This is a genomic window from Chryseobacterium sp. KLBC 52 (genome assembly GCF_003347605.1).
Classification (GTDB): domain Bacteria; phylum Bacteroidota; class Bacteroidia; order Flavobacteriales; family Weeksellaceae; genus Chryseobacterium.
Genome location: NZ_QDFZ01000019.1, coordinates 57,672 through 115,342, shown reverse-complemented (window position 1 = coordinate 115,342; position 57,671 = coordinate 57,672). Strand labels below are relative to the sequence as shown.

General features: G+C 37.3%; 49 protein-coding genes and 1 riboswitch (1 of these 50 only partly in view). Of the genes, 16 read left to right on the top strand and 33 right to left on the bottom strand.

Translation table 11 applies throughout. From position 1 onward, the window contains the following. Positions 1 to 135: 135 nt before the first annotated feature. The 11 genes from DDF69_RS18735 to DDF69_RS18685 all read left to right on the top strand — a co-directional run bounded on the left by DDF69_RS18735 (position 136) and on the right by DDF69_RS18685 (position 10,303). Positions 136 to 1,047, top strand: coding sequence for a DUF4349 domain-containing protein (locus DDF69_RS18735; protein ID WP_114822114.1), 912 nt, complete (start codon positions 136 to 138; stop codon positions 1,045 to 1,047). A gap of 157 nt (positions 1,048 to 1,204) precedes the next feature. Next, a complete protein-coding gene (locus DDF69_RS18730; protein ID WP_162800966.1) occupies positions 1,205 to 2,080 on the top strand; it encodes a TraB/GumN family protein in 876 nt (291 codons plus the stop codon). Positions 2,081 to 2,104: 24 nt separating this feature from the next. Beyond that, positions 2,105 to 2,614: an RNA polymerase sigma factor gene (locus DDF69_RS18725; protein WP_114822112.1), complete on the top strand. Its 510-nt coding sequence runs from the start codon at positions 2,105 to 2,107 to the stop codon at positions 2,612 to 2,614. Further along, on the top strand, positions 2,604 to 3,209 hold the full coding sequence (locus DDF69_RS18720) for a hypothetical protein (protein ID WP_114822111.1): 606 nt from the start codon (positions 2,604 to 2,606) through the stop codon (positions 3,207 to 3,209). The genes DDF69_RS18725 and DDF69_RS18720 overlap by 11 nt, the downstream gene beginning before the upstream one ends. A gap of 205 nt (positions 3,210 to 3,414) precedes the next feature. Further along, positions 3,415 to 5,055, top strand: a complete 1,641-nt coding sequence (gene pgi / locus DDF69_RS18715) for a glucose-6-phosphate isomerase (RefSeq protein WP_114822110.1) — start codon at positions 3,415 to 3,417, stop codon at positions 5,053 to 5,055. A 47-nt stretch (positions 5,056 to 5,102) separates the two neighbouring features. Beyond that, entirely contained in the window at positions 5,103 to 5,987 is an 885-nt protein-coding gene (locus DDF69_RS18710) for a bifunctional 5,10-methylenetetrahydrofolate dehydrogenase/5,10-methenyltetrahydrofolate cyclohydrolase (RefSeq protein WP_034692667.1), read from the top strand. A gap of 6 nt (positions 5,988 to 5,993) precedes the next feature. After that, positions 5,994 to 6,623 carry a 7-carboxy-7-deazaguanine synthase QueE gene (locus tag DDF69_RS18705; protein ID WP_114822109.1) on the top strand — a complete coding sequence of 210 codons (630 nt, stop codon included), beginning with the start codon at positions 5,994 to 5,996 and terminating at the stop codon, positions 6,621 to 6,623. A gap of 43 nt (positions 6,624 to 6,666) precedes the next feature. Then, positions 6,667 to 8,037 (top strand): exopolysaccharide biosynthesis polyprenyl glycosylphosphotransferase, encoded by a 1,371-nt coding sequence (locus DDF69_RS18700; protein ID WP_114822108.1) that lies wholly within the window; start codon positions 6,667 to 6,669, stop codon positions 8,035 to 8,037. Between the two features lie 103 nt (positions 8,038 to 8,140). Further along, positions 8,141 to 8,893 carry an MlaE family ABC transporter permease gene (locus tag DDF69_RS18695; protein WP_062676038.1) on the top strand — a complete coding sequence of 251 codons (753 nt, stop codon included), beginning with the start codon at positions 8,141 to 8,143 and terminating at the stop codon, positions 8,891 to 8,893. Beyond that, positions 8,893 to 9,708, top strand: coding sequence for an ABC transporter ATP-binding protein (locus tag DDF69_RS18690; protein WP_034692677.1), 816 nt, complete (start codon positions 8,893 to 8,895; stop codon positions 9,706 to 9,708). Before DDF69_RS18695 ends, DDF69_RS18690 begins: the two co-directional genes overlap by 1 nt. Beyond that, positions 9,692 to 10,303 carry an outer membrane beta-barrel protein gene (locus DDF69_RS18685; protein WP_114822107.1) on the top strand — a complete coding sequence of 204 codons (612 nt, stop codon included), beginning with the start codon at positions 9,692 to 9,694 and terminating at the stop codon, positions 10,301 to 10,303. The genes DDF69_RS18690 and DDF69_RS18685 overlap by 17 nt, the downstream gene beginning before the upstream one ends. A gap of 36 nt (positions 10,304 to 10,339) precedes the next feature. Here DDF69_RS18685 and DDF69_RS18680 read toward each other — a convergent pair whose 3' ends face one another. Continuing rightward, positions 10,340 to 10,651, bottom strand: a complete 312-nt coding sequence (locus DDF69_RS18680; protein WP_114822106.1) for a hypothetical protein — start codon at positions 10,649 to 10,651, stop codon at positions 10,340 to 10,342. An 86-nt stretch (positions 10,652 to 10,737) separates the two neighbouring features. Further along, positions 10,738 to 11,544, bottom strand: a complete 807-nt coding sequence (locus tag DDF69_RS18675) for a M48 family metallopeptidase (RefSeq protein WP_114822105.1) — start codon at positions 11,542 to 11,544, stop codon at positions 10,738 to 10,740. A gap of 105 nt (positions 11,545 to 11,649) precedes the next feature. Here DDF69_RS18675 and DDF69_RS18670 point away from each other — a divergent pair, with 105 nt between their 5' ends. Then, positions 11,650 to 12,198 carry a DUF4251 domain-containing protein gene (locus DDF69_RS18670; RefSeq protein ID WP_114822104.1) on the top strand — a complete coding sequence of 183 codons (549 nt, stop codon included), beginning with the start codon at positions 11,650 to 11,652 and terminating at the stop codon, positions 12,196 to 12,198. Here the strand turns inward: DDF69_RS18670 and meaB are convergent. Further along, positions 12,195 to 13,187 (bottom strand): methylmalonyl Co-A mutase-associated GTPase MeaB, encoded by a 993-nt coding sequence (gene meaB / locus DDF69_RS18665; RefSeq protein WP_114822103.1) that lies wholly within the window; start codon positions 13,185 to 13,187, stop codon positions 12,195 to 12,197. The genes DDF69_RS18670 and meaB overlap by 4 nt on opposite strands. A gap of 198 nt (positions 13,188 to 13,385) precedes the next feature. On the opposite strand from meaB, the gene DDF69_RS18660 reads away from it, so the two are divergent. Then, entirely contained in the window at positions 13,386 to 13,679 is a 294-nt protein-coding gene (locus DDF69_RS18660; RefSeq protein ID WP_114822102.1) for a c-type cytochrome, read from the top strand. A gap of 22 nt (positions 13,680 to 13,701) precedes the next feature. Next, positions 13,702 to 13,989: a c-type cytochrome gene (locus DDF69_RS18655; RefSeq protein ID WP_114822101.1), complete on the top strand. Its 288-nt coding sequence runs from the start codon at positions 13,702 to 13,704 to the stop codon at positions 13,987 to 13,989. A gap of 57 nt (positions 13,990 to 14,046) precedes the next feature. Here DDF69_RS18655 and DDF69_RS18650 read toward each other — a convergent pair whose 3' ends face one another. The 16 genes from DDF69_RS18650 to DDF69_RS18575 form a co-directional block, all read right to left on the bottom strand. Beyond that, positions 14,047 to 16,626, bottom strand: coding sequence for a T9SS-dependent M36 family metallopeptidase (locus DDF69_RS18650; RefSeq protein WP_114822100.1), 2,580 nt, complete (start codon positions 16,624 to 16,626; stop codon positions 14,047 to 14,049). Positions 16,627 to 16,842: 216 nt separating this feature from the next. After that, complete coding sequence (locus DDF69_RS18645; RefSeq protein ID WP_114822099.1) at positions 16,843 to 17,355, bottom strand: tetratricopeptide repeat protein; 513 nt, start codon at positions 17,353 to 17,355, stop codon at positions 16,843 to 16,845. Next, positions 17,342 to 18,040, bottom strand: coding sequence for a peptide chain release factor H (gene prfH, locus DDF69_RS18640; protein ID WP_114822098.1), 699 nt, complete (start codon positions 18,038 to 18,040; stop codon positions 17,342 to 17,344). The genes DDF69_RS18645 and prfH overlap by 14 nt, the downstream gene beginning before the upstream one ends. Before the next feature lie 3 nt (positions 18,041 to 18,043). After that, positions 18,044 to 18,589 carry a nucleotidyltransferase domain-containing protein gene (locus DDF69_RS18635; protein ID WP_114822097.1) on the bottom strand — a complete coding sequence of 182 codons (546 nt, stop codon included), beginning with the start codon at positions 18,587 to 18,589 and terminating at the stop codon, positions 18,044 to 18,046. A gap of 77 nt (positions 18,590 to 18,666) precedes the next feature. Further along, a complete protein-coding gene (locus DDF69_RS18630; protein ID WP_114822096.1) occupies positions 18,667 to 20,058 on the bottom strand; it encodes an RtcB family protein in 1,392 nt (463 codons plus the stop codon). 27 nt (positions 20,059 to 20,085) lie between these two features. Further along, the gene (locus DDF69_RS18625) at positions 20,086 to 20,820 is read right to left on the bottom strand and encodes a hypothetical protein (RefSeq protein WP_114822095.1); all 735 of its coding nucleotides are present in this window, start codon (positions 20,818 to 20,820) and stop codon (positions 20,086 to 20,088) included. Positions 20,821 to 21,280: 460 nt separating this feature from the next. Then, complete coding sequence (locus tag DDF69_RS18620; RefSeq protein WP_114822094.1) at positions 21,281 to 21,781, bottom strand: hypothetical protein; 501 nt, start codon at positions 21,779 to 21,781, stop codon at positions 21,281 to 21,283. Between the two features lie 57 nt (positions 21,782 to 21,838). Further along, positions 21,839 to 23,956, bottom strand: coding sequence for a methylmalonyl-CoA mutase (gene scpA, locus DDF69_RS18615; RefSeq protein WP_114822093.1), 2,118 nt, complete (start codon positions 23,954 to 23,956; stop codon positions 21,839 to 21,841). 138 nt (positions 23,957 to 24,094) lie between these two features. Continuing rightward, positions 24,095 to 27,109: a reprolysin-like metallopeptidase gene (locus DDF69_RS18610; RefSeq protein WP_114822092.1), complete on the bottom strand. Its 3,015-nt coding sequence runs from the start codon at positions 27,107 to 27,109 to the stop codon at positions 24,095 to 24,097. Between the two features lie 137 nt (positions 27,110 to 27,246). Then, positions 27,247 to 29,349, bottom strand: a complete 2,103-nt coding sequence (locus DDF69_RS18605; RefSeq protein WP_114822091.1) for a prolyl oligopeptidase family serine peptidase — start codon at positions 29,347 to 29,349, stop codon at positions 27,247 to 27,249. 96 nt (positions 29,350 to 29,445) lie between these two features. Continuing rightward, the gene (locus tag DDF69_RS18600; protein WP_114822090.1) at positions 29,446 to 30,123 is read right to left on the bottom strand and encodes a hypothetical protein; all 678 of its coding nucleotides are present in this window, start codon (positions 30,121 to 30,123) and stop codon (positions 29,446 to 29,448) included. Positions 30,124 to 30,200: 77 nt separating this feature from the next. Further along, entirely contained in the window at positions 30,201 to 31,286 is a 1,086-nt protein-coding gene (prfA, locus tag DDF69_RS18595; protein ID WP_114822089.1) for a peptide chain release factor 1, read from the bottom strand. Between the two features lie 147 nt (positions 31,287 to 31,433). Continuing rightward, positions 31,434 to 32,744 (bottom strand): APC family permease, encoded by a 1,311-nt coding sequence (locus DDF69_RS18590; RefSeq protein ID WP_114822088.1) that lies wholly within the window; start codon positions 32,742 to 32,744, stop codon positions 31,434 to 31,436. Between the two features lie 7 nt (positions 32,745 to 32,751). Beyond that, positions 32,752 to 35,205, bottom strand: coding sequence for a TonB-dependent receptor plug domain-containing protein (locus tag DDF69_RS18585; protein WP_114822123.1), 2,454 nt, complete (start codon positions 35,203 to 35,205; stop codon positions 32,752 to 32,754). 93 nt (positions 35,206 to 35,298) lie between these two features. Further along, positions 35,299 to 35,404: riboswitch (SAM riboswitch) on the bottom strand. Between the two features lie 258 nt (positions 35,405 to 35,662). Continuing rightward, entirely contained in the window at positions 35,663 to 38,500 is a 2,838-nt protein-coding gene (locus tag DDF69_RS18580) for an alpha-amylase family glycosyl hydrolase (protein WP_114822087.1), read from the bottom strand. A gap of 192 nt (positions 38,501 to 38,692) precedes the next feature. Continuing rightward, positions 38,693 to 40,771: a T9SS type A sorting domain-containing protein gene (locus DDF69_RS18575; RefSeq protein ID WP_114822086.1), complete on the bottom strand. Its 2,079-nt coding sequence runs from the start codon at positions 40,769 to 40,771 to the stop codon at positions 38,693 to 38,695. Between the two features lie 154 nt (positions 40,772 to 40,925). Here DDF69_RS18575 and DDF69_RS18570 point away from each other — a divergent pair, with 154 nt between their 5' ends. Then, positions 40,926 to 41,798, top strand: a complete 873-nt coding sequence (locus DDF69_RS18570) for a helix-turn-helix domain-containing protein (protein WP_162800965.1) — start codon at positions 40,926 to 40,928, stop codon at positions 41,796 to 41,798. Positions 41,799 to 41,889: 91 nt separating this feature from the next. Here the strand turns inward: DDF69_RS18570 and DDF69_RS18565 are convergent, their stop codons facing one another. Next, positions 41,890 to 42,174: a hypothetical protein gene (locus DDF69_RS18565; protein WP_170872059.1), complete on the bottom strand. Its 285-nt coding sequence runs from the start codon at positions 42,172 to 42,174 to the stop codon at positions 41,890 to 41,892. Positions 42,175 to 42,267: 93 nt separating this feature from the next. Beyond that, a complete protein-coding gene (locus DDF69_RS18560) occupies positions 42,268 to 43,875 on the bottom strand; it encodes a fumarate hydratase (protein ID WP_114822084.1) in 1,608 nt (535 codons plus the stop codon). Positions 43,876 to 44,101: 226 nt separating this feature from the next. Between DDF69_RS18560 and fumC the strand changes: the two genes are divergently transcribed. Next, the gene (gene fumC, locus DDF69_RS18555; RefSeq protein WP_114822122.1) at positions 44,102 to 45,496 is read left to right on the top strand and encodes a class II fumarate hydratase; all 1,395 of its coding nucleotides are present in this window, start codon (positions 44,102 to 44,104) and stop codon (positions 45,494 to 45,496) included. A gap of 75 nt (positions 45,497 to 45,571) precedes the next feature. On the opposite strand, the gene DDF69_RS18550 is transcribed toward fumC, so the two are convergent. From DDF69_RS18550 to DDF69_RS18495, 12 genes are all read right to left on the bottom strand, one after another. After that, entirely contained in the window at positions 45,572 to 46,612 is a 1,041-nt protein-coding gene (locus DDF69_RS18550; RefSeq protein WP_114822083.1) for a porin family protein, read from the bottom strand. Positions 46,613 to 46,642: 30 nt separating this feature from the next. Next, positions 46,643 to 47,257, bottom strand: coding sequence for a hypothetical protein (locus DDF69_RS18545; RefSeq protein WP_114822082.1), 615 nt, complete (start codon positions 47,255 to 47,257; stop codon positions 46,643 to 46,645). Further along, positions 47,244 to 47,804 carry an RNA polymerase sigma factor gene (locus DDF69_RS18540; protein WP_114822081.1) on the bottom strand — a complete coding sequence of 187 codons (561 nt, stop codon included), beginning with the start codon at positions 47,802 to 47,804 and terminating at the stop codon, positions 47,244 to 47,246. The genes DDF69_RS18545 and DDF69_RS18540 overlap by 14 nt, the downstream gene beginning before the upstream one ends. 443 nt (positions 47,805 to 48,247) lie before the next feature. After that, positions 48,248 to 49,183 (bottom strand): Dyp-type peroxidase, encoded by a 936-nt coding sequence (locus DDF69_RS18535; protein WP_114822080.1) that lies wholly within the window; start codon positions 49,181 to 49,183, stop codon positions 48,248 to 48,250. Between the two features lie 19 nt (positions 49,184 to 49,202). Beyond that, positions 49,203 to 49,919 (bottom strand): ABC transporter ATP-binding protein, encoded by a 717-nt coding sequence (locus tag DDF69_RS18530; protein ID WP_114822079.1) that lies wholly within the window; start codon positions 49,917 to 49,919, stop codon positions 49,203 to 49,205. 3 nt (positions 49,920 to 49,922) lie between these two features. Then, positions 49,923 to 51,389, bottom strand: coding sequence for a DUF5687 family protein (locus DDF69_RS18525; protein WP_114822078.1), 1,467 nt, complete (start codon positions 51,387 to 51,389; stop codon positions 49,923 to 49,925). A gap of 75 nt (positions 51,390 to 51,464) precedes the next feature. Then, complete coding sequence (locus DDF69_RS18520) at positions 51,465 to 53,114, bottom strand: DNA repair protein RecN (protein WP_114822077.1); 1,650 nt, start codon at positions 53,112 to 53,114, stop codon at positions 51,465 to 51,467. A gap of 365 nt (positions 53,115 to 53,479) precedes the next feature. Beyond that, positions 53,480 to 54,385, bottom strand: a complete 906-nt coding sequence (locus DDF69_RS18515) for a DUF4835 family protein (RefSeq protein WP_114822076.1) — start codon at positions 54,383 to 54,385, stop codon at positions 53,480 to 53,482. Between the two features lie 36 nt (positions 54,386 to 54,421). Then, the gene (gene coaBC, locus DDF69_RS18510) at positions 54,422 to 55,624 is read right to left on the bottom strand and encodes a bifunctional phosphopantothenoylcysteine decarboxylase/phosphopantothenate--cysteine ligase CoaBC (protein ID WP_114822075.1); all 1,203 of its coding nucleotides are present in this window, start codon (positions 55,622 to 55,624) and stop codon (positions 54,422 to 54,424) included. Between the two features lie 123 nt (positions 55,625 to 55,747). Further along, positions 55,748 to 56,071 (bottom strand): DNA-directed RNA polymerase subunit omega, encoded by a 324-nt coding sequence (locus DDF69_RS18505; RefSeq protein WP_034681463.1) that lies wholly within the window; start codon positions 56,069 to 56,071, stop codon positions 55,748 to 55,750. A 42-nt stretch (positions 56,072 to 56,113) separates the two neighbouring features. Then, positions 56,114 to 57,109, bottom strand: a complete 996-nt coding sequence (locus DDF69_RS18500) for an outer membrane protein assembly factor BamD (RefSeq protein ID WP_114822074.1) — start codon at positions 57,107 to 57,109, stop codon at positions 56,114 to 56,116. Positions 57,110 to 57,212: 103 nt separating this feature from the next. Further along, positions 57,213 to 57,671 carry the 3' portion of a TetR/AcrR family transcriptional regulator gene (locus DDF69_RS18495; RefSeq protein ID WP_114822073.1) on the bottom strand. Its footprint extends 171 nt past the window's final position, so 459 of the gene's 630 nt are visible here — the last part of the coding sequence; its start codon lies beyond the right edge, outside the window — the gene reads right to left on this strand; it ends in the stop codon at positions 57,213 to 57,215.

Below are 57,671 nucleotides of genomic sequence, written 5' to 3'. Positions count from 1 at the left end.
TTATTTTACAAAATACTATAATTCAATTCATTAAAACCGAAAATTTTATTTACAAGGTTTTTACTTTTGATTTTCAAGTGTTACAAAAGATCCTGACTGAACTTTGACTCAAGCAAAACAACAAAAATCAACGCTATGAAAACCACTTACATTACATTATCTCTGTCAGCCGTTCTTTTATTAGGAATTTATTCATGTAAAAAAGGAGAAGTAGCTTCCACAGACCTTGAAGCATACGCTACAACGGACTCTGCCTCTGCTATTACTTCCGACAGTATTTCATCTGTTGCAGAAATGAAAGTAAAAGACAAGCAGTTTATCAAGACTGCGGATGTGAATATGGAAGTAAAAGATGTATATAATGCAACGATTGCTATTGAAAAATCTGTACAGGAGCTTGGTGGTTTTGTTACCAATAGTAATCTTCAAAGTAACGTTGTTTCTGAAAACACCTACAACACATCCAATGAAGAAGCGATGCTGGTTAAAAAATACCAGACAGAGAACAGAATGCAGGTACGTATTCCAACGGAAAAACTGGGAGAATTATTGACAGCGATCAATACCAATAAATTATTTCTTAATTCAAGATCCATCAATGCTGAGGATGTTACGGCCAACATCAAGTATTCTGAACTAGAAGGGAAAAGAAATCAAAAAACTTCTGAGAACATCAGCAAGCTGAAAACAAATAAAGATAAAGTAACGCTGGATGACGAGAATATGTCTGAAGCAAATCTTCAAAAGCTCTCCAGCATGAACATGACGGATGATCTGAAATACAGCACGATTGACATTTATATCAAAGAGCCTCAGTTGCGCATTGCAGAAATTGCTGTTACCAACACCACAAGTATTGATAACAAGTATAAATACAATTTCATCTATGATGCAAAAGATGGCTTTGTGTATGGATTTTACCTGATTCAGAGAATTATCGTTGCTCTTATCAATGTATGGCCTCTTGTATTAATTGCTGCTGCAATCCTCTATTTTTTAAGAAGAAGAAAAATTTCAAAACCTGAGTATTCAAAAAGCCAGGAATAAAAAAAACACCCTAACCAATTGGTTATCATCATAATTTTAGATTTTACAGCCTCCTGTTTTCAGGAGGTTTTTATTTTTTTTGAAAAAAAACTGTAACGATTGTAATGCCTGCTTTACCTACTGTTTAAAAGAACAAAAAATCAAAAAAATTAATACAATGAAAAATTTAATAAAACTTGGATTCGCAGCATTATTATCACTGAACTCCATAACAGCCAACGCACAAAGTAAAAGCAACAGCAAGGACAACAGCCTGCTTTGGGAAGTATCCGGTAACGGACTTTCGAAGCCTTCTTATATTACCGGAACTTTTCATATCTTATGCAGTAAAGATTTTGAGCTCAAACCTAAAGTTTTGAAAGCTCTTGAGAAATCTGAAAGCTTTGTTATGGAAATCAATTATACAGATCCTGCTGAAATGATGTCATTACAGAAAATGTTTAAAGCAGATAAAAAAATATCGGATCAGCTTTCTCCTGAAGAAGCTAAAGAACTGAATACTGTTCTTGCCAATTATGGAACAGATCTGAAAAGTATAGATTCTTCAAGCCCTCAGGCATTATATGCACTACTTTCCACCAAAGCAATCCCATGCCCTCAGACCGAAGTAAAACTTTACGAAATGGAACTTCTTCAGAAAGCAATGAAAGATAAAAAAAACATCAAAGGACTTGAAAAAGTAGAAGATCAAATGAAATCAATCAATGAAGCATATGATCTGAAAAGCACGATCTCTCAGCTTAAAATGGACAAGGAATATCAAATATTGTTCAGACAGATGATTGAAGCTTTTAAAAATGAAAATGTACAATCTCTTTACAGTCTTTTTAAGGATGAAAGATTCATGAATGCCCAGCAGGAAAAGGCTATGCTTACCAACAGAAATCGAAACTGGGTAAAAGTAATGCCGGACATGATGAAAAAAGAAAGTTCTTTCTTTGCTGTTGGTGGCTCTCATCTTATGGGTGAAAACGGAATTATCCCTCTTCTACAGGCAAAAGGTTATACGGTAAAACCTGTATCAAGCTTATAACAATAACCAAACCATGAAACGATTGTGAGCAATCCAACTGAAACCGCTTTTTTAAAGCTCGTCAACCAGCACAAGGGCATTTTATACAAAGCCTCACGGATCTATGCAGATTCTGTAGAAGACCGCGAAGACCTTCAGCAGGAAATTCTTATCCAGCTTTGGAAGTCCTACCAGAATTTCAAAGGGAACAGTGAGTTTTCCACGTGGATGTATCGGGTTGCCATCAATACTGCGATTACTTACTTAAAAAAGGAAAAGCAAAGATCCAATAACCATACGGATGCTCCCTCGCATTTTGAAGTGCAGCAGGAGGATTATAATCCCACAAAGGACAGGCAGCTGGAAATTTTCTACAGTGCCGTTCAGGAACTGAATCCTCTGGAAAAGGCCGTCATATTTTATTTTATGGAAGGGATGTCACATAAAGAAATCGGAAACAATTTAGGTCTCAGTGAAGGCAATGCCCGCGTAAAACTCAACAGAACAAAAGAAAAAATACAGCAAATCATAAAAAAATCAGGTTATGAATTTTGATCAATTAAAAGAACAGTGGAATAAGGAAGACAGCGACGTCCATATTCCTGACACGATAGAACAATTAAGGGAAAGCAAGCATCCTATAGAAAAAATCCAGAAAAACATGAAGAAAGAATTTCCTATGCAGATTCTGGCCATCATTCTGATCGCTTTTTTCCCTCTTCAATTTAAATTTCCTTCTTCACAATACATTATTTATTATGTTTCCTATACCATGATGGTCGTTATCTCATCATACTATCTGCTAGGGTTTTATAAATTCTACAAACAGACGGAACTTTATACCGGAAACACCAAAAATAGTCTTTGGAAAATATACCATGAACTTCGGCTGAATATGGAAAGATACCAGTCTTTCGGATTTCTGTTACTGCCTCATTTCCTTGTAACGATAGGTATGGTCATTTATAATACGATGAAAGAACATGGAAAATCTTTAACCGAACTTACCACTGCTCATCAACAAGGTTTAATCATCGCCGTGCTTATCGGAACTTTAGGACTGATAACGAGCATCATTCTATGGACAAAATACGTCTATGGAAGAAGTGCCAGACAACTGGAAAACATCCTGAACGAAATGGAAGAATAACAGTAAAATTCCTTTCACAAAATATTTTTTATAAAACCTCAGGCCTGTTCTGAGGTTTTGTTTTTTAAAAAATCGTTATTTATCATCTTCAAATTTATCTGAGGTTTTATTTTTCCGTAAATTTGCAAATCAGAAATAAATCATTATGGATTATGAGCGATTCTCATCCAATACATGATCTTCTGAGCAATAAAAATTCTGTAATATGCTATCAAAAATAAATCCAACACAAACTAGCAGCTGGAAAGCACTTGATGAACACTTCGGTGGAAATGACTTTGATCTTAGAACTCTTTTCCAGTATAACCCGAATCGTTTCAATGAATTTTCTCTACAAAAGGATAACTATCTTTTTGATTATTCTAAAAACCTGATTGATTCAAGAACCAAGGATCTTTTATTGCAATTGGCTGAGGAAAGCCAGTTAAAAGATGCTATTTCCAGAATGTTCTCCGGGGATAAAATCAATGAAACTGAAGGAAGAGCTGTTCTTCATACCGCCTTAAGAGATTTCTCCGACCGTGAAATTATCGTAGATGGAGAAAATATCAAACCACAGATCAAGAGAGTTCTTGAACATATGAAATCTTTTTCTGAAAAGATTATTTCAGGAGAACATAAAGGTTTCAGCGGAAAAGAGATCACAGATGTAGTCAACATCGGAATCGGAGGATCAGACTTAGGTCCTGTAATGGTTTGTTCAGCTTTAAAGCATTTTAAAACAAGATTAAACGCTCACTTTGTTTCCAATGTGGACGGAAATCATATTGCAGAAGTAGTAAAAGATTTAAATCCTGAAACCACTTTATTCATTATTGCTTCCAAGACATTTACGACTCAGGAAACAATGACGAATGCCAATTCAGCTAAAGACTGGTTCCTGAAAGCGGGAAAACAGGAAGATGTAGCGAAGCATTTTGTAGCTTTATCTACTAATATTGAAGAAGTTAAGAAGTTCGGAATCGCAGAAGAAAATATTTTTGAATTCTGGGACTGGGTAGGCGGAAGATATTCTCTTTGGAGTGCTATCGGATTAAGTATTGTACTTTCTGTAGGATATGAAAACTTTGAGCAGCTTTTAAGAGGTGCTTTTGATACAGACCAACACTTCCAGACAGCAGAATTCTCTGAAAATGTTCCCGTATTAATGGGACTTTTGGGAATCTGGTACCGTAATTTCTATGCAGCAACCACTTATGCGATCTTACCTTATTCTCAATATCTGGACAGATTTGCAGCGTATCTTCAGCAGGGAGATATGGAAAGTAACGGAAAGTGCGTAGACAGAAACGGTGAATTCGTAGAATATGAAACGGGACCGATCATCTGGGGAGAACCTGGAACAAACGGCCAGCACGCATTTTATCAGTTAATCCACCAGGGAACAGAATTGATTCCGGCAGATTTTATTGCCTATGCAAAAAGCCCAAACCATGTTTCTGATCATCAGGATAAATTATTAGCTAACTTTTTCGCTCAGACTGAAGCGCTTGCTTTCGGAAAACTGGAAGAAGAAGTTGAAGAAGAGCTTAGAAATGCAGGAAAATCTGATGAAGAAATAGACAGACTGATCAATTTCAAAGTCTTCCATGGAAACACCCCAACTAACTCTATATTATTTAAGGAATTAACTCCTTTTTCACTAGGACAGTTGATTGCTCTTTACGAACACAAAATTTTCGTCCAGGGAGTAATCTGGAATATTTTCAGTTTTGACCAGTTTGGAGTGGAATTAGGAAAAGTATTAGCCAACAAAATCCTTCCTGAGCTTGAAAATAATGAAGCAATAAGCTCTCATGACAGCTCTACCAACGGATTGATCAATTACTATAAAGAAAATAAATAGTAAGTAAAAAGAAAGTAAAAGTAAATCTATAAAGTAAAAAAGTAAAAATGGCAGAAATTCTTGACGGACTTAAAGTATCCAAGGAAATTAAAGCAGAGATCAAGGTTGAAGTAGAAAAGATTCTCGCAAGCAAAAGAAGAGCTCCGCATTTGGTGGCTATTCTTGTAGGAAATAATGGAGCTAGCAAGGCCTATGTAAACTCTAAAGTGAAAGACTGTGAGGAAGTAGGATTTCAATCCAGCTTAATTAAATTTCCAAGCACTGTTTCTGAATCTGAACTATTGGAAAAAATTGACGAGCTTAATAAGTCTAAAGCAGTAGACGGATTTATCGTTCAGCTTCCTTTGCCAGATCAGATTGATCAGGAAAAAATCATCAATGCTATTGACCCTAGAAAAGACGTGGATGGTTTCCACCCTGAAAACTTCGGAAAAATGGCTCTTGAAATGGATACTTTCTTACCGGCAACGCCTTTTGGAATTTTAACATTATTGGAAAGATATAATATTGAAACGAAAGGAAAAGACTGTGTAATTATCGGAAGAAGTAAAATTGTAGGAAGACCAATGAGTATTTTGATGGGAAGAAAAGATTTCCCTGGAAACTCTACTGTTACCCTTACACACTCATACACAAAAGACATCGAAGAATACACAAGAAAAGCAGACATCGTTATTACCGCTTTGGGAGATCCCCATTTCTTAAAAGGAGATATGATCAAGGAAGGAGCAGTAATCGTGGACGTGGGTATTACAAGAGTAGATAATGACTCTCCAAAAGGATATTACCTTGCAGGTGATGTAGATTTTGACAGCTGTGCAGCAAAAGCAAGCTGGATCACTCCGGTACCTGGAGGAGTAGGCCCAATGACAAGAGCGATGTTGATGAAAAACACCATCATTGCTTATAAAACTTCGGTCTATAACGACTAATTTAAAATGAATAAAGAAGAAGATATTTTATTAAAAGAAGGTAAAATGCTCCCTGTGATGGAGCATTTTTACACTTTACAGGGAGAAGGAGCACACACCGGAAAAGCCGCATACTTTATCAGGCTGGGAGGTTGTGATGTAGGCTGTCACTGGTGTGATGTAAAAGAAAGCTGGGACCCGGAACTTCATCCGCTGATGAATGCTGAGGAAATTGCAGAAACTGCAGCCAAACACTGTAAAACAATAGTGCTGACTGGCGGTGAACCTTTAATGTGGAATTTAGATATCCTGACATCCAAACTAAAAGAATTAGGGTGTACAGTACATATTGAAACTTCCGGAGCTTATCCTATGAGCGGCCAACTGGACTGGATAACCCTTTCACCAAAGAAAACAGGGCTTCCTAAAGAAGAGATTTATCAAAAGGCCAATGAGCTTAAAGTGATTATCTTCAACCAGCATGATTTTACGTTTGCTCAGGAACAGGCAGCAAAAGTTTCTGAAAATTGTAAGCTTTATCTTCAGAGTGAATGGAGCAAAAGAAACGACATGTATCCTAAGATCACGGATTTTATTCTGGAAAACCCTGAGTGGCAGGCATCTGTTCAGACTCACAAATATCTGAATATCCCGTAAAAAAGTGTAAATTAGCCGTGCTTATCCGCTATAATACCGATAGATGCAGAGAATTCGATACTCTAGATACCTGAAATCAATCATTATGTTGCTTGACCTCATGGTTATTGCATCTATCTTCATATTCTTTTTTATAAGCAGAAACGAAAGTTTAAAATACAATAAAGAAACCTGGTATCAGAATAGCTTTTCTCTGGTTCTGTTGTTTTTGTTCTGGGTACTGTTAAGTGGTAGGACAAAAATATACAATATTCCGAGGAACCTTACCTATACCCTGTTTCTTGAACGCCTTCTGATCCATTTCCTGTTTTTTATACTGGGAGTACTGCTTATAGGAAAGGTAAGTAAGAATGTATTTTTCAATTCGGATATTTACTGGCTTTCTCTTTACCTTTTTATTTCTATCTTTCTGGCGAAATCATTGGTATATTTTGCGATTAAGTATTTGCGGTCCCTGGGAGCGAATTACAGAAATGTAATGTTTTTAGGGGACATCAATTCTACAGAAATTCTTAAGAATATCTTTACAGAACGTAAAGACTATGGATACAGGATATTTGAATATGAAAATACCGAGGTAAAGATCACTGAACTGGTATCTTTCTGGAAAAAAAACGGAATTCACACCTTGTTTTTATCGATGGAAAACTCTTATGATGAGGCCATGAAAAATGAAATTTTCAGCCTGGCCGAAGATCATAAGATTCATATTTCACTGATTCCAAGCATTACCCAAAGTGATTTTTTCCTTTATGACCTTGGATATATACAAACCCAGCCGGTACTTAATCAGGCCAGGTATCCATTAGATTATTATTCTAATTTCCTTATGAAAAGGACATTTGATATTTTCTTTTCTGTCTTTATATTGGTCTTCATCTGTTCATGGGTATTTCCAATCATTGCCATTTTAATCAAAACTACCTCTAAAGGTCCTGTTTTTTTCCTTCAGAAGAGATATGGTTTTCATGAAGAGGTTTTTAGTTGTATTAAATTCAGAACAATGGTGGTGAATGATGAATCCACAACCAAAACCACATCTATAAATGACTCCAGAATTACCAAAGTAGGTAAATTTTTAAGAAAAACAAGCCTTGATGAGCTTCCGCAGTTTATTAATGTACTGAGAGGGGAAATGTCTGTAGTGGGTCCGCGCCCTCATATGCTGTCTGTTGACAATTATTACAAACCAAAGATCGGAAGATACAGCCTGAGAAGTATGGTTAGTCCGGGAATTACCGGATTGGCACAGGTGAATGGCCTTCGTGGCGACTTCGGAGATGTGGAAGTAGAAATGAAAAAAAGAGTTCTGGCAGATGCTTTCTATGTAAGAAACTGGAGTTTCGTACTTGATCTGGTTATTATTTTAAAAACCGTTTTATTGGTGATTGGAGGAGATAAAAATGCAAAATAAAGAACGGAATAACATAAATATTGAAATAATTTTAACACAAAACCAGGCTTTGGTCTTATTCTTGACCCTAGCCCAATTAAATAAAAAAGTCTAATTTAGCAGTATGTTAAAAAAGTTTTTCACAGCGATAGGGGAATACATTATCCTCTTGGGAAAATCCCTGCAGAAACCTCAGAAAATGAGAGTGTTCTGGAAGCTGTTCATGAGAGAAATTAATGATTTGGGAGTAAATTCTTTCGGGCTTGTAGTCTTCACATCAATCTTTGTGGGGGCTGTAGTTGCTATTCAGATGTTCAACAACTTTGACGCCTCTTCCTTTCCTATTCCTCCATCATTCGTAGGATACGCTACAAAAGCAGTATTGGTATTGGAATTTGCCCCTACCATCATCAGCCTTATTCTGGCGGGTAAAGTAGGATCATATATTGCTTCCAGTATCGGAACGATGAGGGTGTCAGAACAAATTGATGCATTGGACATTATGGGAGTAAATTCACCCAACTTCCTCATATTTCCGAAAATTATCGCTTGTATGATTTTTAATCCTCTGCTTATCGCCATCAGTATTGTATTTGGTATTCTCGGAGGATATATTGCCGGAATTTTAACAGGAAACTGGACAGAAAACGACTATATTGTTGGTATTCAAATGTATATGCCGAATTTATTCATTTACTATGCATTTACCAAAACAACTGTTTTCGCTTTCATTATTGCTACAGTTCCTTCTTATTTCGGATATAATGTAAAAGGAGGATCATTGGAGGTTGGTAGAGCCAGTACACAGGCCGTGGTATGGACAATGGTGTTCATTATTATCTCCGAATTAATTTTAACCCAATTAATATTAAGCTGATGATTGAGGTAAAAGATCTTAAGAAAAGTTTTGATGATGTTGAAGTGCTTAAGGGAATTTCAACTTCATTTGATAAAGGAAAAGTAAACTTAATCATTGGGCAGAGTGGTTCCGGAAAAACCGTTTTTCTAAAAAGTTTATTGAATGTTTATATGCCTTCATCAGGAGAAATTCTGTTTGACGGGAAAGATATCAATACCATGACCAGAGATGAAAAACAGCATCTCCGTTCAGAAATCGGAACTGTTTTCCAGGGAAGTGCCTTATTTGACTCTCTTACTGTGGAAGAAAATATCATGTTCCCTCTTGACATGTTTACCAATCTTACCTACAGAGAAAAAAAGAAAAGGGTTTTTGAAGTAATCGGAAGAGTACATCTTGATAAAGCAGAAAAAAAATATCCTTCCGAAATTTCAGGAGGTATGCAGAAAAGGGTGGCTATTGCAAGAGCCATTGTCAACAATCCAAAGTATCTGTTCTGTGATGAGCCCAATTCCGGACTGGATCCCTATACTTCTAAGATTATTGATGATCTTCTCTACGAAATCACAAAAGAATATAATACGACCACCATCATCAATACCCATGATATGAACTCTGTAATGACGATTGGCGAGAAAATTGTATATCTGAGACTGGGAATTAAAGAATGGGAAGGTAACAAAGACATTCTGATTACAGCAGGCAATAAAAATCTGATTGACTTCGTTTATTCTTCAGAACTGTTTAAAGAGCTGAGAGAATATTTACTTGAGAATAATAAAACGATTGAAACGACAAATACAAAAATAGACGATAATGAAAAAGGCACTTAGTATAGCGTTATTAGGATTTTCAATGTGGGCTTCTGCACAGATTTCACTGGCAGGTAAAGCTAACTTAATTTTTCCGACAGGCTCACCTTCATGGTCCAATATTAAAGGAACAGTGAATGATGCCATTGCAGGAACAGGTAAAAATAATGTAGGTTTCAATGTTGGGCTTTCACTAAAAGTGGGTCTTCCTACTTCTTTGTTTGTGATGCCGGAAATCTATTATACTCACTTCAAAAATGAGTTTACTACAGAGAACACTACTTTTGATGTAAAAAGCAACCGTATTGATGTTCCGGTTCTTTTAGGATATAATCTTTTAGGGAATATGCTGGGCGTTTTTGTAGGTCCTGTAGGAAGTTTTAACTTAAATAAAGACAATACTTACAACGATTTCAAAGAAAATGCGAAAAATGATTTTACAGTAGGATACCAGTTTGGGGCACAGCTTGAAATTAAAAAGCTTATTGTAAATGCAAGATATGAAGGCGCTTTCAGCAAAGACGAAAGAAATTTTATCAACAGGGTTTCCGGCTCGGAAATCAGATATGATAACAGACCTAATCTGTTTATGGTAGGTTTAGGATATAAATTCTAATGAATTATCGAAAATAACAACTTGAAACCCTCAAATTTAAATTTGAGGGTTTTTATTTTGTGCTTCAAGCTCAGCCTGGCGTTTTGCGATTTCTGCTGCCTGTTTTTCAAGATCTTCTTTGTCTTTTTGTAACTGCTTGAATTCTTTTTTCTTCTGTTCTTCCTTTATAGCACTTCCTTTGCTTACATAGCCCACCATTCCTCCAATGATAAGTCCTATTCCAACGCCTGCCATGATTCCCATAATGTGAGAGATTTTTATTTGTTCTACGGCAAAATCGGTTGTTAAATAGAAAAGTAATGCAGATACAGCTAAAAGGATAAGTCCGGTAATTGATAAACTCTTCATAATATTGTGTTTAGGTGATTATATAAAAAAGCCTTACCAAATTTACTAAAAATTTAATAAGGCTATATTCAAGATTAAAATTCTAATTATAATTTTCCTCCCGCAGCCTTATAATATTCTAAAGCTTTCGGGAGATCTTTGTTGATATCTGAAATTCTTGTTTCCGGATTCGGGTGGGTAGATAAGAACTCAGGTTGTCTTGCTCCAGTAGATGCCGCTTCCATTCTGTTCCAGAAAGGAATTGCCGCTCTCGGGTCATATCCTGCCATAGACATCAGGTAAAGTCCCATTTCATCTGCCTCAGATTCCTGACCTCTTCCATATTTCAATAAAGCAACCTGTGAACCGATAGGGTAAACCTTCTGGAAAACACTTGCCCATTGCGAATTTGAGATTGTTCCTCCCAGGATTGCCCCTCCATACTGAGCTACCATTGCCTGAGAAATTCTTTCATTTCCGTGGCCTGCCAATGCGTGGGAAACTTCATGTCCCATTACAACGGCCAGTCCGTTATCGTCTTTGGTTACCGGCAATATTCCGGTATAGACTGCCACTTTTCCGCCAGGCATACACCATGCGTTCAGCTCATTGCTCTGCAAAAGATTAAATTCCCAGCTGTAGCTTGCAAGATCTGCAGATCTTCCAATACTCTGATAATATCTTTCTGCTGCATTTTTAATTCTGTTTCCTACATTTACCACTCTCTTTGCATCTGCCGTACCGGTAATCACTTTACCTTTAGACAATGTCGTTCTATATTCCTGTGAAGACATTGTTAAAATTTCCGAATTGTTGGCCAGCTGTAAAGAAGACCTCCCCGTAATCGGGTTTGTAGTACAGGCAGCAGCCGACAGAGCAATAGCTCCCATTCCTAATAGATGTGTAACTTTCATAGTTTGAGTGTTAATAATTCAACCTTAACAATTTTTATTCCAAAATATTTCTTAAAGAATATATTTGCATACATTTTGCTATCTAAATTTAATAATTATCCCGTTATGAAAAAGTATATTTCTTTACTGATGATTTTTGGATTCCTGTTCTTCTTTCAGAGTTGCGCATCTCAGGGGTCATCAGATCCTAAAACAGTGAATACTTTGGTAGATTCTCAGGAGTTTACTTTTTATGCCCAAAGAGCTAATCCTACCAATTATGATGTTATTAATGTCATGAATTCTATGCCTAACGCTACTGCCACAAGAATACTTAACCTGAATGGGGATTATACCATTGATGTAAGTAAAAATACACTGGATGTAGTGCTGCCTTATTTTGGAAGACTTTTCAATCCAACATATGGAAATACTAGTGATAACAGCTACAGATTTACTTCAAAAGATTTTACCGTAAATAAAACTCAGAATAAAAAAGGAACCTGGACTTTAAAATTCAAACCTAAAGATGTAAGAAATGTAGACGAAGTGAATATTGAGATTTTTAAAAACGGAAAAGCTTTCGTTTCTATGAGAAGCAATGACAGACAGCCAATTACCTATGACGGATATATTTCTAAAACTGAGGTGAAACAGGAAAAAGAAAAACCTTAGTCCCTGTTTCCATTAGATAAAAATTTTTCAACAAATAATTTTGCTTCAGTACTTGGATTGGAAACCATGGCTGAAGCATTTTTTTTGTGCATATGATAAGCTTCTTCCACAACATTACTCTTTTTCATGAGGGATAAAATATATTCCTGAACCCAATATTCAAATCGTTTTTCGGCCTGCTGAACGCGGATTTCGTCAAAGCGGCCACTTTTCTTTTTCAGATCAATAAATTCGGATATTGAATCATAGACTTCCTGTAATCCTTGATTATGAAGTGCAGAACCTAGTAAAACAGGAATCTTCCATCCTTTTTCTTTAGGTGGAATAAAGTCCAAAGCTCTTTTTAATTCAAGCCTGGTATTTTTTGCTTTCTGAAGGTTATCCTGATCTACTTTATTGATAAAAATAACGTCAACCATTTCCATGATCCCTCTTTTGATACCCTGAAGTTCATCTCCTCCTCCAATGATTTTAAGAAACAAAAAAACATCGGTAATGTCAGCCACAAGAACCTCTGACTGCCCTACTCCTACAGTTTCAATTAAAATATAGTCATAGCCTGCAGCTTCGCAGATCATCATGGTCTCAAAAGTAGTATTGGCTACTCCTCCCAGAAAACCTGAGCTGGGGGAAGGCCGTATGAATGCGTTTTCTTCTTTGGCAAGTTCCTCCATTCTGGTTTTATCCCCCAAAATACTTCCTTTATTGATAGCTGAACTTGGATCAATAGCCAAAACAGCAACCTTTTTTCCCTGAGCAATAACCAGCCGGCCAAAGTTTTCTATAAAAGTGGATTTTCCTGCTCCGGGAACTCCCGTTACTCCTACCCTCACAGAGTTTCCGGTAAGAGGCATAATCTTCTTCAAAAGTTCTTCTGCCTGTACTCTGTGCTCTGCTTTCTTACTTTCAACCAATGTAATAGCTTTTGCAATCAGGCGTTTGTTTCCTGACTGTATTCCCTCTATTAGCTCTTCTGTAGAAAATTTCATTAATTCAAAATTAATAATTAAAATGGGAATGGTCAATAGACAATTTATAAAGGTGAAACAAAAAGCACAATTGATTTCATTTTTGAATACTCAATTTTGCATGAACTTAATTTTATTTCTTCTAAATTAAAACTAGAAAGCCTTGTATCAACGGCTTAAGGAATTTATTACATTTGTTATATTTCAAAAAGAAGAAACATGAAAAAACTCATCGCTGCGGCTTCGTTTACTGCTATTTTGCTGGTATCCTGTACGCCGAAAGCTGCTACATCTACTGCTACTGCAGGAACATCTACTTCTACTGCAGAACAGATTGCTCAGGGGAAAACCATTTTTGAAAACTCTTGCGGAAGATGTCATAAATTACCTGATCCTGCTTCACACAATCCTGTACAATGGGTGGGAATCATGAATTCTATGGCTCCAAAAGCAAAACTGACGGATGAACAGCACCAATGGGTTTATGATTATATTGTTTCTGTGAAGAAGTAATCATCAAACAAAAATATAGGATATGAAAAAATTCATTTTAACAGGTATTGCAGCATCGGCATTTCTGGTATCCTGCGGACCGAAAAGTGTGGCTGTTACCGGGCCAAAGTACACCTCATCTGAGCAGTTGGCGCAGGGAAAAACCATTTTTGAAAATTCCTGTGCAAAATGTCATAAGCTGCCGGAACCGACGAAGCATGACGACAAAGGATGGATCAACACTTTAAGCAGAATGGCTCCAAGGGCCAAACTTACTGATGACCAGCATCAAATGGTATATGATTATCTGATTTCCGTAAATAAGAAATAAAAGAAGGCCTCATTTCTGAGGCCTTCTTTTTTGAGTCAAAAATATTACTTAACCCTTTTATCTTAGAATCAGTTTTTCAACCTGCACTTTATCTCCCTGCTGAATATGAACCATATACACTCCTTTCTGAAGTCCTTTTGTAGAAACAGCCTTCTTCGATCCTGATTCTCTGGAATCTGTCAATACTAATTTACCAGACATGTCAAACATTATAATTTTAACCTCTTTTGGAGATTTATCGATATTTCCTACGAAAAATTCATCATAAGCAGGATTAGGGAAAACAATAAACCTGGACTCTGTTTTTCTATTTTCCTGAGTCGCCAAAGCTGTACTGCACTCCGCAGGTACCGTAAAGTCTTCTACCTGATCCGTAGCAACCGTTTTGGAACCGGCAGATGCGTTCACACCAAGTCCTCTTCTTGCAAACACATTCCAGATCAAGCATTTATCAATTCCTCCATTTCCTATTACATCAGCTTGCAGAATGGCATCCCTTCCATCAATAAAAGTAGGGCTGCAAGGCTGCAGTTTCAGTCCGTCAATGACAAGCTGAAAAACTTTTGCATTTCCTGAAGTACTGCTTGCCAGTACATCATTATTATATCCATATTTTTCGATGTACTTCCAGGCCAGATCCCAAAGCATTGTTGCCCATATGAAACCTATCTGATGAACTTCTGTATTGGTATTTGTTTTTCCGTAAGTATAATTATTGATGCTGAAGTCAGGGGAGTATTTAGCCAGTCTGTTACCATTCCCAGTTGTAGGTTCACTTTTCGTATACGTTGAATGTCCTCTGGGAACATCTGCAGTATCTCCGGGTCTGGCTGTCACCATAAGTCCAAAGAAGTCTGACCAGCCTTCTCCCATCTGTTCTGTACTGTTGGTAGATGATAGACAACTGTATCCCTGCGCGGTAAGCCTGTTGGATATTCCGTGTCCGTACTCATGAGCCATAGTACCATTATCAAAACATGCATTCTTGAAACCACTATAATCAAAATTTAGGGTTGTATTGATTGTATTTCCGCTATTCAATTGTCCAGTCAGAAATAAGCCTTCCGATTGCCCCATACTCATGACAGGAATGGTCACCTGTGCTCCATACGTACCTGCCCCCAATGAGGATGGTATATCGGAAGAAGGTTTATACATAATTACCCCTATAGCTCCTGCATTCTGTGCGTTGAGCGCTTTAAGACTAAATTCACAATTAGCAGTGGTTATGACTGCAATTTTATTAGTCAGGCTTCCAGCTGCAGGTGCGGTACATGCATCGGCTGGCACGGGAACTGCCAGGTCCGCTGTTACAGGAGCTCCATACAACGGTCCAAAAGACGCTCCTGCTGTCATTACTTTTGGTCTGCTAGCAACAGAAGCAGGAGAATTGTACTGATACCTTACTACCGGGTCATCTGCTGTTTGCTGCCTGTCATATAGATACATCTGCATTCTACCCTCCTTCACCTGTGGCTGCCCGTTGACAATTTTTTCATATCCAGGGCTAAAATTGGCATTATTAAGACCGCTTCCGTCAAAAGCTTCTGCATTAACAGCATCTCCTCCCATACCGCCATTTCCAAAATTATTGGTCTGAAGATTTCTGGCAGTTTCTGTAAATCCGAATTTATAAAACAGATCATGCATTTTATTATTCATATAAAATAAACTCGTGATTGCGGCATCTTTATACGAGAAGGGATTATCATATCTTCCGTCGGCAAAAGGAAAATCAAAAATACGTGAGCTTCCGCCATCCGGAGAATATCCCGGTGTATTGGTATTATCCTGATCAGAATAAGCATAAACATTATTTCCCCGTGTTATGGTATAGCTATTGGTTCCATCAGAATGCCAGCCTTCTGGAGATGCAGTAAGATCCCAGGGATTACTGATTATGGAGCGGGATCCAAATGTAGGTGCTTCTACCGGTAACGGAAATACGTTATAGGATGCATTGGCCGGGGTCAGCTTCCCCGGTATATTTATTTTTGTTTTTCTTTCGTCGGGTTTTGCATATGCCAGGCTGGACATTTCCGGTTCTTTAGAATCATTGTTGTCGTATCCGGTATCCTCATAACTACAGCTGATGGTCATATTATCTTTGGTAAGTATTTCACCTGTATCTGCATCAGCTATTACATGCCATATATCAGAAGAATTCCTGTCAGAAACAAATAATTCTTTTGCAAGTCTATATACTTTATTATGCTCAAAGTAAACATCATCAGAATAATTGATTTCAGCAATATCTTTTAGCCCAAGCTTATTTTTGATAAGATCATCTGACAATTTTGCAGTACTATTTTTATGGTCATCCACAACAATATCTCTTTTAAAATCATTTTTCTCAGAAATAATTTTATTGTCTCTGATAACAACTTTTCCCAGGGCATTATAGACTCTAAGACCATTATAGGTTTGTTGCACATCCACAATTCTGGCTGCAAGACTTCTGGAAAGGTCTTCGTTGAGAATAATAATTCCTGATGCATCATTTTTACTCTTTTGTGCTATCTGCCCGTTCTTGTGATAGTAGTCGTGAATAAGTTCCGCAGAATTTTGAGCACAAACATTTTCGAAAGCAAAAAATGCTGCTATCGAAAACGGCACTAGAAAAAATTTTTTATTCATATTGTTTTTTTAGGTAGATAAATATATAAAAGACTACCTGCTAGCAACTTAAAAAAAAATTAAAATCAAAAAAACCACTGATATCTCTATATTTTTGATTTATTTTAGTCATATTATTTATTCTTTTAAAGTTTTTGTTTTACAATTTTAACTTTCACAGAGGATCATTTTTTGATAAATGTATGCAGAACTGCCTTTTTCAAAAAAAAAGGAGACTTATTGGGTCTCCACTTTCTTTTTAATTCTTGTTACCGGCATTTTACCTTTAATCATTTTTTCTCTGTCTTCAATAATTTCGAGGGCTGCACGGTTGTAAGCAAATTTTTTAGCTTCTTTCAGGGTCGCCAAAGCCTGTTTGTACTCAAAGTTTTTCTCCTGCAGAAGAGAAAGACAGGTGAGGATTTCCGACTTATCAATTCCTTTGAGTTTCAAGGCAAATTCAATCAGTTTTTCTGCTTCTTTGTAATCTTCATTACTCAGTAGACATTCAATATAATATTTGGGAGTATTAATATTCCCGATATTACTCTGCATGGCTTCATCGAAGTATTTTTTTGCGGTTTCATAATCTTTCAGTTCTTCTGAATATATTCTTCCCATGAGACAAAGACTGTCTGCATCTTCCGGTTCATAGGACAGAGCGTAGTTCAATGCATCCATGCACTCGGCAAGGTTGAACGGAAAGTAGTCCAGCGCTTCAAAATAATATTTACTTTTAGTTAAGGTCATTTCTGTAGTTTTTTAAGTCATTTTTCAAGGCATTCCTTTGTTTTTTGAATGTCTTGTCTTCGTAATTCTTTTTAAAATCCGTCCCCGAGAATGTACGAACCGGACTTCCGCGTTCTACCTGCATCTGGAGAGACCAGGTTTCTTTCAATTTTCTTTCCAGTTGTTGGATATAAACTGCCATCACCTTTTCTTTGAGTCTGGTTACAGACAGTTTTTTATTCTCCAGCTGCGAACGGGAATCTTGTACAAAAACAGTTTCATTGGTGGGAATATGAATGGCACGGACAGCTGTATTCACCTTATTTACATTTTGTCCTCCGCTTCCCTGACTTCTTGTAGTCTGAAACCGGATATCTTTTTCGTGGAAATCAATCATTTTTACATTTTCCAATTCGAAAATTCCGATGAACCAATTGCTTCTTTTATGGAGCTTTCTGAATGTACTTTTTCCTATCCAGCAAATACTTCCCAGCCAGCTTTTTAAAAACAAGCTTAGATCTTTTCCTTTCAAAAGCAGGGTTACTGATTTTAATGTCAGGTTTTCATCCCCGTTTTCACGATGAATGATTTCATATTCTATTGTATTGTGTTTTGCCTCTTCAAGAAAGGTCTTCAGAACCTTGGCTACTACCCACTGGCATTCTAAAGGACCTCTTCCCGAAGTGATCTGTATTAATTTTTCCATTTTTTATATTGGCATTTTGCTTAATAAAGGGTTTCCTACCGGATTTATTCCCTTTTGTAATAATTCTTTTGCGGCCATCACTGCCCAGCATTTGTCACTGGAATGAATATTTCTGTAAAAGGAAAGTAAAACATCAGGTTTCACAACAGTAAAACCATTAGTTTCAATTGTTTCAAGATCATCTCTTTCAAAGAAATCTATGGTAACTCTGTGAAATTTTTCATTTTCCAGCTCGACGGTTTTTTCATACCTGCGAAAGTTTTCTTCACTTGGCAGATAGTCATATCGGGTCCAGACTTTCCGGAATCCTTCCTGCTGAAGAATAATAACTACTTCTGCTACATTTTCTTTTTTTACAAAAACATCAATATCCTTGTGGTCATGGGCATGCTTGTATTCGGTATGTCCTGTTTCAGACATGAAATGCCATGCCCAGCCGCCTGATATAATCACTTTGTGTTTTAATTTGTCTAAAATTTCGAGTCCTGACTGAATTCTGAATTCCGGCCAGACTTCACCGTATCTTTTTATATTGTGTGGGGCTCCCATTTCTTTAATTTTAAAATAATTCTTTATTAAACCTTATAGGTTTTTGAAACCTATAAGGTTGTAAAGTATGAGATTAATTATTTGTCCATTCTTACAATTCTCGGCTGGAATGTTCCCAGAATATCTACCAGTTCACTCTGTGCATTCATCACCTCATTGATGTCTTTGTAGGCCATTGGTGCTTCTTCTGCATTTCCGCCCATCAATGTGACATTTTTCAGTTTGAGTTCTTTTTTGATATCATGCTGAGTGAAAAGACTTCTGCATTCTCCTCTTGAATGGGCTCTTCCTGCACCATGTGATGCTGAATTCAAAGATTCCGGATTTCCTTTTCCGCGAACGATAAATCCTTTTGCAGTCATGGATCCCGGGATCATCCCCAATTCGTTTTCATTGGCAGGTGTAGCTCCTTTTCGGTGAACAATCACTTCTTTACCGTTATGAATTTCCTTCCATGCAAAGTTGTGATGGTTCTCAATTCTGGCTTTTACCCTTCCACCGACTGCTTTTACCAGCCTTCTGTGAATATCATCGTGACAGGCTGAAGCGTAATCTCCGGCAAGATTCATGGCCGTCCAGTATTCCAGTCCAAGATGGGTACTCAAATCCAGCCATGCGAAGTTTTGTGCTTCTTTCGGTAACGGACACTGTTCTGTGGCCATTCTTGAATAATACTGTGCGATTTCTGCTCCCAACCCTCTGGAACCGCTGTGAGAAAGTATTCCCAGATATTTTCCTTTTGGCAGACCAATTTGTTCGTCTTCTTCAGTGATTTCCACTTCTCCGAATTCTACAAAGTGATTTCCTCCGCCTGAGGATCCCATCTGTTTGATGGCTTTTCCCTTTAATCTTCTTAAGATCGGGATCATATCAAATGTATCTCTGTCAAAAATCTCATGATCTATGTGAGATTTATGCGTTTCATACATTCCAAATTTTGTATGTTCAGCAAGGGCTTTTTCATATTTATCTCTTGCTCCTTCAAGATATGAAACGGGTGTATCCAAAATACTGAGGCTCATTCTACAGCCAATATCCATGCCTACTCCGTAAGGAATTACCGCATTTTCTACTGCCAGAACTCCTCCTATGGGAAGTCCGTACCCGCTGTGGGCATCTGGCATTAATGCTCCCTGAGTAGAAACAGGCAGTTTCAAAGCAGTGTATAACTGATTTTTTGCCTCTTCTGAAATATTGTTTCCAAAAATCTGAAAGGAAGCCCGCTGTGAATTCAGCATTCTTTTTTCTGTTTTTTTGGATGAAAGCAGGGTTTCTGCGATTTGTCCGAAAGTCAGATCTTTTTCAAATTCTTCCGGATTCAGCAGGATTTCCTTTAAAAGAGATTTTACGTGGTGAATATTCTTTGTTGCAAAATTTCTTTTCATGACTTCCAATGCTACGTTTACACTTTGGTTATTTGGATAGCCCAGTTTTAATATATCTTTTCCTTTTAGTTTTAAATTTCCCATTGTTTTTGTTTTAAATAACAGCCGGACTTATTCGTCCAGTAAGCTTTCTGCAATCTCTGTTGCAGACATTGTGCAGGTAATATATTTCCTGCTTTTGATAAGTTTTCTTTGATACGTTTCTTTCCATGGATTCGATTTACATAGAATTGTCTTATTCATAATCCCTATTACCTTATACTGTCCCAAATAGGAATCCAGTGCTGCATATTCTTTTTCCAGCTCCAAATCAAGGGGTTTGTAATGGGTAATCATGTTGGGTCTTACCCTTAAAGTAAATCGCCATGGTTCGGTAAATTTGTAGTAGGTTCCGAATATCTTACGGACAGGGCAATAGTCTTCTTTCTTTTCAAAGTATTGTCTTTCTCTGTCGGTAAGTTCCCATTTTGGATAATTCCATGAATATGAAGTAATATACCTGAGCTTCTGCTCTCTTTCTACATATATCTTTCTTCCGAACTTTCTTTTCTTTTTTAAAAATTTTCGGTTATCAGAATACATATAGGTATTTATCTTCTTTAAAATTCCTTCGAAAAAATCTCCGTCTTTGGATTGTTTTACATCCTCTCTTACAACAAAGAATCTTACAAATCCTTTTTGATAGGGTTTATCCAATGGTATCAACGGAAGATTTCTTCTTATTTTCCAGAGTTCTCTACTACGTTTGTATTTTGTTCTTATCTGCTTTTCTACATCTTTTCTAATTGCTCTTTTTCTGCTTCTCACACTTCTCAGCCGGGAATGCAGAAGGTTATCATTTTCCATTGTGAACAGAAGTCTGATGTGAGATGTTGAAAACCTTAATGTTTTTTTATCTCACACAGCTTTTAATCAACTAAAACACTAGTTGAATGGATTAATAATAGACGAAATAGTTCTGAGGAATATACCTCATCCTATTTTGCCCTTGATGACACTAAAAAAGATTTCGGGAAAACTTGAAGTTTGAAATATTGCGCAATAAAAAAACCCGAAATCTCTACGACTTCGGGTTCTGATATTTCATTGTACTGTTATTCTAAGAATGTACCAAACCGCGAAGCCTTACCACCATAAGTGGCAATCCAACTGTAGAATTCTGTTTAGTTCTGAACATTGCTTCGTTGTTTTTTATTGGTTAAACTTGATTTTCAGGTGCAAATATATACATTTTTCTGAAAATCAAAATATTTTTTAATAAAAAAGACTGGTAAAAAAAATAACCAGTCTTTTATTTATTGTGAAATTAATCTTTTGAACCCAGACTATCCATTTCGTCATCCATTCCTTTTACCTGATTGGAATGATAGACTCTTTCTGAGCCGAGAAAGTAAAGATTATGTCTTGCTTTGGCAATGATACCATTATATTCATCCTCAGTCATACCCTCCGGAATAGGGTCTCTTTTTTCTGAAGGTTTTCGGTAGACTTCAAGAGCTCCATATTCATTTAATACTTCTTTGGCAGCTTTTGCCTGTTCGAGATTATCGGTATAAACGATAACATTGCTTCTTCCTATGCTGTGTTTGCGGTAAGCATCCAACATTTCTGCATCGTGAGCAAAAACATAGTCGAAAAAATCCTGCGTCTGTTTATCTTCCTGATACTGATCAGCAGACATACCACTTTCTACTCTGGACTTTGAAATAATGATGTTTGCTTCGTAAAAGCCTTTTTCTTTTAATCCTTTTTTAATTTCCTCTGTATTTACAGTCACCGGAAATACTGAAACTACTGTATAAGCCATAATGAAATTTTTTCATTAAACTATACAAAAGCCATGCAAGTTAATCTCTACAAAGAATTAATTTAGAAATTTTTCCAGAATTTCGACGGCACATTTCGGAAGATTGGTTCCGGGTCCGAAAATAAAATCGGCACCGTTGGCATACAGGAATTCATAATCCTGTTGAGGAATTACTCCTCCTACAACGATGGTAATATCGTCTGCTCCCAGCTTTGATAATTCTTCCACTACCTGCGGAACTAATGTTTTGTGTCCTGCAGCCAATGAAGAAACTCCTAAGATGTGAATATCATTTTCTACCGCTTGCTTGGCTACTTCTTCCGGTGTCTGGAACAATGGAGCAACGTCTACGTCAAATCCCATATCGGCAAATGCTGTGGCTACTACTTTTGCGCCTCTGTCGTGCCCATCCTGTCCCATTTTAGCAACCATTAGTCTTGGACGTCGTCCTTCTTCTTCTTCAAACTTTTGAGTCAGATTAAGGGCTTTTTCAAAATATTCGTTTTTACCGGCATTCATTGCGTATACACCAGAGATTGTTTTAATATTTGCTTTATATCTTCCAAAGGTTTCTTCCATCGCATCACTCATTTCGCCAAGTGTAACTCTTCTTCTTGCTGCTTCAATACATAATGCAAGAAGGTTTCCTTTTCCAGTCTGAGCGCTTTGGCGGATGTCATTCAGGATTTGCTCGACAGCTTCTGTATTTCTTTCTGCTTTGATGGTATTCAGTCTTTCAATCTGTTTTCTACGAACTTCGGTATTGTCAATGTCCAGGATTTCTATCTGATCCTGTTTCAATGAGGATTTGAATGAATTAACTCCGATAATGAATTCCTCACCACTATCGATCTTAGCTTGCTTTTTTGCCGCGGCTTCTTCAATTCTCATCTTTGGAATTCCGGCTTCGATAGCTTTGGTCATTCCTCCTTCCTGCTCTACCTCATCAATATACCTCATCGCTTCTTCAATCATCTGCTGAGTAAGGCTTTCCACAAGATTGCTTCCTCCCATCGGATCTACCACATCACATATTCCGCTTTCCTGCTGAAGGATGATCTGTGTATTTCTTGCAATTTTTGCGGAATAGTCGGTGGGAAGGGCGATGGCTTCATCCAGTGCATTGGTATGAAGGGACTGTGTTCCTCCTAATGCTGAAGATAATGCTTCAATAGCTGTTCTTGTGATATTATTGAAAGGTTCCTGTTCCGTTAAAGACCAACCTGAAGTTTGCGAATGGGTTCTTAGCGCCAGAGATTTTGGATTCTGAGGATTAAACTGTTTTAAAAGGGTTGCCCAGATATATCTTGCGGCACGCATTTTCGCAATTTCCATGAAATGATTCATTCCGATTGCCCAGAAGAAAGAGAGTCTTGGTGCAAAATCGTCTACGTTCATTCCTGCTTTGATTCCTGTTCTTACATATTCAAGACCATCTGCCAGTGTGTAAGCCATTTCAAGTACGGGTGTTGCACCAGCTTCCTGCATATGGTATCCGGAAATGGAAATGGAATTGAATTTCGGAATGTTTTGCGAAGTATATTCAAAAATATCTGCGATAATCTTCATGGAGGGTGCCGGCGGATAGATGTATGTATTTCTAACCATGAACTCTTTCAAAATATCATTCTGAATAGTTCCGGAAAGCAAATCCTGTTTTACACCCTGTTCTTCTGCCGCTACGATGTAGAAAGACAAAATTGGAAGTACCGCTCCGTTCATTGTCATGGAGACTGAAATCTGATCTAATGGAATTTCATTGAAAAGGATTTTCATGTCTTCCACAGAGTCTATGGCAACTCCTGCTTTTCCTACGTCTCCTACTACTCGTGAGTGGTCAGAATCATAACCTCTGTGTGTTGCAAGGTCAAATGCTACGGAAAGTCCTTTCTGACCTGCGGCAAGGTTTCTTCTGTAGAAAGCATTGGATTCTTCAGCTGTAGAAAACCCGGCATACTGGCGGATTGTCCACGGTTTCTGAACATACATGGTGGAATACGGTCCTCTCAGATAGGGCCCAATTCCTGGAGAAGTCTGCGTTAATGATTCATCTTTTACATCTTTTTTTTCATAAGATGATTTAAGTTCAAGGCCGTCTTTTTCAAAATTGTAAATCTCTCTTTCCTGAGATGATACACTAAAATCCGGTTTTTTCACAGAAATTGTCTTTCGCATTCCAATTATTTTTGTCCCCGTAAAGTTAATTTTTTTGAGCGAAACATGAAACTTCTGTTAATATTCTGTTTTTCTTGATTTTAGTAAAAGAAAATGACCGGACAAATGTCCGGTCATTCTTATGGGTATATGGTCTGCTTATTTTTTGATAAGCTTCGTATTGTACGTATTTTTATCATCTTTAATGGTGATGACATACATCCCTTTGATCAATGAAGCTACATTGATTCGTTGTCCGTCAATCTGACCTTCCTGAGCTAATCTTCCGTCCGCAGTATAGATTTTGTAATCTGCTTTACCTTTAAGATTTTTCACTTCTACAAAAGTATCTGCAGGGTTAGGATAAATTGAAATTTCAGTTGATTTTACATCTTTGGTTTCATTTACCGCAAGGGTTTCTGAAATTTTCACAGAAAAGTCTTTGAATGAACCTTGTGAAATAACTCCTCCTCCCTGTACCGGAACCGATGGGCTTCCACATGGTCCTGTAGCAGCATTAAAGAAAGTATTTGCCACTCTCATTCTCAGGAGTTTATCCCCAGCGTATGCAGTAGCTGGCACAGTGAATACCATAGTTCCTGTATATTGTCCATTTGCAGGAGGAACAGTTGTTTTAGTACCTACTTTTTCTGAAGCTTCAAAAACTCCGTTTCTGTTAAAGTCAATCCACACTTCCATTTTGTCATTATAACCTGCTGTGTTACCAACATTGAAATAAGACAATGTATATTGTGTTCCTTTGGTTAAATTAATTTGTTTAGTTGCATCTTCAGTAAAGTCCTGATAAGTACTGAAAATAGTTTTGTAAGTTAACTGAGAGTAAGCCAGATTCGCTAAGTTTAATTGAGCTAAACCACTGTTAAAGCTAAAGCTTGCAAAGCTGTTTCCACCTGTTGTCATTAAACAGTAATCTGAACCTGTTCTTAATCCTTTTGTTTTGAATGCATAGGTAGAAGAGAACGCTCCAGGAACTGTATTCACTACTGCAGCTACCTGAGCTTCATAATTTGTTTCATCTTCAAGGGAGTTCAATACTACAAAATTGGTAGTGCTGGTAGCATTTGTCCAGTTAGATTCTCCCAATTTTCTATATTTAACGGCATATGTCGCTCCCGGAACGGCATTCCACCCAATAGTAGCAGACGTTTTCAAGATTTCTGTAGCTATTGATCCTACCCCTGTAGGAGCATCCGTTGTTGAAGTAGGAGCAGTTCCAACGATAATCTTAGGAGAAACAGCATAAAATACATTTCCGATGGCAGAAATTCTCAATTTGATAGCTCCTGTCAAACCAGAAGGCATTTGAGCGGTATAGCTTCCTGTGTTCGGAGTAGAAGCTACAAGTTCTGTCCATGTTGATCCGTTAACCAGATCAGTGGTATATTCAATTTTAACATTAGCAGCATTATATGGTGCACCGTTGGTATTAGCTACATCCCATGAGATTGTATTGGCTGCGTTATTGTATAATGTTGTATTATCAATAAGACCGGTAAATTTGAAAGGTCCGTCATTGGTAACTGTTACGGTAGTTTCCGCAGATACGAGCATTGGTCTAGAAGCATTCTCATCTCTTACAGTTACCGCATATTTAAGTGTTCTTGGAATATAAGAAACTGTTTCCCATTTCGTTTTATCCGTTAAAGATCCTCCCATTACAATAGGAAGGCTTGGGAAATATCTTCTTCCGCTTGCTACTCCAAAATAAGATCTTGTTATAGCTCCTTGTGCATTGTATCCCCAACCGCTGTCTCCTGAGATTGAGTTGTAAGAATCTACACTATCATACTGTTCCCATGTATATTTAATAGGATCACTATCTGTAGCTGTAGCATCCAGATAATATGCGGTTCCTTTTGGAATACTGTAAGCAGGAAGCGCTGAAATTACCGGAGCTGTATTTGTTGTTATATTTTCTGATGTTCCACATCCGGGCTTACTGTCCAAACTGTTAAGAACCTGATTAATGGAAGAATAATGGAAATAAGCATCAGTAAAATTCTGAACATTATCTCCTGTAATTCCTGCATACCCCATAATAGTAGTTCCTCCTCCTGGTTCTATATTTACTCCGGAACCTTCAGAAACATGAGAGAATGTATGGTTACCTCCCAGCTGATGTCCCATTTCATGAGCAACATAGTCTATATCGAAAGAATCTCCTACCGGGTTTGTATTCTGTGTAAATGCGGATCCTTTTGCCAGTGAAGTATTTGTTGCAGGGTCAACGCATGTAGATCCTATAGACCCGGCGTTTCCGTTACCTCCGGAAGCATTGAAGACATGCCCCATATCATAATTAGCATTTCCTACTTGAGCTGTTAAAGTTTGCTGAAGTTGTAAATTTAAATTGCCGGTATAAGGATCTGCTGCAGGATCTGTAAAAATGATATTTGGAAGATCCTGAATAATAAGCTTAATAGCAAAATCTTTCTCGAAAATACCATTTACACGGGTCATCGTAGCGTTCATCTGAGTAACCGTATTGGTTATTCCTCCGGAAGGATCAAATTTCTTTGTATATTCTCCTGTTGTTGAAAGCGCTAATCTGTACGTTCTGTATTTTGTACTTGCCGGTCTGTTTGTAATCCCTACATTAGAAAGATTTTTTTTTCCGTTGGATTCCAATACCTTGATATCTTTAAGGTTCTTTTCTTCCGTAGTACATTCAAAACCATGGTCTCCCTCAGCTCTTTTCGTTTTATAGAAAACCCCATAAACCTGCTTATCTGTAGTAATAGGCTCTATAAACTGGAATTTTCCGTCTTTGATAATCATCGACTGCATTTCAGTAGGTGCAGTACTGAATCTTACATATTTGCCAGGATCATCAACCCCTACTCCCACATAAGATCCCAGCTGATATCTTTCTGCCATGGATTTTTCCATCACAGGATCACTATAAACAGCAAATTTTTCAATTTTCCCTTCTGCTGTAGGCAGAGATACGATCACCGCCTGAGCTCCTTTACCTGTTTCTACAGCATCTTTCAGAATATTCCTAAGAGACTGCAAATCAAATTTGTAAGCATACTGAACTTCTACTTCTTTTCTGATCTCTGATGTTCTTTGTGAGGCCGGTTCCCACCTCTGTGCATGAAAGCTGGATAGCCCAGCAGCCAACGCACAAACGAGTAAAATTCTTTTTTTCATAATTACCTAAATAGTTTAGAATTAATAAACTTTAAATATCCGCCCTAAAAATAAGAATTATAAACATAACAACATAAAAAAAACAGTCAATTTTAAATAAAATCGACTGTTTGTTTAAATATTTTGCTTTTTTAGAGTTATTTCTTTATTCCCATCTCAAACAATGCAAATGATATAAGATCTGCATTTTCACTGATCACCTGATCTGTTGACCTTCCTGCTCCGTGGCCTGCATTTTTTTCAATTCTTAAAAGAATAGGATTTTTACATGCTTGTTTTTCCTGAAGTTCTGCTCCAAATTTGAATGAATGTGCCGGAACCACCCTGTCATCATGATCGCTGGTAATGATCATGGTAGATGGGTAGCAAGTTCCTGCTTTTACATTATGTACAGGAGAATAGGATTTCAGATATTCGAACATTTCTTTGCTGTCCTCGGCAGTACCATAGTCGTAAGACCATCCTGCTCCGGCAGTAAATTTATTATACCTCAACATGTCCAAAACTCCAACTCCAGGGAAGGCTACTCTCGCAAGATCTGGCCTCATTGTCATTGTTGCTCCTACTAATAATCCTCCGTTTGATCTTCCTGACAGTGCCATGTATTCTTTTGAAGTATATCCTTTACTTTGAAGGTATTCTCCGGCGGCGATAAAGTCTTCAAAAACATTTTTCTTCTGCTGCTTAGTCCCGGCATCATGCCATTTTTTACCATATTCTCCACCACCACGGATGTTCGGAACAGCGTAAATACCACCATTTTCCATCCAGATAGCGTTAACTACAGAGAATGACGGCTGCAGGCTGATGTTGAAACCTCCGTAAGAGTAAAGAATCGTAGGATTTTTACCATCCAGTTTAGTTCCTTTCTTATAATTGATCATCATAGGAACTTTTGTACCGTCTTTTGAAGTGTAAAATACCTGCTCTGAAACATAATCATCCGGATTAAATTTCACTTTCGGTTTTTGATAGACTTCAGATTTTCCTGAGTCTACATTGAATTTATAAGTAGTTCCCGGTGTAATATAATTGCTGAAAGAGAAGTAAACATCTTTCTCTTTTTCTTTTCCTCCGAATCCTGAGATATTTCCTTTGCCTGGAAGGGTGATTTCCCTAACCAGTTTTCCAGCTTTATCAAACTGTTTTACCTGATCTATAGCATCAATCATATAAGTTGCAAAGAAATATCCTCCTCCGGAAGAGATTCCCAATACGTTTTCTGTCTGTGGAATCACGTCTTTCCACGTTGAAGGTGCCGGATTAGCAATGGTAGTTTTTACAAGACGCATATTCGGGGCATCTTTATCTGTAAAAATGAAAAGATCATCTCCCTGAGTGTCTACGATACTGGCATTGATATCAAATCCGCTCATAATTTGTACAAAGTCTCCTCCTTTTTTAAGATCTTTTATATACAATTCATTACCATTTGTGGCATTAGCTGCAGAAATGATAAGATATCTCTGATCTTCAGAAACTCCGGCGCTCAAATATCTTCTTGGAGTTTTATCTCCACCGAAAATCAATTTATCCTGAGACTGCTTTGTTCCCAGTTTATGAAAATATACTTTGTGCTTATCCGTCATTCCGGAAAGTACTGTTCCTTCTTTCGGTTTGTCGTAGCTTGAATAATAAAACCCTTCGTCTCCCTGCCATGAAATTCCACTGAATTTTACATCTAGTAAAGTTTCATCAATCTGTTTTTTAGTCACAGCATCAATGATGACAATCTTATTCCAGTCACTTCCTCCTTCGGAAATAGAGTAAGCTGCAAGGTTTCCTTTTTTATTGAATGAAAGATTGGAAAGAGAAGTCGTTCCTTTTTCTGAAAATTTATTAGGATCTAAAAATACTTCTGTAGCATTGGTCTTATTGTTGGTTCTGTACAAAACAGATTGCGCCTGCAAACCATCATTTTTATAATAGTAGGTATAATCTCCTTCTTTGAAAGGTGCTGAAATTTTCTCATAGTTCCAGATATCTTTCAACTGGCTTTTGATTTTATCCCTGAACGGAATTTTAGAAAGGTAATTCTGGCTGTAAGCGACTTCTTCATCTACCCATTTTTTTGTAGGTTCGGAATCGTTTTCCAGATCTCTGAAAGGATCAGAAACGGCTGTTCCGAAATAGGTATCTGTCTGGCTGCCTTTTAATGCTTTAGGATAAATCATTTTCTGAGAATAAAAAGATGCTGAAAACAACACTCCAGCGGTTAACAATACAGGTTTAAAATTCATACTGATCGGTTTTTCTCAAAAATACGCAAAGTATATGAAATAAAAAAAGCCCCGTTATATTGGGACTTCTTTATTCTTTATAATCGTACTTTTCGCCTATTCATTTGCTCCGAAGCTTTCAAAATAGAAGTCGGTAAGATTGGAAACAATCTCATCCGGACTGCCATTCCAATAATATATTTTATCTCCTTCTTTCAGTTCATACAAACTAAAGTTCTGATCTGTTGTTACAGTCTTATTGGCATTTTTAAAATCCTGAACTGCCTGAATTAAATATTTTTTAAGGTCTTCCGTTTTTATTTTGTTCAGATCTCCTTTCGGTCCGGAAGTCAGTTTTGATGGCACCAGGAAGCTTACAGAATAGCTTATTTCAGCAATTTTTTGTCCTTCCACATGTTCATTCGGGACTACTTTTACGTCTTTAACAGTAAGTTTTCCCGTTTTAAAGTTTCCAAACATAGCTCTGAAATAATCTTCAGCTTCTTTTTTACATGCTGCTGCCGTAGCTTTAGGAAAAGCGGCAAGAAAATTCTCTACACTGCCATTGATCATTTCCTGTGAAGTTTCTTTAAAATCTACCTGATAAGCAATCTGTCCGTCTACGGTGGGTTTTAAATAATCATTGAGTTTATTCAATGCTGCATCATCATTACTCACAAAAGTACCAAAAAAGAGTTCAAAGGCTTCTTTAGGTTTCTTTACTTCTGTCTGAGCCATCAGTTGCTGTCCCATCACGGTAAGCAACAGCAGGAAAATAATTTTGTAGTTTTTCATAGTTGATATTTTGTTTTGTTATTGGGAAAAACAAAGCCCCTGAACAGTCAGAGGCTTTGTTTTTATTTATTTTTATTTTAATAATTCTCTTCTTCCCCTTTCATCTTCTCTGCATTTTCTGCCATGATTACAGCGTCAATCATTTCAGAAATATCACCATTCATATAAGCATCAAGATTGTACATAGACTTATTGATTCTGTGATCTGTAACTCTACCCTGTGGATAGTTGTACGTTTTAATTTTTGCAGAACGGTCTCCTGTAGATACCATAGATTTACGTTGTGCCGCGATATCTCCCTGTACTTTCTGTAATTCAATATCGTATAGTTTTGTTCTTAGCATTTCCATTGCCAACTCACGGTTAGCAAGCTGAGAACGAGCCTGTTGACAAACTACAACAAGTCCTGAAGGTTTGTGGGTAAGCTGAACTTTAGTTTCAACCTTGTTTACGTTCTGACCACCGGCACCTCCTGAACGGGAAGTCTGCATTTCGATATCTGCAGGATTCAGTTCAAAATCTACTTCTTCAGCTTCCGGAAGAACAGCAATCGTGATGGCAGAAGTATGAACTCTTCCCTGAGATTCAGTTTCAGGTACACGTTGTACACGGTGAACTCCGGATTCGAACTTCATGATTCCGTAAACGCCTTCTCCTTCCACTTTCATGATCAGTTCCTTGTATCCTTTTGCGGCTTCGTTAGAATCTGTTACTTCATGTCTCCATCCTTTTGTCTTGAAATACATGGTATACATTCTGTACACATCTTCTACAAAGATCGCTGCTTCATCACCACCTGTACCAGCACGTAATTCCACGATAACGTTTTTGTCATCTGCAGGATCTTTAGGAATCAGTAATACTTTCAGCTCTTCTTCAAGACCAGGAATTCTGGATTGCGCTTCCAGTTTTTCTTCTTTAGCCAGATCTACCAGATCTCTGTCTGAACCATCAGCTATGATTTCGTCAGATTCTGCAATACTATCCAAAGCGCCTTTATACTGATCGTAAACTCTTACAATTTTTCCCAAATCACTATATTCTTTGTTCAAAGAAGAATATCTTTTTTGGTCTGAAATGACATCAGGCTGTATAATAAGGTCTGCAACCTCATTATATCTTTGTTTTATAGCTTCTAATTTTGGAATTAATGATTTAGACATTGTAGAAATTTTGTGGGTGCAAAGATAAGGATTATTAATTCAAAATTAAAATTCCGAATCATCATAAATTTTTGAGCATTAGGGATAAAGGGTGCAAAAGCACAAAAAGGCTTATTTGAGAATTTGTTTATTCACCTTTCCGCGTCGTTAAGACTTGGTCTGAGATCCTTTAGAAAGTCTTTTGTCTATCAGATATAAAATAATTCCTACCGCGATAATTCCCAATCCTATCAAACTTTCTTTAGGGTTATGAATGAATGTAAAATAGAGAATATAAAAACTAAATAGTAAAAAAACAGCCGGAAAAATATGGAATGCATTCGACTTAAAGATTTTTCTGTCTTTTTTCTTCAGGAAGAATACAGTAGAAATCGCCAAACTTGCAAAAAGCTGTAAAATAAAGGCTGTATAGACAAAAATCTCTTTAAAGCTTCCTGTAAGAATAATAATAGCTGCAATGATGGCATGAGCGAAAATAGCTCTTACCGGAATTCCTTTTTTATTACCCACTGACAATGGTCTCCAAATGGAGGTATGCTTTGCAAAAGCCTGCGTTAATCTTGATCCTACCCACAGATAACCACTGATGGTTGCAATAAGCTGCAGGGCAATAAAAATATTGACGATCTTTCCAAAAGCAGGTCCCAGCATATTAACAGCCGCTTCTCCCATCACATCTTCTTTTCCTGCCAATTGACTTACCGGAGCATGTTTCAGCATAATATAATTCACTAAAATATAGCTTACTGTTACGAAAACAGTTCCGATGATGAGTGATTTGGGAAGGTTTTTCTGAACATCTTTTATTTCTCCTGCGATATAAGATGCTGAATTCCAGCCTGTGTAAGAATACGTTACAAATACCAGAGAGGTAGCAAATGCAGGAAGCATGATCTCATTCTGCCAGCTGTTACTGAAATTGAGACTGTTGCCTATCTGCGGTGAATCTGAAATTCCTACCCCAAGAATTACCAGTACAATAATGAAAGTGATCTTAATGAATGTAAAAAAGTTATGAAATCTACTGGATGTTTTCAGACTGAACGATAACGCAATGGCAACCAGAAAAATAGCAGCAATCGCAAATCCGTTTCCAAAAGAATACTCAAATACAGAAAGATATTTCGACATAGCCAAAGCAGCCAAAGCTACCGGAGAGGAAAATCCGATGATGAGTGAGATCCAGCTTATGAGATATCCGAAAATCGGATGATAGGTTTCTTTAAGATAAATAAAATCACCTCCGTTTCCTTTAAAATGTGAACCTAATTCTGCGTAGCAAAATGCCCCGAATAATGCAAGAACTCCTCCGATACTCCATAGCAGGAAAATACTGTAGGTGTTGGTAATATCGGAAAGCTGAAATCCCAGGGTGGTAAAAATCCCTGTTCCGATCATATTGGAAACTACAATGGCTGCGGCTGTTTTCCAGCCAATCTGATGTGAGATAGTACTCATTTACTGATTAAAAATTAAAATTAACCCTTCCGAAGAAATAATTCCCCAGCGTTCCCATCTGAACCGGTGCATATTTGAATACTCCATAATACGAATTCTTATAAATCTGGCGATCCGGGAAAACATCAAATACATTGTTGGCTCCTACTGTAAAATTGATACTTTTGGTGATATCATACCCAACACTGATGTCGGTTACTACTTTTGGGGAAAACTCTTGCACATCTCCAAACGGATAGCCATCTCTTATTACCTTACCAAAATAGGTATTTCTTACGAGAAAACTGAACTTCCCGATTCCATAATTTAATCCTAATGAAGCTTTTGTTTTTGGAGACAGGGTTTCAATGATATTGATCTGATCCGGACCAAAAAACTGTTCCTGAGGTGTTCCTAAGTTTTCCGGAAAGTGGAAATCTGTGATTTTAGTTTCCGTATAGTTTCCGGCAAGATTGATATTTAATTTTCCCTTGCCAAGAATCCAGTCATAGGTTACTACGACATCAACTCCTTTGGTTTCGGTATCGATAGCATTTGCAAAAAATCTTCCGCTCTCTACCTCATTTCCCTGTCCTACTACCGCTGGATCTGACAATCTTGGATCTGTTATATTACCCGTAATAACGATTCTGTCTTTTACTTTAATGATATATCCATCTACGGTTATCAACAGTCCTTTTACAGGTTTTAAAGTAAATCCGGCACTTCCGTTTACAGAGGTTTCCTGTTTGAGTTTATCAAATCCAAGAATTTCAGCGGCTTTGCTGTCATTGCTAAAAATTCCCTTGGTGACAATCTTCTCGCCTGAAGTAGAAATATCGGCATAAGAGTTATTAAAATACTGCTGTTGCAATGATGGTGCTCTGAATCCTGTTCCCACCGCAGCTCTTACCGCATAGTTTTTTACAAATTCATACCGTACCGCAAGTTTTCCGTTCAGTGTATTTCCGAAATCTGAATAGTTTTCAAATCTTGCTGCTGCATCAATATTCAATTTTTTATCTAAATCATAGGAAACATCTGCATACACTGCGGTGGAATGTCTGTCGTTCTTCAATGCATTATTTGGAGAAAATCCGATAAAGGATTGGGATCCACCCGCACCAAGCACTGTTGATCCTTCAGTGGCTACATTTCCATTGATGTCATATTGGGTATAAGAAGCTTCATCACCAGCTTTGATCTGGTATTGTTCAAACCTGAACTCACCACCGAAAGCAATATTGAAACGGTTTATATTTTTGGAAACATCAAGATTAATGGTATTTTGAAGAAAGCTATGCGCTCCGGCATAAAAACGGGTTGGAGATTTTGCGCCCAAAGAAGCATTATTCGTATTGTTTACATTATAATTGAAAGTGTTGTTTCCAAAGGTATTGCTAAGGTCAAAAAACCAGTCGTTAACATTATATTTTGCTCCTACAGCATACGAAACATCATATACCTGGGAGGCCAGAATAGCCTGAAATCCGTTCGGATAAAGGGATGAAACCACATTAGATTTTTCGCTCGGAAGTCTTCTGAAACCAAAGCCATTTCCTTCTTTGATGCTGAACCCTCCAAAAGAATACAGCTTAAAATTGTCATTAAAAGGATATTCTGAATTGAAAAACAGCTGTCCCTGTCTGATCTGGGCATCTCCGATCTGAAAATTAAAGTCATCACGCGTTAATCCTCTTTTTGCAATTTCTGCATCATCTGCGGCTCTGGCAGCTTTTACGGCTTCTGCATCACCAGCAAATTCATACGCAAAATTATCTCCGAAAATATCCAGATCGTGATTTTGCGTTCTAGTGGTTTTTCCTCTGTGGCTTAATTGCAGGGATAGATTGATATAACCATCTTTTTTTCCTAATGAAGCACCATAGTTAACTCCTGCCTGGTAAGTATCACCATCATTTCTTCCCGTCAGTCCATAGGTAAGACTTGCTGAAGCTCCGGCATTTTTCTTAAGAATTATATTGATCACTCCTGCAATGGCATCAGAACCATATTGTGCAGCAGCTCCATCTCTTAACACTTCTATTCTATCAATTGCAATTACGGGAATGGTACTCAAATCTGTTCCTACAGAGCCATTTCCTACGGTATTCTGATAATTTACCAAAGAGGTAGAATGTCTTCTTTTTCCGTTAAGCAGCACCAAAACCTGATCGGGTCCCATACCTCTCAAAGTAACAGGGTCAATATGTTCTGTCCCATCAGAAGCAGACTGTCTCACTGCATTGAACGATGGAATCACATAGTTCAGAAGATCCTGAGCCGTCATTTGCGGAGAACTTCTCTGGATTTTATCGATGTTGATTACATCTACAGGAACAGGGGTCTCCAGCTTTGTTCTTTTGACATTACGGTTTCCGACGATGATGATATCTTCGATCTGTTTTCCTTTTTCCTCACTTTCCTGAGCAGCGACCAGAATTGCTCCAAGCAATAATACAGCTGTGCTTAATTTTTTCATTTTTGTTCTTGCCAATTAATACTACCAATCTGACGGATCTTTCCACAGATACACAAGACTTCAAGAAATGGAATTCATATAGAGTATGGATTTCACTTATCTCCCCCTAAGGGTTGGAATTAGCACCTTTACACTATTGGAAACGTGTAGGTTGCTAAGGTTTCAACGGGCCAAATCCCTCCACCTTTCTTGATAAATCTACTGCAAAAGTAGACTATTTTTTTGAACTTACAAAAAAAGGCAAACCTGCTGATCTGCAAATTTGCCTTTGATTTTTTATAGAACCTGTTTACAATTTTATTTTCGAACCATTAAGATGTAATAAGAGTTTAAGAGTATTAAGATTAGCTTCGCTTTGAGCTTAAAAATCAAAATGATCTATCTTAACGGTACTTTACTTCTTAAATAGCCCTTAATGGTTCAAAATATTACAAATCAACAACTTCATAATTTGTTTTTATTGAATCATCATCTTTTGAATGGCTATTCCTGTATCCGATTTCAGCTGCACCAGATAGGTTCCTGCCGGATAACTGACTTTCGCTTCATAGATGCCATTTTCTTTATCCAGTTTTAAAGAATCCATTCTTTTACCAGTCATATCAAAAATTAAAATCTCTCCGTTTTTGGCCTTACTGAAAACGAGTTTAGCTATTCCGTTTCGGATTGGATTATCTGCAATCTGAAGAGATAATTTGTTGGCGGCATTGACATCTGCTGTTGACAAAGCACCTGCATAATTTCCAAAGATTCTGAATTCCCCAGGCTGTAAAGTGATTGGCGCTGTTGTGGAAGCTACATTTGAAATACTGTTGTCCATCAGATTCTGCCATTGACCTGTGTAAGGGAAATAAGGAACAACATTCTGCGCGGAAGTCGTATAATTGGCCAACACTACCACATTCTTTATTCCTGTTGTAATAGCCGCATCATACACATAAATTCTTGTGATCAGTCCGGTAGGATCGTTCGTAAGGTTATTGGATTCTATACTGTAGGTTTTAGATTTAAAAACCGGGTAGGTATTTCTGATATTGATGATTTTAGCCCATGTATCATATACTGCCTTTCTGTTCACATTGGTATCATACCCTAAAGTAAATGCAACAGGTTTTTCATCGGTTCTGCATCCGCTGTCTATGGTGCCATTCGCACATCTGTTGATGCTGAATTCATATCCTAATTCACCAAACTGCCAGATCATCTTCGGACCTGGAATGGTAAAGAAAGTTGCCCCGAAAGTTTTCATTCTTTCAAGAGCGGTATTCAGGTCTTTTACATTATAACTTCCGTTAACTGCGCCATAGGCAAGGTTTTTAAACATCAGTCTCTCTTCATCATGGCTTTCTCCATAGCCTACGGCACTCATATTGGTGAAGCCGTGAAGGCTGTGATTCATGCGGTCATAATTGCTGTTTTCCTGATAGCCCATCGTATTCTGGTTGTAAGGATCGGTCTGTTTATTCCAAAGCATAACGCCCTTTCCTTCTGCGATTCTGTAGTTCGCCCATTGCTGTTCTTCTGCATCTGTTCCCAAATGTTCGAAGATCATGTAAGAATTGGGATCAATGGCCCATTGTTTATCAGCATAATTTTTCATGATATCCACTCTGTCCTGCTGGTAGGCATTGGTACAGGCCTCATCGTTTTCAGAACAGCTTTGCGTAAATCCTTTGGTTAAATCCCAACGGAAGCCATCTATGCGAAATTCTGTAAGCCATTGCTTAAGGCATCTTTCAACGTAATATTGCGTTGAAAGGCTTGTATGGTTAAAATCATTGAATACATTATATGAATGTTTCGGTACCTGGTTAAAGTAAGGATTGTTCGGTGCAACATCGCCATAGCCGTCACCATCAGGATCAATATTCCAAAGCCTAACTAATGGAGAACGTCCTGTAGCATGATTAAACGCTACATCCAGAATGACTGCAATTCCGTTCTGATGGCATAAATCTACAAATTCTTTGAATTTTTCGGGAGTACCGTAGGCTTTGTCCAGTGCATAATGGAAAGAAGTATTATATCCCCACGAAAGATTTCCGTCAAATTCCATAATCGGAAGCAGCTCTATAGCATTGATTTTCAGATTCTTTAAATAGGAAATTTTATTAATCAGCGACTGCCAGTTCTTTTCCTGTGTGAAATCTCGCAATAATAATTCATACACTATAAGATCCTGTTTCGCAGGTCTTTGAAAATTGGTAACCTGCCAGTTATAAGCGGTCTGTCCTGTTTTAAATGTTGAAACTTCAAAACCCTGTCCGGCAGGAAATGCTGGTAAGTTTGGATAAGTAGAAGCTGAAATCCACTGGTCATCATAAGAAGATAAAATTTGTGGTGAATAAGGATCTGCTACTTTTCTCAAATCGTTTGTTCTGTATTGGAAGGTATAAAGCTGCTGAGGAGTGATTCCATTAAGTTCTATCCAGTACAGATCAGGATTTGCAATATCTTTTTTCATTAAATAGGTATCATTCACCGCCCAGTTATTGAAACTTCCGATGACATGGATAAAGCTTTTCCCCGGGGCATATAAAGCCAGCCCTACTTTGGTAGGATCTGTCGGGTGGTAATTGATTCCCTGCCTGATCCAGTTGGGTATTGCTTCAGAAACTACATTTCTAGGAACCTGTAAGATAAATGTTGCTGTTTTAGAATTGGTCCCCTGTGTTGCCACAAGTTCCATATTTGCATCCTGAGTAACCGTATAACTGTAAGAATAAGATTGTGAAGGCGTTGTTGCTGAATTGACAACAGTTCCGTTGGCTTTTAACTGGAATGTAGCATTGGTACTTGCCGTCGCCGTAATAGTAATGGAATTTCCCGTAGGAACTGAAGTGAGGCTGTTCGCCAATGGATTTGTAAGCGTCAAGTTTAAAGTCCCTACGTTTACAAAAATATCGGGTGAAGTCTGATGCGATCCTGTTTTATCTTTTAATAAAAATCCAAATCTTCCGATTCCTGTTCTTCCGAAAAATGAAGTTGGAGTAAATGTTATTGAATAGCTGTCTGTTATGGGATTATAATTCAGCTTATTCAGATCATTGGAATTATTCCAGCTGCCATTGGTAGGACAATCCTGGCTGTTCTGATAATTGGTGTCAAACGACCAGGTCCACATATAAATGGCATTATTGGAAACTCCCCAGGCCGTTTCGTCTATCTGATCGCCCGGAACCGTAAGCGTAATAGCATCTGTTTCATTGAACGGATTAGGAGAAATTGTATAATTAATCTGCCCAAAAACGTACATTGTAATCAGCAGAAAAACAACGGAATAAAATTTTCTCATGTCTTATTTTTTATCGAATATAGTGTTATTTTTTATTCATAACCATCATTTTGAATCAGTTTTCGGGAAATATTTCATTTTTTTTGAAAAAAATCAAATAAAAAAAGACTCATGAAATTTCATGAGCCTTCCAATAAAAGTAATTGTAATGAACTAATTCTTTTGGGCAAAAATCTTTGTATTGAATTTCGCTTAATTTTTTATAATCTTTTTAGAAATGGATTGTCCATTCTTTAATTTCAATTCTACTATATACAATCCTGAAGGAAGTTCAGCCATGTTGATCTGATTATCCGAGAACTGTACATTCATTCTTTGTCCTACAGCGTTCACAACGTTTACTTTTTCAATCCCTGAATCAGCTTTAACTATAAGAATTCCTTTTGTAGGATTAGGATACATTCCAATGACAGATTGATTCAGTTTGGTTTCTGAAGTACCCAAAGAAGAGGTAGGCTTGATGCATCTTACTGATGATCCCTGCCCTCTCATAGCACCAGCAGACGGATTGGCAATCGTTGATCCGATATACAGATATTTCCCTCCTAAACTTGATGTATCTGAGCTCCAGAAATACCCTCGTTGCCCTACAAAAGTAAAGTTCCCGTCACTGGAGCTTCTGTAGCCTCCCGCAGGTAATTTAAGATGGCTGTTATAAGCAGTGGTCGGGTTAGAAATACTTTCAGCTCCTATTAAAGTTGTCCACTCTGCCTGAGAAGGTATTTTCCAGTCTGCTCCTATTGCTTTACAAGGATCTATCCCTACAGAGGCATTTACATCTGCAAGGGATGTCCCATTCCATGTATCTCCACTTGCAAAATTTGCCCACCATGCCGGAGATCCTGCAACATAAGCTCCCACAGTGGTACTTGCTCCTTCCGGAGTATTAGGAGATGGCGCTGGTACAATCTGAGAATTTCTAAGCTGGTGTCCGTCATCCCATCTTCCCCATTGGAAAAGATCTCCATAAGAATTCGCATCCGCTACTGACGAAGCCACCTGTGTACTTCCCAGGTTCTGCTGAAGCCAGATTTTTCCGTCTGCTCCTCTTACGGTGGTATAAGCAACCTGCTGTCCACGATAAATAAAACTTACGCAGCCAACATCACCTACATTTGCTCCAGGGTCTGTGTTGCTGCATGTTTGTGGATTAAGGTTCAGAGAAATTCTTTTCACCTTTGTTGTATTGTCGGAATAAGCCAGCACCAAATAATTCTGTGCCTTATCTATCGCTAAATCATTGTATTTTGCTTCCCCATCTGAAACAAAATCTCCTCCAAATGGAACCCAATTCTGAGTGTCATCTAGTTTATAAACTGTATTTCTCAGAAAGTCATCATTTTCAAAACGGCTGGCCACCACGTAAGGTTTTCCGGATTCTGTTACGGCTAACGCAACATGCTGTACTCTTCCCTCTGAGAAGTTGGCATTTCCAACCTGTACCCAGGAGTTGCCGTCAAATTTCCTGACGTTCACTTTTTTTCCTCCTGAAGAGTTGGATACATATGCTACATAGATTGTATTCGCGCCGTCTAAAGCAATATCAGCATTGTACTGTTCCCCTGACGAAGAAGCATCAGCTGCCGCTCCTCCTACCAAACTCCAGTTTTGTGCTGAACTGGCATCTGTACTGTTCTGATATACTTTTATCCCTCCGGAAACATTGCAGGTATACACCATATTATTGGTTCCTATGACCATTTCAGCAAATTCCGCACCTCCGGAAAAACCAGCATTTCCTACCTGTTCCCACACACCTCCGGAATATTTTTTTACAGTTCCGGAACCGTAAGATCCATAAGTAAATATAATATTATCGGAGGATACTGCAGAAGCCTGATAATTTACCGGGCTGTCCGTAGCATTCGGAAGCTGGGACCATAAAGAGCCTGTAAATAAACGTACTTCCATCCCGGAGCCCGGATAACCAAGCTGATTGGTATAATAAATACTGTTTCCGTTTGGACTTATAGACAATGAGTTGTAAGTGGCAGTTCCTGTAGTAACTCCGGGTGTTCCCCCTAAGTAAGACCATGAGTTCCCGTTAAATTTCTGAACGGAGCCTTTAGCTACTGAAACATCATAATAGGATAGATAATAGTTTCCCGAGTTATCAATAACAACATTATTAAAACTGCTTCCTCCTGCAGATACATCCTGAACGCCTCCTACATTTTCCCATTGCTGGGCATACATATAGCTTCCAGCAACGGTTAGCAATGCTAATCCTGTTCTGATTTTCCGTATTGCAAAATGTAAATCTTTAAACATATGAAATATTATTTTTAATTATTCTAAATTTAATTTAATTTTGCGCAAAAGTACTTCACATCATCAACCCCGAGTTATCATTTCCGAACTTTTGGTTATCCTGCGAAGGACTTTTACCTTAAGAAGTTGTACCATGGCTGTAAAAATGTGTTGTATGAGGAGTCAATCAAAAAGTGGACATTTGTTCATATCCGAAGACATCAAAATCATCATGCAGGAAGACCTGTGTCCTGATCAATCCTTCAAGTCTCATATGCTGGAGGGGAAGTCAAGTTTTAATCTGATTTTTCTGTTGAGTGAGGGCATTAATTTAGAAGGTCATGATTGTGGCACCCAGTTTTTATTCAAGAAAAATCAATATATACTTCATTATTCTCCTAAAGAAAGTGTTGCGGAACTATGGACAGAAAATCAGGAAATTCTGAGGTATCTGCAGATTCAGATCAATTATCAATATATTTTTAACCTTATCAATCCGGAACTTAATCGTGAGAATGCTGAGATTCTGGAAAACATGATTCATAATAATTTTATATTCCTTCATAAAGAAACTCCGCCGGATATGACAGTTGAAATGCATATGATTGTAAAAGAGATTCTGGATTATAATAAGAAAGGAATCATGCAGAAGTTATTTATAGAAGCAAAGATTATCAAACTTCTTATCCTGATCTTTGAGCAATTTAATGAGAAAAACATTCTCGAGGATACTCCAAAGATTCCCGAAATGATTAGGAAATTCATTGATGAAAATTATCACAGGAATATAAAAGCGGAAGAAATAGGAAAATATTTTGGGCTGAACCAGAATATCATCAGAAAGGAATTTAAAACTCAGTACCATACAACGATTGCTCATTATATTTCAGAACTCAGAATGCTGAAAGCCAGGAAACTGATCACTAATAAAGAAATTATGATCAAAGAGATTGCTATTGAATGCGGCTATGAGTACCTGCAGAACTTTACACGGGCTTTTAAAAAGAAATTTGGGGTATCTCCTGAAAGTCTGAGGAATAATAAATAGAAAACCGCTTAATTGCTTAAGCGGTTTATATATGTTGTTTTGCTTTGATATTACTTTTTCAGAATTCAGGTGAAAAAGCAATGACAATCAATTAATGATGATGTCCGTGATCGTGAAGGAAAGGTCCGTTTCCTTTAGGCTCGCTATAGATAACTTCTACACCTTCCTGCTCAGAAATAAGCTTTCTTCTGATATCTTCAGGATCGAAAGGCTTTACTTTTCCGAAATACTCTTTCAAACCTTCAGTTAGCCACATTGGGATTACTAATCCGAAGAACATAAAAATACACCAGAATCCTACTAAGAACATAGTAATGAAGAATATAGTCCAAAGGAACTGGTAGAACGGCCAAAATGCTGATAATATCGTTATCATTCTCTTAAAGATTTTAGGCAAAAATAGAACTTTTTTCCTTTTTACACAAAAGATCAGCGTTCTATTTTCTTATTTATTTTAATTTTAAACTAATTAGTGAGCCAGATTTGCGAAAAAATCATTGCCTTTATCATCGGAAATGATGAATGCAGGGAAGTCTTTTACTTCAATTTTTCTTACCGCTTCCATTCCTAATTCCGGGAAGTCTACTACATCTACAGACACAATATTGTCTTTCGCAAGAATAGCAGCCGGTCCTCCGATAGACCCAAGATAGAAACCTCCGTATTTGTGACATGCATTGGTAACATCTTTACTTCTGTTTCCTTTTGCCAGCATAATCATACTTCCACCATGGCTCTGGAACTCGTCTACGTAAACATCCATTCTTCCGGCAGTAGTAGGTCCGAAACTTCCTGAAGCCATTCCTTCCGGAGTTTTTGCAGGTCCAGCGTAATAGATTGGGTGATTTTTGAAATATTCAGGCATTGGTTTCCCGCTGTCGATAATTTCTTTGATTTTTGCGTGAGCAATATCTCTTGCTACGATTAATGTTCCGTTCAGTTTTAATCTGGTTTTGATCGGATATTTGGAAAGCTCGGCAAGAATTTCCGGCATTGGCTTGTTCAGGTTAACCTCAACAGCTTCTTCCAGATGTGGAGGAGTATCAGGTAAGAATCTTTTCGGATCCTGCTCTAATTGCTCCAGGAAGATTCCTTCTTTTGTAATTTTCCCTTTGATATTTCTGTCTGCAGAACAGGAAACACCCATTCCTACCGGGCAAGATGCAGCATGTCTCGGAAGTCTGATCACTCTTACGTCGTGTGTAAGGTATTTCCCTCCAAACTGAGCTCCAATGGCACTTTCCTGGCAGATTTTCTGAACTTTTGCTTCCCATTCAAGGTCTCTGAAAGCCTGTCCGGCCTCATTTCCTTCTGTCGGAAGATTATCGTAATATTTTGCAGATGCTTTTTTTACTGCGGCAAGATTCGCTTCTGCTGAAGTTCCTCCGATTACCAATGCTAAGTGGTAAGGTGGGCAGGCAGCTGTTCCAAGGTCTGAAATCTTTTCTTTAATGAATTCTTCGAGAGATTTTTCGTTCAATAAAGATTTCGTCTTTTGATATAAGAATGTTTTGTTGGCAGAACCACCTCCTTTTGTTAAGAATAAGAATTCATAATAATCTCCTTTTTTAGCATAGATATCAATCTGTGCTGGAAGGTTAGACCCGGAATTCTTCTCATCAAACATCGTTAAAGGAACTACCTGAGAATATCTTAGGTTTCTTTTCTGATAGGTATTGTAAATTCCTTTGCTCAGGTATTCTCCATCTTCTACTCCCGTGTATACATTTTCCCCTTTCTTCCCCATTACGATAGCTGTTCCCGTATCCTGGCATGAAGGAAGAGCTCCCTCAACTGCTACGGCAGCATTCTGTAAAAGGTTATATGCAACGAATCTGTCATTATCTGTAGCTTCAGGATCATCAATAATTCTTCTAAGGCTTTCTAAGTGTGAAGAACGAAGCATGAAAGACACATCTGCCATCGCTTCTTCAGCTAACAGTTCCAATCCTTTAGGATCTATTGTTAAAATTTCTCTGTCACCCAGTTTTTCAACCTTTACATAGTCTGATGTAAGCTTCTTGTACACCGTATCATCTTTCTGAATAGGATACGGATCCTGATATCTAAAATCCATTCAATTTTTGTTTCTACAAAAATACGCCTCCTTTAAAAAAATATGAGTAAAATCAGTCATTTAAATTGATATTTATAATGATTATAAATTGGAGGTTTCTGAGTTTATAAGTACCTTTATAGAAGCAAAATAAACAAAGCCAAAACATTATTTTTTTCATTAAACATAAATAATGTTTACAATTTTTATGGCTTGCAGTAAAAAGATCATACAAATTACAACTACTATGAATTACAGAATTGAAAAAGACACCATGGGAGAAGTGCAGGTACCTGCAGATAAGCTTTGGGGTGCACAGACGGAACGTTCCAGAAACAATTTTAAAATAGGACCTGAGGGTTCAATGCCACATGAAATTATCGAAGCATTTGCTTATCTGAAAAAGGCTGCGGCTTACACTAACACTGATCTGGGAGTCCTTTCTGCAGAAAAAAGAGATATGATTGCCAAGGTATGTGATGAAATTCTGGAAGGAAAATTGAATGACCAGTTTCCGTTGGTGATCTGGCAGACAGGTTCCGGAACGCAATCGAACATGAATGTGAATGAAGTAGTTTCCAACAGAGCTCATGTGAATAACGGAGGGACATTAGGCGAAAAATCTGAAATTCACCCGAATGATGATGTGAATAAATCCCAGTCTTCGAATGATACTTATCCTACTGCGATGCACATTGCTGCCTATACAAAAGTGGTGGAAGTAACTATTCCCGCTGTAGAAAAACTAAAAAATACGTTGGCTGAAAAGTCAAAAGCATTCAAAGATGTGGTAAAAATTGGTAGAACCCATTTAATGGATGCTACTCCACTTACTCTCGGACAGGAATTTTCAGGATATGTGGCTCAGTTGGAATTCGGATTGAGAGCTTTGAAAAATACATTACCTCACCTTTCTGAACTGGCATTGGGAGGAACTGCTGTAGGTACAGGTTTGAATACACCCAACGGTTATGATGTAAAAGTGGCAGAATATATTGCACAATTTACGAATCATCCTTTCGTTACTGCAGAAAATAAATTTGAAGCCCTTGCTGCTCATGATGCGATTGTAGAATCTCACGGTGCATTAAAGCAACTGGCAGTTTCTTTATATAAAATTGCTCAGGATATAAGATTACTGGCCTCTGGTCCACGTTCCGGAATCGGGGAAATTCATATTCCTGAAAATGAGCCTGGATCATCTATTATGCCAGGGAAAGTAAATCCTACTCAGAATGAAGCGATGACCATGGTTTGTGCACAGGTTTTAGGAAATGACACTACCATTTCATTTGCCGGAACTCAGGGGAATTACGAACTGAATGTTTTCAAACCGGTAATGGCTTATAATTTCTTACAGTCTGCCCAACTGATTGCTGATGCATGTATTTCCTTCAACGATCATTGTGCGGTAGGTATTGAACCAAATCATGAGAGAATTAAAGAACTGGTAGATAAATCTTTAATGCTTGTAACGGCTTTAAATACTCATATCGGATATGAAAATGCGGCTAAGATTGCAAAAACAGCCCATAAAAATGGGACAACATTAAAAGAAGAAGCTATTAATCTTGGCTTGTTGACTGCTGAACAGTTTGACGAATGGGTAAAACCTGAAGATATGGTAGGAAGTTTAAAATAATGATTCTATAACTGATACAACGCAAAAACTCCGGGAATAGTTCCCGGAGTTTTTCATTTTACTGTCAAAATGTATTTAATCTAATCCAATGGCCAAGCCAAATAACAGTGCTTTGTCATTTTTGAAATAACTGTCTTTAAAGAAATTGCTGAAATCTTTTTTAACAAACACGCTGAAACTGTTGTACGAAAATGTAATCTGTGCTCCATATACAAAAGGATTCACCTGATAGTTTCCGCGGTCTCTGGTTTCACCGTCATTTCCTTTTACAATATTGTTGGTAGACATTTTTACCCCTCCATACACATTGGCTCCAATTTTAAAGCCTGTATAATAACTTCTGTACTGGATATCCATTCCGGCATTTTTAAGTTTGGAGAAATTATACTGCATCCCAAGGGGAACCATGATATATCCGGTTCTCAGTTTGCTTTTATCAAGGTTTCCGTTGTATTGTGCCAAAGCGACTCCCTGATCTGCACTTCTTGTAAACAGCATATTATTATCTGCCCGTACCGTTCTCCAGGAGAATCCTAGTCCTGAAGTAATTGCCCACGGACTTGTTCTGCTAAGCTGATAGTTCAGTTTCAGGCCAAACTCCAGATTATTGGCGTATCCAATGTTTTTATCCAGGACATTATCGGGTTCACTGTTTGTAAGTGTCATGATTCCATAAGAGAAATATCCTGTAAAACTTCTGCTGGGACGGAATTTTTTCAATAGTTTTTCTTTAAGCTCTTCTTTTGAGGTCACATCGGTATTCAAAAGAGAATATCTTACCTGCTTTTGAATAACATCATCCAGATCAAATCCAAGTTCCTCAATTCTTTTATCCATTTTCTCCGAATAACGGTCTGCAATCTGAGCTTTTTCTCTGTCGAAATCTGCTTTATCAAGGTTTCTGGCCTGTAAAACGACCAATTCATCTTCCATCAGCTTTTTTTCTTCCTGAATGATGGTATTGATCTTTGCAGCATATTCTTCTACTTTTTCTTTTACAATAGGGCTTACCTCTGTATCTTTTTTAGAAGACAGGTTAATATTGAATGTCTTTTGTGCATAGAATGATGCTGAAAAAGAGCACAGCAATCCCATTACGATTAATTTCTTGATCATATTATTAATTTTTAAATTTTTACGGATAAATTATCTGGCATTCAAATCAATAGTAGTAGCCACATTACTTCCATCCTTTGTTTTTTCGATAACATCTTTATGCTCTACTGAGAAAAGAAGTGTGGATGGGTCTACATATTTTTTCTTTTTAACCGGAGTTTTTATAGAATCGGCTTTTGCCATGAGTTTAGGATTAGAAATCTGAGGAAATTCCGGTTTTTTCAGGGGAAGAGTTTCTTTAGGAATTAATGTATTCTGATGTGCAGCCATTGGAGAAATAACTTCTGTTTTATCCTGAGAAAGAGTTTGCCTTACTTCCTTTTTATCAATATTTTCAACGGCCAGCGGAATTGTATTCTGTACCGGACCTTTTACAATTTCTTTTTCCGCAGCTTTTTTTTCTGTTTGTTTTACCATTTTCGGTTGAGCCTCCGAAGACTGATTAAGAAAGTACAGAACACTTCCCAAGCTGAATGTCAACATCAAACATGCTGCTACTAAAAACCAGTTCCTCTTTGATTTGGAACGGTGATCATTGTTATTCTTAAGCTCAATTTCGGACCACAGATCCCGTGATGGAACAATTTCTCTTTCCTCAATCTGCTTTTTGATCTGAAATTCAATAGTATCTTTAGACGTTTTCATTTTTCACTTTTTTTTGTTGTTGAAAGTAGATCTTTCTTAATTTTTCTTTTGCTCTGAACAGCTGTGTTTTGCTGACAGCCACTGAAATCTGCAAAGTATCCGCAATTTCCTGATGAGAATATTCTTCCAGCACATACAGGTTAAAAACCATTCTATAGGCATCAGGAAGCTGATCCAAAAGCTCTTGTGCATTAAAATCACAATCAATCTCTGCGTCATGGATATCTTCATGAAAAGATGGATTAATTTCGTCCAGATAGAAAACAGTTTTATGACTCTTGATAAAATTCAGGCATTCATTTACAACAATTCTTCTTGCCCAGCTTTCCAGGTTCGACTCTCCTCTGAAGCTTTCTATGTGCTTAAAAATTTTACAAAATGCTTTAATGAGACAATCTTCGGCCTGATACAAATCGCTCACATAGCTTTTACTTACACTCAGAAATTTCCTGACATTCTGTTCATAGAAAATCTTCTGTGCAGCGGGATCCTGTTTCTTCAGGAGGCTTAACAAATCATTTTTTTTATTTCCGAAGAGGAGTTTCATGTTTATGCTGTTTCTATACTAAAGACAATCAAAACAAAAAAAGGTTACAACATTTAAAAAAAATTTATTTTTTGTGCTTGACTAGTCCTAAATAATCGTTACAGATTAATAATATAAAAATATTAATATTTACGCTATGAATTAACAGGTCGCTCCTCCGGAGCTCTAATTTTAAAAAAAATACATTCCATTAACAGTCAGCTCCCATTAGAGCTAAATTTGATCCCGTCGGGATCAACTGTTAGTAGAAAAAATGAAATCCCCATAAAATAAAGCTCCGGAGGAGCGACCTGTTAATTCTATTTAAATTTTATCAAACAAGAATGGTTTTTTATATAAAGTGTCAGATCTAAAGTTGATTCAAGATATTTATATGACTCTCAAACTCATCTAATCGGACGCATAAAAAAAGACTGCCTTGAATGAGGCAGCCTTACATTTTATCATGAGAATTCATCAAGCATATTTCTGGTAGGAACAAAGAAAAGTGTTCCGGTAACTGCTGTACTGAAATCTAAAATTCTGTCATAATTTCCCGGAGGATCACCAATAAACATATTCGTCAACATTTTTTTTGTGGTGGAAAATGTACTTGAATAGGCAATAAAGTAAGTTCCAAACTCATTGGTAGAAGGATTCCCAAAAGGCATGTTATCTCTGACGATTTTCAATTCTTCTCCATTCTCGCCTTCGATATTGGCTAAGGCAATGTGTGAATTTGAAGGTTTCACATCATCAGACATTTCAATATCACTTTCTTTTGATCTTCCAATTACTTTCTCCTGATCTTCTGTTGACAAACTCTTCCAGGCATCCATATTGTGAAGGTATTTCTGAACAAAAAGGTAACTTCCTCCTTTATACTGAGGGTCTTCATCACCTATTTTACCAAAATAATCACGGTCGTCTCCATGAGGATTTTCCGTTCCGTCTACAAAACCAAGAATAGAGCGTGCATCCCAATATTTAAATCCATGAACCTCCAGAATACTTACGGCCACTGAACTTAATAATCGGGAGATCTCGACAGCCATATCAAAAATCAGGCTTTTATTATCTGCTCTCAGATGAAAATGAAGATCTCCGGGAGTAGCAACAGCGGTATGCTTTATTCCCTTTATTTCTTCAAAATTGACTAATTCTTTAGGCGGAGGCTTTGGCAGCTCCAGTTTACGCCATGCCTCTGCTCCAATTCCCATGACACAACTTGCTCTGCTGTCCGGAAAACGGTTAAACACCGAATTATTAAGATTTAACACCAATGCGCATAATTCCTGAAAAACATTTTTCAGCTGTGGACTGTCATTAAGCTTCCAGACCATAAAAATAGTATTGCTATTTGGATAATCTGTTACATTCTGTGATTCTGTCGTATTCATACCTCTGTTTTTTGAGGTATTAAATATCCGAAACAGAAACCTGATCTGCAAAATATTGTTCCAGATCTTTCAATGTTTCCGGATTGGTCTGAATATCTTTTACCAGAAGTCCTTTGTTTACCACCACAATTCTGTTGCAGACTTCTGTGGTATGGGAAAGATCGTGGCTGGAAATAAGGAAAGTAACACCATCCTGTTTTGATAATTCCTTGATCAGGTTTTTAAGTTTGATCTGGGTAGAGGGATCGAGGTTGGCAAAAGGCTCATCCAGAATAATAATTTCGGGATTCCCGATGATAGCTCCCACAATTCCCACTTTTTTCTGATTTCCTTTTGAAAGATCACGGACATACTTTCCGGATTTTAGGATTTCACCATTGAAAAAATCATGAAAGGGTTTCAGGAATTCATCAACTGACGATTTGTTCTGACCTCTTAACTCGCCTAAGAAATAAAAATATTCCTCCGGAGTAAGATATCCAATGAGAAAGGTATCATCTACAAATGCTGATACTTTATTTTTCCAGGCTTCAGATTCATTGACTTTAATGCCATCAATGCTTACAAATCCCGTTGTCGCCTGAATTAAATCCAGCATCAGGCTGAAAAGGGTTGTTTTTCCTGCTCCGTTATTTCCTACAAGGCCAAATGTTTCCCCTTTAGGAATGTCAAGATGTTCGATATTAAGAACCGTTGCTGTACCGTATGTTTTTGATAGATTATGTATATTGATCATGGCTTAATTAATTTTTTTAAATGCATCCAATGTGCTGTATTTCTCTCTTTTATATTGTTTTACAATGATATCGAAGATTTTCTCTCTCAGAAAAAAGCCGATAATTCCTATAATTGCAATACTTATCACTCCACCGGTAATTCCCCATAGATATTTTGTCAGGGCAAATACTCCCATTGGAAGAAGCATTTTAGGAATCAACAGAAGCATTGACGCTAAACTGAAACTTCCTTTTTGTCCCATTCTTTTCTCTTTTGAATTCAGGTCAATCTGATTTTTATTAAAAGCTCCGGACCAAAGCGTAAATTGAGAGTTAACCCCTATATTGTATAATCCTGCTGCAAAGAATGTGATGTAGATCTCCCAGCCAAAATAGGCATAACAGAGAGCAATAATCACAGAAGCAGCTGTTACAATATTCATCAGCCACCATTTCGCTTTCAGATATTCTTTGTAAGGAACGTTCAGGGTCATCATCAATGGAAAATAGGAACTGTCAAATGCAGGTACCCGTTGCCCAAACAGAAACTGAAAACCTCCTGTTACAAAAAGTCCCATAATCATCATCATTGCAGGAGTTTTGTAGAGAGACGAGCTAAACATCAGCAATCCATAGAACAGAAACATAAAGCTTCCAAACAGGATTCCTTTGGTTACTTTATTGCGTCTCAGCATTCTGATATCATTATTGATAAATGCTCCTATCACACCATATTTATTCAGGAAAGCAATATTTTCTGTTTTCCCGACTGTTTTCTTGGCTTCAAGCCCCTGATCAAGATAAAATTCATTGCGAAGGTAGCGGAAACATACCCACCAAAGTATTACAAACAATAGAACAGGAATCAGTGCAAAGTAGGGTTTTTCATAAAAGCTGAAGAAAACCGACTCAGAATAAGATAAAACCGGAACAATATTATAATACGCCAGCGCTCCTATACCCAAAAAGCATACTCCTATGATAACTGCCAGGGTTTCTTTACCGTTGAAAAAGATGTTGATAAAATTATTCATGTAAAGCAGTGAAACCGCCCCCGTAAGCCATAACAATACTCCTGGAATGCTGTATCCATTGAATAAGGCAATGAGTGAAAATGTAATAAAGAATAAAGAACTCAGCCAACTGAATGCTGAAAGAAATGTCTTAGCCAGCATATAATTGACCAATGTATTCTTCCTGATATTCATGGTAAGAAACGGCTTAATATTCTGTGTAGGAATTTCCTGCCAGAGATATTTAATAACAAGATCAATAATCCAGGCAACGATCATGAATTTTGAAACCACCTTTAAAGGATCCTGGCGCATTTCCTCCTGAATGTAGAAAAAGGCGATAAATGCTCCTCCTAAAAGGGATCCAATAAAGTAAAGGATTCCTATAAAACGGAGAATTTTCATGGTCAGATTGATCCCTAAAGATGTACCACGAAAAAAGCTTTTTATTTCAAGCCTAAGGAACTTTAGAAACATATATTAGTTTTTTACATTAGTCAATATAATGTAAAATATGTTACAAGTTTTTAAGAAAAAAGTGGATTTATTTAATTATCCAATAAGCTCTTTTGCCTGCGCCAAGGCTGCTTCCGTAATTTTACTTCCGGAAAGTAACTGGGCGATTTCGTTCAGTTTTTCTTCACTGCTTAATGGAATAATGGTAGATTGTGTTCTGCCGGAAATGTCTTGTTTTACTACCTTATAATTATCATTTCCTTTAGCTGCCACCTGTGCAAGGTGGGAAATAACGATCAACTGCATGTCTTCAGACATTTCTCTCATCAGGTTTCCTATTTCTTCAGCTACTTTTCCTGAAACTCCGGTATCAATTTCGTCCAGAATAAGGGTTGGCAGTTCATCGCTTTCTGCAATAATTTTCTTTACAGCAAGCATTACTCTTGATCTTTCTCCTCCGGAGATAGCAGTCTGAATCGGTTTTAAAGGGAAGCCTGAATTGGCCTGAAACAACAATTGGATATTTTCTTTTCCAAAATGGTTAAACTCATCAGCATCCTGTAATTCTATATCTACCTTTGCTTTTTCAAGTCCTAGTTTCTTGAGAAGACTTTCTGCTTTTTTGATGAAAACAGGAACATTCTTATGTCTGTTCTTTGAAAGTTTTGAAGCAAGGCTCAGAAGTGTTTTTTCTTTTTGAGAGATATTCTCTTCTGTTTCTTCAATCTGTAATTCCAGATCTGAAGCTCCTTTCTGATCTCCGGCCAGCTGATTTCTGATCTCAATGAGTTCATTAAGATCTGAAACATTATGTTTAAGGAATAAAGCGTTGATTTTATTGTTAAGATCGGTAAGATATATCAGGTTTTCAGGATTGATTTCAACTCTTTCCGCTTCATGTTCCAGCTCAGAGATGATGTCTTTAAGCTCTACAAAAGAGGTTTCCAGCCTTGAATCAAGTTCAGCAAAACTGGTAGAAACTTCGGAGATTTTCGAAAGTTTACTGGTCGCTTCATTAAAGAACGACAGAATTCCTATTTCCTCCTGATGAAATCTAGATAGGATCTGCCCTACATTTTCGGAAATCATTCCCGCATTTTCCTGAATGGAAAGCTGGTTCTGAACATCCTCAAAATCAACATCGTCAAGCTTCAGCTCTTCCAATTCGTTGAGTAAAAATTCTTTATAATCGCTTTCTTTATTAGATTCCGAAAGTTGGGTTTTTAATTTTTTCAACAATAACTTCAGCGTTTGAAATTCAGAAAACTCCTGCTGATAATCTTCAATGATTTTTTTATTCTCAGAAAGCCCGTCGATAATTTTAAACTGATATTCTGAGGTAAAAAGATTAGATGTTTCAAATTGAGAATGGATATCAATCAGTTGTGAGGAAAGCTCTCTAAGGACATCTAATGTTACCGGCACATCGTTGATAAATGCACGGGATTTCCCTGAGGGAAGTATTTCTCTTCGGATAATAGTCTGAAGTTCATAGTCCAGATCATTCTCAATAAAGAATTTCTTAAACTGATTGTTGAGCGAAAACTCGGTTTCCACCACACTTTTCTCTTCAGCTTTGGCGATTGATTTTACATCTGCTCTTTCGCCTAAAATAAGCCGAAGAGCACCTAGGATAATAGATTTCCCTGCCCCCGTTTCACCGGTAATAACCTGTAAACCATTTTTCAACGATACTTCAAGGGTATCAATCAGGGCAAAGTTTTTAATGTAAATTCTCGAAAGCATTGATAATCCGGGTTATAATCCAATTTGAGTTTGAACTGTAAAAATAAGTTTTTTTTCATTCTTGTCCGACTAAATTAAAGCATAATTCCCACATCACTCCTCTGAGCTTTTTTATGGGGATTTCATTTTCTCCTGCTGACAGCAGATCCCGATGGGATCAAATCCAGCTCCTGTGGGAGCTGACTGTTAATAGGACTTATTTGTTTTAAAAGTATAGCTCCGTAGGAGCGACCTGTTAATTCATGTAGCCAGACCTTGATATTTTCAAATGTATGAATACTTTTTATCGGACAGTAATGCTTCTTATTGAAGCAAGAAAATGTTTTTTGATAATCCTTTAATAATCAGGCTTTATCCACCAATTTTTAGACTTTCCATTTATTCCATTTATTCTCTATATTCTTTGGTGAGAGGATGATCATTGTTTGTTTAAGATCATTAAGAATCAGCCCTCCATTATTTCCGGAATTGAAAATATTAAAAATCTCATCGCTTTTAGTATCCATGAAGAGGTTAAAGAAAAATGCCTGCTGGAAATTATTTTCGTACATTTTTAATTGCATCAGGGCATCAAAAATAACTTTTTTCCCGGCAGTCTGATCCTGGTTGAAAAGGTTGTCTAATCCTGCTCTATGATAAGTATAAATGGTAGAACGTAACTGGCTCCAGTTAGGATTCATAATCTCGTTAATCAAAATAGAGCGGCTTCTTGGTTCATTGATGGTATTCCAGCCCTCATAGTTTCTGTTTTGGGAATTCTGGGCAATCTGCTGCGCTTTTGCATACCACTGTGATCCTCCCAGAGACTGGAAACTATCCGCATCCAGACCCAAAACAACATAAATATAGAAACTGATCACATCGGTAAGATTCTTTCCGGAGAATTGTCTTTCATTAAAAATAAGACTCTCATTTTCAATATATTCGAAAGCAAACCTTTGATCCTGAAGATTAATTAAAGGAGATTCGTAGGTCGTATTGTACACAGGTCGTACTGCCTGAATCACAATAGATCCCTTGAATTTATTAACATCTCTTTCCGCAATAACAATAGAAAAAGCACATTTTATTTTTTCAAAATTCTGAAGTCTTTTACCTGTCCAGCTGGTATTATTGATAAAATCCCTGAGACTTTTCTCCAACGCTTTATAGGCCTGCTGGTTACTTCCTCCCAGCTGATTGGAGTTTACCTGCACTGTTGCCAGCAGCTCCTGAGAAAAACTTTGGGTATATAGAAAAAACAGAAAAAATAAACTTATAATTTTTTTCATTGTCTATTAAAAATTGAGAACGGAAATTTATTAAAATTATTTTAAAAGTTGAGACTCAACAAAATTGAGAATATCTTTTGCTACATCATCCTTGGATTTCAGATTGAATTCCTTCTTCTCTGTTTTGGTAAATATCTTGATTTTATTGGTATCATTTTTAAAACCGGCTCCTTCATCGCGTAGAGAATTGAGAACAATCATATCCAGATTTTTCTTTTCCAGCTTTCCCTTCGCATTTTCTTCTTCATTCTGGGTTTCCAGCGCAAATCCTACCAAAAACTGATGGGTTTTCTTTTCTCCCATAATTTTAAGAATATCCGGATTTTTAACCAATTCTATCGTGAGGTTTTCATCATTCTTTTTGATTTTTTCCTTCGCAACTTCTTTGGGAGCATAGTCTGCTACTGCAGCACTGGCAATTCCTATGTCTATACTGTCGTAAAATTCAAATACTTTTGTCAGCATTTCTTTGGCTGAAGTCACTTTATGAAGTTCAACGTTCGGATCATTGATGGTTTGAACACTCGGTCCTGATATAAGAATTACTTTGGCTCCTCTTTTTGAAGCTTCTTCTGCAAGAGAGAATCCCATTTTTCCAGATGAATGATTTCCGATGAATCTTACCGGATCTATAGCTTCATAGGTAGGTCCGGCAGTAATTAATACCGTTTTTCCTTCAAGGCTTCGGGGATTGTTTGAATTAAAATAATGTTCAACATCATTAAAAATTGTTGCCGGCTCTGCCATTCTTCCCTGTCCGGTCAGTCCGCTGGCCAGCTCTCCGTTTTCTGCAGGAATAATCCTATGTCCAAAGCTTTCAGCCAGCTCCAGATTTTTTCTTGTAGAAGGGTGTGCATACATATCAAGATCCATGGCAGGCGCAATGAATACAGGACATTTTGCAGACATATAGGTGGCAATAACAAGGTTATCACACATTCCGTGAACCATTTTTGACAGTGTATTGGCTGTACATGGGGCAATGATCATCACATCCGCCCAAAGCGCCATTTCCACATGACTGTTCCATGTTCCGTTATCACTATAAAAATCCGAATACACCGGTTTTTTGGATAAGGTAGACAGACTTAGTTTCGTTACAAAGTTTTCTGCATCAGGAGTCATGATAACCTGTACTTCGGCACCTTTCTTCACAAAGTCTCTGATCAGAAAGTGGATTTTGTAAGCCGCGATTCCTCCAGAGACAGCGATAAGTATCTTTTTACCGGAAACACTCATTTAGTTCTAATTTTTTGAAATACTAAAGTACTTATTTTTTCCCACACAATGAGGCTTTAAAACAACAAAGGTCATAAAAGAAGTGAATTCCTTTATGACCTTGATTTATTAAAATACAGAAGATTACTTTCTCTCTTCTGTTTTTCTGAAATAAACATCTTCGTTTAACCATTCTTCAATAGCAATTGAAGTCGGTTTTGGAAGCTTTTCGTAATGTTTAGAGATCTCAATTTGTTCTCTGTTTTCGAAAACCTCTTCTAATGTAGAATTGTGAACGGCAAATTCATCCAATTTGTTGTGAAGTTCCGTACGGATCTCCGCATTGATCTGCTCTGCTCTCTTTCCCATGATAACAATAGCTTCGTAGATTGAACCTACTTTATCTTCAATCTTATCTTTGTCGTAAGTAATAGTATTTACTTCTGCTTTTGTATCTTTTACACTCATTTTGAGAAAATTATTTTTATTTTAAGATGGCAAATTTACGAATTATCTTTGAATTTTGAAAGTCGCTGCAGGAGGAGGTGTCTTAAGTGCTGCACTGTCCCTCTGTAACTGCATTGCTTTCTTTTCGTTGCTGATCTGATCTTTGATTTGCTGCTCAGTTTTATCTTTATCTGCCAGTTTTTCAGCTTCTTTTTTCTGTCTGGCAGTTAAAGCCGCCATTCTTGCCTCCGTTTGTTTTTTAACAACTACGAAGTTCTGTTTTTCTTTTTCCAGCTTTTCTCTAAGATCTACCGCTGTTTTAGAATATTCTGTGTTGGGAAGTTCTTTCTCTACAACCTTTGTATAGGTAAGTGCACTCTCAATACGCTCATCTTTAAGATTATATATGGATTTCATCGCTAATTCATAACGTGATTTCATGATATAGTCATAAATTTTAGAACGAAGTTTTGTACTTGGAAAATCTTCCAAAACATTTTCAAATGCTACAGTTGCTGCTTTATATTCACCCATTTTGTAGTATTGTCTTCCATTCTCATAAGCTTTAAATTCAAGCTTATAGGACAATTCATCAATTAACTGGCTGATATTTTTAGATCTTTCAGAGTTGGGATAATTATTCAGGAATTCCTGAAGTTCATTAATGGCCAATTCTGTACTTGACTGATCCAGGTTATAATCCATTGACCCTTCATAGTAGCATAATGCAGACATATAAGCTGCTTCTTCTGCTCTCGGATCTTTAGGGAAACTTACTGCGAAATTTTTAAACTGATGCCCTGCCAGTTTATAACTTTTGTCATAATAGTTGGCATAAGCTGTGTTGAAACCTACGTTAGGAAAATCATCTGTTCCTGCCACAAGATTGGCAAGCCTGTCGTAAAGAGCCAATGCATTTTTCCACTTTTTCTTAGCAAAATTTTCATTAGCTGCTTTTAAGATAAATTCTTTATCAGCACTTCTCATTGCTCTTTCCTGCTGGCTTACACAAGAAGTAACCACCGCTACAGCAAAAAGACCTAAAATATATTTTTTCATATATAAAATTCAACAGTTTTCGGATTATACAGCCGATTTACTAATTTGCAAAAATATAACTTTTTTGCCAATAGATTTTTTTTTATGAATATTTAACGTAATTTTAGTCTGCAACGTATCCCAAAATCGCAAAAACACTTAATAAAAGATTCATTCTCACCTTTTTTTCCGCTTCTTTGGCATAGGTTTCCTCATTTTTGCTCGGAACATAGAGCTCATAGAAATTTTTATTCCTTATAACAAATAAAGTGGACCCGATGATCATAGTAAGAATGTCTTCAGGTTTGGGTGTAAAAGTGAAAACTCCTGATGCAACACCTTTCTTAATGACTTCATCCAGTTTTTTCACAAATAACTGATAGAAATCCAGCAGTTCATCTTTCAGATTCTCTGTATGGCGGAGTTCCTGGGTCACAAAACCATGGAAATAATTATACTTGAAAAGCTGAGAAACGATATACTTTATCATTTCCCGCAATTGCATTTCAGGCTTACCTTCCTTGATGGTATCTGCAAATTCTGAAAAATTCTCTCTGGTTTTCAGTACTCTGTACTGATAGAG

Excerpts from the sequence above, each read along its gene's own strand:
- DDF69_RS18675 (WP_114822105.1), bottom strand. The coding sequence starts at position 11,544 with ATGAAAGTTACACATCTATTAGGAATGGGAGCTATTGCTCTGTCGGCT.
- DDF69_RS18685 (WP_114822107.1), top strand. The coding sequence starts at position 9,692 with ATGAAAAAGGCACTTAGTATAGCGTTATTAGGATTTTCAATGTGGGCT.
- DDF69_RS18560 (WP_114822084.1), bottom strand. The coding sequence starts at position 43,875 with ATGGATTTTAGATATCAGGATCCGTATCCTATTCAGAAAGATGATACG.
- DDF69_RS18620 (WP_114822094.1), bottom strand. The coding sequence starts at position 21,781 with ATGGCTTATACAGTAGTTTCAGTATTTCCGGTGACTGTAAATACAGAG.
- DDF69_RS18610 (WP_114822092.1), bottom strand. The coding sequence starts at position 27,109 with ATGAAAAAAAGAATTTTACTCGTTTGTGCGTTGGCTGCTGGGCTATCC.
- meaB (WP_114822103.1), bottom strand. The coding sequence starts at position 13,187 with ATGAAATTTTCTACAGAAGAGCTAATAGAGGGAATACAGTCAGGAAAC.
- DDF69_RS18575 (WP_114822086.1), bottom strand. The coding sequence starts at position 40,771 with ATGTTTAAAGATTTACATTTTGCAATACGGAAAATCAGAACAGGATTA.
- DDF69_RS18600 (WP_114822090.1), bottom strand. The coding sequence starts at position 30,123 with ATGAAAAACTACAAAATTATTTTCCTGCTGTTGCTTACCGTGATGGGA.
- DDF69_RS18705 (WP_114822109.1), top strand. The coding sequence starts at position 5,994 with ATGAATAAAGAAGAAGATATTTTATTAAAAGAAGGTAAAATGCTCCCT.
- DDF69_RS18530 (WP_114822079.1), bottom strand. The coding sequence starts at position 49,919 with ATGATCAATATACATAATCTATCAAAAACATACGGTACAGCAACGGTT.
- DDF69_RS18585 (WP_114822123.1), bottom strand. The coding sequence starts at position 35,205 with ATGAAAAAATTAAGCACAGCTGTATTATTGCTTGGAGCAATTCTGGTC.
- DDF69_RS18710 (WP_034692667.1), top strand. The coding sequence starts at position 5,103 with ATGGCAGAAATTCTTGACGGACTTAAAGTATCCAAGGAAATTAAAGCA.
- DDF69_RS18735 (WP_114822114.1), top strand. The coding sequence starts at position 136 with ATGAAAACCACTTACATTACATTATCTCTGTCAGCCGTTCTTTTATTA.
- DDF69_RS18690 (WP_034692677.1), top strand. The coding sequence starts at position 8,893 with ATGATTGAGGTAAAAGATCTTAAGAAAAGTTTTGATGATGTTGAAGTG.
- scpA (WP_114822093.1), bottom strand. The coding sequence starts at position 23,956 with ATGCGAAAGACAATTTCTGTGAAAAAACCGGATTTTAGTGTATCATCT.
- DDF69_RS18565 (WP_170872059.1), bottom strand. The coding sequence starts at position 42,174 with ATGATAACGATATTATCAGCATTTTGGCCGTTCTACCAGTTCCTTTGG.
- DDF69_RS18630 (WP_114822096.1), bottom strand. The coding sequence starts at position 20,058 with ATGGGAAATTTAAAACTAAAAGGAAAAGATATATTAAAACTGGGCTAT.
- prfH (WP_114822098.1), bottom strand. The coding sequence starts at position 18,040 with ATGGAAAAATTAATACAGATCACTTCGGGAAGAGGTCCTTTAGAATGC.
- DDF69_RS18570 (WP_162800965.1), top strand. The coding sequence starts at position 40,926 with ATGAGGAGTCAATCAAAAAGTGGACATTTGTTCATATCCGAAGACATC.
- DDF69_RS18515 (WP_114822076.1), bottom strand. The coding sequence starts at position 54,385 with ATGAAAAAAATTATAAGTTTATTTTTTCTGTTTTTTCTATATACCCAA.
- DDF69_RS18505 (WP_034681463.1), bottom strand. The coding sequence starts at position 56,071 with ATGAGTGTAAAAGATACAAAAGCAGAAGTAAATACTATTACTTACGAC.
- DDF69_RS18540 (WP_114822081.1), bottom strand. The coding sequence starts at position 47,804 with ATGAAACTCCTCTTCGGAAATAAAAAAAATGATTTGTTAAGCCTCCTG.
- DDF69_RS18545 (WP_114822082.1), bottom strand. The coding sequence starts at position 47,257 with ATGAAAACGTCTAAAGATACTATTGAATTTCAGATCAAAAAGCAGATT.
- DDF69_RS18670 (WP_114822104.1), top strand. The coding sequence starts at position 11,650 with ATGAAAAAGTATATTTCTTTACTGATGATTTTTGGATTCCTGTTCTTC.
- fumC (WP_114822122.1), top strand. The coding sequence starts at position 44,102 with ATGAATTACAGAATTGAAAAAGACACCATGGGAGAAGTGCAGGTACCT.
- DDF69_RS18525 (WP_114822078.1), bottom strand. The coding sequence starts at position 51,389 with ATGTTTCTAAAGTTCCTTAGGCTTGAAATAAAAAGCTTTTTTCGTGGT.
- pgi (WP_114822110.1), top strand. The coding sequence starts at position 3,415 with ATGCTATCAAAAATAAATCCAACACAAACTAGCAGCTGGAAAGCACTT.
- DDF69_RS18590 (WP_114822088.1), bottom strand. The coding sequence starts at position 32,744 with ATGAGTACTATCTCACATCAGATTGGCTGGAAAACAGCCGCAGCCATT.
- DDF69_RS18635 (WP_114822097.1), bottom strand. The coding sequence starts at position 18,589 with ATGGGAGCCCCACACAATATAAAAAGATACGGTGAAGTCTGGCCGGAA.
- DDF69_RS18520 (WP_114822077.1), bottom strand. The coding sequence starts at position 53,114 with ATGCTTTCGAGAATTTACATTAAAAACTTTGCCCTGATTGATACCCTT.
- DDF69_RS18680 (WP_114822106.1), bottom strand. The coding sequence starts at position 10,651 with ATGAAGAGTTTATCAATTACCGGACTTATCCTTTTAGCTGTATCTGCA.
- coaBC (WP_114822075.1), bottom strand. The coding sequence starts at position 55,624 with ATGAGTGTTTCCGGTAAAAAGATACTTATCGCTGTCTCTGGAGGAATC.
- DDF69_RS18720 (WP_114822111.1), top strand. The coding sequence starts at position 2,604 with ATGAATTTTGATCAATTAAAAGAACAGTGGAATAAGGAAGACAGCGAC.
- DDF69_RS18650 (WP_114822100.1), bottom strand. The coding sequence starts at position 16,626 with ATGAATAAAAAATTTTTTCTAGTGCCGTTTTCGATAGCAGCATTTTTT.
- DDF69_RS18655 (WP_114822101.1), top strand. The coding sequence starts at position 13,702 with ATGAAAAAATTCATTTTAACAGGTATTGCAGCATCGGCATTTCTGGTA.
- DDF69_RS18500 (WP_114822074.1), bottom strand. The coding sequence starts at position 57,109 with ATGAAAAAATATATTTTAGGTCTTTTTGCTGTAGCGGTGGTTACTTCT.
- prfA (WP_114822089.1), bottom strand. The coding sequence starts at position 31,286 with ATGTCTAAATCATTAATTCCAAAATTAGAAGCTATAAAACAAAGATAT.
- DDF69_RS18605 (WP_114822091.1), bottom strand. The coding sequence starts at position 29,349 with ATGAATTTTAAACCTGTATTGTTAACCGCTGGAGTGTTGTTTTCAGCA.
- DDF69_RS18550 (WP_114822083.1), bottom strand. The coding sequence starts at position 46,612 with ATGATCAAGAAATTAATCGTAATGGGATTGCTGTGCTCTTTTTCAGCA.
- DDF69_RS18625 (WP_114822095.1), bottom strand. The coding sequence starts at position 20,820 with ATGGAAAATGATAACCTTCTGCATTCCCGGCTGAGAAGTGTGAGAAGC.
- DDF69_RS18645 (WP_114822099.1), bottom strand. The coding sequence starts at position 17,355 with ATGACCTTAACTAAAAGTAAATATTATTTTGAAGCGCTGGACTACTTT.
- DDF69_RS18535 (WP_114822080.1), bottom strand. The coding sequence starts at position 49,183 with ATGAATACGACAGAATCACAGAATGTAACAGATTATCCAAATAGCAAT.
- DDF69_RS18580 (WP_114822087.1), bottom strand. The coding sequence starts at position 38,500 with ATGAGAAAATTTTATTCCGTTGTTTTTCTGCTGATTACAATGTACGTT.
- DDF69_RS18695 (WP_062676038.1), top strand. The coding sequence starts at position 8,141 with ATGTTAAAAAAGTTTTTCACAGCGATAGGGGAATACATTATCCTCTTG.
- DDF69_RS18730 (WP_162800966.1), top strand. The coding sequence starts at position 1,205 with ATGAAAAATTTAATAAAACTTGGATTCGCAGCATTATTATCACTGAAC.
- DDF69_RS18700 (WP_114822108.1), top strand. The coding sequence starts at position 6,667 with ATGCAGAGAATTCGATACTCTAGATACCTGAAATCAATCATTATGTTG.
- DDF69_RS18660 (WP_114822102.1), top strand. The coding sequence starts at position 13,386 with ATGAAAAAACTCATCGCTGCGGCTTCGTTTACTGCTATTTTGCTGGTA.